Source organism: Larkinella sp. C7, from assembly GCF_006149005.1.
Taxonomy (GTDB): domain Bacteria; phylum Bacteroidota; class Bacteroidia; order Cytophagales; family Spirosomataceae; genus Larkinella.
On the sequence record NZ_VBSL01000017.1, the window covers coordinates 57,672 to 115,342 of the forward strand.

Below are 57,671 nucleotides of genomic sequence, written 5' to 3' on the forward strand. Positions count from 1 at the left end.
ACATTTGCATCATTGGCGCGGGTCCCGTAGGGCTGTTCGCTGTTTTTGAAGCCGGTTTACTGAAAATGCGGTGCCACCTCATCGACGCCCTGCCGCAGGTGGGCGGCCAGTTATCCGAAATCTACCCCCAGAAACCGATTTATGACATTCCCGGCTTTCCCGACGTCAAAGCGCAGGAACTGGTGGATAACCTGATGGAACAGATCAATCCGTTTCACCCGACGTTCACGCTGGGCGAACGGGTGGAAAATCTGGAACGCCAGGCCGACGGATCGTTTTTCATTACCACCAACGAGCAAACCGTGGTACATTGCCAGGTCGTGGTGATTGCGGGCGGTTTGGGTTGTTTCGAGCCGCGTAAACCCGAAATTGAGGGGCTGGAAGCGTTTGAAGGGAAAGGCGTTTCGTACATGGTCAAGAACCCGGAGCTGTTGCGCGACCGGCGGGTGGTGCTGGCGGGCGGGGGCGATTCGGCCCTCGACTGGACGGTTTTCCTGGCCAACATCGCCAAAGAAGTGACCCTGATTCACCGCAGCGACAGCTTTCGGGGCGCACCCGATTCGGCCGAAAAAGTGTTTGAACTCGCCCGCGAAGGGCGGATCAACCTGATTCTGCAATCCAACATCACCCGCGTTTCCGGCAACGGCCATTTGCAGGAGATCACCATTACGGGCAAAGACAAAACCGTGACGACCCGTGCCACCGACCACCTGATTCCGCTCTTCGGCCTGACGCCCAAACTCGGCCCCATCGCCGACTGGGGACTCCAGATCGACAAATCAGCCATTCAGGTCGATACCACGGATTATGCCACCAACGTGGAACGGATTTATGCCATCGGCGACATCAATACGTACCCCGGCAAGCTGAAACTGATTCTGTGCGGTTTTCACGAAGCCGCTTTGATGTGTCAGAGCGCGTTCAAATACGTATATCCCAGTCAGAAATTAAGTTTTAAATACACCACCGTCAACGGAATACCAACTTTTTAATATTTAGACAGGAGAGGATAGACAAGAGAGTAAAGACCGGCGACTACGGCATTTTTTGTCTCTTCTCTCTTGTCTATCCGCTCACTTCTACACCATGATCCACATCACCATTGAAGACCAAAACGGCGGGCAGCAGCCAATCGAAATACCGGAAGGCATCAGCCTGAGCCTGATGGAAGTGCTGAAAGCTTCTGAATACCCGATTCTGGCCACCTGCGGGGGCATGGCCTTGTGCGCCACCTGCCACGTAGCCGTGCGGGAAGGTGCCGACCGCTTGCCGCCGGTGAACGATGCGGAAGGCGACCTGCTGGATACCCTGCCCGATGCGGATTCGGACAGTCGGCTGGCGTGCCAGTTGCGCGTCGATGAGTCGATGGACGGGGCGGTTTTCCGGTTGCGGGCTGCGTAGCGTACCCAGTGGGGAAATGGGCTCAAATGATGCATTTTAGTATTATTTTTGCGTCATTTGAAAACCGGTACAACAAACCAGCGTTTTCGCCCACGACCCCTTTCTTTTTTCAATGATTACCCTACGACGCCCGGCGTTTCTAGTAACCTTCTGGTTGTTGTTTACGCAGGTTCTGGCCCAGTCACCCACGCTGTCGTTTCAACGCCTATCGCTGCGCCAGGGGTTGGCCACGAATTATGTCAGTGCCATTACTCAGGATGATCTCGGATTTATCTGGATCGGAACAGTCAGGGGTCTGACGCGGTTCGATGGGTTACGCTGCACCAATTATGGTCCTCAATTCGGTAATCCGCAGTCACTTCCACACCGTACCGTCCGTTGTGTGTTCAAGGCCCGGGATGGTATTCTCTGGGTAGGAACCCAGAAAGGACTGGCCCGGCTTGACCCCCAGACCCAGTCGTTCCGGCGGTATTCGTTCAAATCATTGGGCGAGGGCTGCAACCTGATTCGGACCGCCGTTCAAACGGCCAACGGCCTGCTGTGGTTTGGCACCAGCGGTGGGGTGGTGACATTTGACCCGGCAACCGGAAAATCCCGGTTGCTGACCATGCCGTCCGACTCTACCGAACGACCAACCGCAAACTTTATCCGGCAGTTGGTACTCGATGGCCCAACAATCTGGATCGGCACGCAAGCCGGTCTTTACGCCTACAGCCCGGCTACGCAACAATTCCGCCGGTTTCGTCATGACGCATCCGTGGCCACCTCGCTGCCCGATGATCATATTGCTTCAATCACCCGGCACCCCCGTTCGGGAGCCTTGTATGTTGGAACCCGCAAGGGGCAGATTGCCATCCTGAATCCGGCTACGGGCCAGTTTCGATCCCTGCCAATCGGGGCCAGCCAGAGCATCGCATCGTTATTGATTACCCAGGAAGGCAATCTGTGGGCTGCGGTCGCCGGTGAAGGGTTATACCGGTACGATGCCTCCAAAAACCGCTTTCTGGGGTACAAGAATGACGAAAATAACCCCCGAAGCCTGGTTTCCAATTCCCTGCGCGTGTTGTTCGAAGACCGATCCGGGATTATCTGGGTGGGTTCCGATGATGCCGGACTGAGTTGGTTCAACCCGAAAATTGATAAGTTCCGCTCGCTCTACGACGATGTGGGTTACAGTCCGGCATCATCCCTGGGCCTGGACGCCACGTCGCTATCGTTCGACCGGAGCGACCGGCTTTGGGTTGCCTCGCGCGATGGGCTGGTCATGATCGATCCGCAGAAACAGTCCTACCGGATTTACAAGCATGACCCGAAAAATCCGACCAGCATCGGAAATAATCTGACCTACAATGTGTTGGCCGATCGGGACGGGAAAATCTGGGTGGGTCATTTTACCGGTTTGAGTCGGCTGGATACGGCCACGCACCAGTTCGAGCAAATTCGTTGTTTGCCCACTGCCGACAACCTGGCCAATTACCCGCCTTTCGATCCGAACCGACGCGATTTTGTGGCCGGTAGTCAGGTGTTTTACAGCGCACAGGCTCCGGATGGGCGGATTTTCATCGGGACAAACGAAAAATTGACCATTTACGACCCCCGAACCCGCACGTTCCTCAACCGGTTCAACGACGAACGAATCCGGAAATTACCCGGCAAAAACTACAATACGCTCTATATCGACCGCTTCAACAATCTCTGGGTAGGAGGGTTTGGGCCGGTTTATAAAATCAGCCCGGATCTCCAACTGCTGGATGAATATGTGCATGATCAAAACGATCCGCACAGCTTACCCGACGATGGTGTAACGGACTTTGCCGAGGATGAAACCGGCAAATTGTGGATGAGTACGGACAATGGCCTGGCCCGGCTCGACGAACAAACCAAACGCTTCGATGTTTTTACGACCCGGCACGGCCTGCCCAACAGCGACATTGCCGCTTTGCGACTGACGGGTGATACGCTCTGGATCAGCACGTCCAACGGGGTTGCCGTCACCGATATTCGCCAGCTTCGTTTTATTCCCTTCGATGAAGCCGACGGCTTGCCGATGACCGAATTTGAGTCGGGGTCGAGCGAGCGCGATTTGAAAGGGCGGCTCTATTTTGGGGCCATGCGGGGGCTGGTCTACATTCAGCCCGGCCGGGTTCGGATCAACCGTTTTGTTCCGCCGGTGTATCTGACCTCCTTCAAAGTCAACGGACGGGAGTATTTGCGGAACGTTTCGGCCAACCCGCCGGACATCGTTCTCGATTATGACCAAAACCAGTTCAACTTTGAAATCGCGGCCCTGAACTTCGACAATCCCGGTGCCAACCGGTATGCCTACCGGCTCGAAGACTTCGAGGAACGCTGGAACCAGACCGGAAACCGCCCGTTTGCCAGCTACACCAATGTGCCGTCCGGCGACTACGTGCTGCACGTTATTGCGGCCAACAACGATGGCATCTGGAACCGGGAAGGCTACCGGCTGCGGGTGACGATCCGGACGCCCTTCTGGGAAACCTGGTGGTTCCGGCTTTCGGCCATCGGTGCGCTCATTGCCCTCGTGGTTTTCATTGCCCAGTGGCGCAACCGCCGGGTGGCAAAGGAGCAACAGGAGAAAAGCGAGTTGCGGGAACGGATTGCCACCTCGGAAATGAAGGCGCTGCGGTCGCAGATGAACCCCCACTTCCTGTACAATTCGCTGAATGCCGTCCGACTTTTTGTGCTCCAAAACGACAGTGACAACGCGGATAAGTATCTGGTCAAATTTGCCCGGCTGATGCGGCTGATTCTGGGCAATTCGCGGCAGGAGTGGGTAACACTGGCCAGCGAAACCGAACAGCTTCAGTTGTATCTGGAACTGGAACAACTGCGGTTTGGCCACAAGTTCGACTTTTCGATTGAAACCGATCCGTCGCTGGACCAGGAGCGGGTCTCCATTCCGCCGATGATTATTCAGCCTTATATCGAAAACGCGATTCTGCACGGCATGGCCCACAAAAAAAGCCGGGGCTCCATCCGGGTTTGCATCAAACCCGTCGGTGAACACCTGGAGTGCATGGTGGACGATGATGGGGTGGGGCGGCAAAAAGCCGCATCCCTCAAAAGCCACGCGGCTTCGTCGCACCAGAGTGTTGGTCTGAAAGTGACGGAGGAACGGCTGCAACTGATTCAGCAGCGCAGCGGAAAAGAAGCGGGAGCAAAAATCATCGACAAACGGAATGACGACGGCGAACCGGCCGGAACGCAGGTTGTGATTCGACTGCCACTGACGCTTCAGGAACCCGTTTGAGCCGTTCGCTATGAATCTGGAAGGGAGAAATCCCTTTTTGCCTACCTTTGATTTTTGCCAACCACCGTCCGTTCTTCATGAAACACCTTGTTGCCTTCCTGGTCTGTCTTACGCTATCGTTTTCCCTGATTGCCCAATCCGACAACGCTTACAACCTGCTTCCTTTTCCGGCCCAGTTTGCGGGCAGCGACGGTCACTTTACGGTTTCGGCCGCTACGCGCATCGTCATTGCCGCCAAAGACGCAGGGCAGCGGGCAGCCGCCCAAACGCTGGCCGGCCAACTGAAACTCGCCAGCGGTTTTCCAGTTACGGTGGCGTCGGCAACACCCGCGCTGGCCAAAGGGAAACACATCGTTTTTCAGGCGCACAAAGCCAGTCGCTGTGGCCCGGAAGGCTATGTTCTGAATGTAAAACCGGAACGGATTGTGGTGGAAGCCGAAACGCCCAAAGGGTATTTCTACGCCGTTCAAACTTTGCTTCAGCTCTTGCCGACGGCGGTTTTCAGCCCCACGAAAGTCGACAACGTGGCCTGGACCATTCCGGCCTGCCAGCTACTTGACCGGCCCCGCTACGGCTACCGGGGGCTGATGCTCGATGTTAGTCGCCATTTCATGCCGGTGTCGTTTGTCAAGCGGTTTATCGACCTGATGGCGATGCACAAACTCAACACCTTCCACTGGCATTTGACCGACGACCAGGGCTGGCGGATCGAAATTAAAAAATACCCCAAACTGACGCAAATTGGTTCCAAACGCAAGGAAACCGTGGTGGGTCACAATGCCGCCAACTACCCATTTCAGTACGATGGAAAAGAGTACGGCGGTTTTTATACGCAGGAACAGATCAAGGATGTGGTTCGGTATGCGGCCGCCCGGCACGTGACGATTGTTCCCGAAATTGAAATGCCGGGCCACGCGCTGGCGGCTCTGGCTTCGTATCCCGAATTTTCGTGCGATGCGGCCAAAAAATACGAAGTGGCGACGCGCTGGGGTATTTTCAAAGACGTCTACTGCCCCAACGAGCCAACGTTCGCGTTTTTGCAGCATGTGTTGACGGAAGTGATGGCGTTGTTTCCCGGCAAATACATCCACATCGGCGGGGACGAATGCCCGAAAGACGCCTGGAAGGCCAGTGCATTCTGTCAGGACCTGATTAAAAAACTGAAGCTCAAAGACGAACACGAGTTGCAGAGTTACTTCATTCAGCGCATCGAAAAGTTTGTGAATTCGAAAGGCCGGGCCATCATCGGCTGGGATGAAATTCTGGAAGGTGGTTTGGCACCGAATGCGACGGTGATGAGCTGGCGCGGCACCGAAGGCGGGATTGAAGCCGCCAGACAGAAACACAATGTGGTGATGACGCCCGGCGAATTCTGCTATCTGGATCAGTACCAGGGCAACCCGGCCCAGGAACCGCTGGCGGGTGGCGGCTATTTGCCCATCGAAAAAGTGTACAGCTACGAGCCGACGCCCGCCGAACTGACGCCCGACCAGCAAAAATACATTCTGGGGGTGCAGGGTAACGTCTGGACCGAATACATTCCGACGACGCAGCACGTCGAGTACATGGTTTTTCCGCGTGCGTCGGCGCTGGCCGAAATCGGCTGGATGCCAAAGGGGCCGCGCAATTTTGAGGATTTTGCGATGCGCCTGAAAGAACACCTCAAGCGGCTTTCGTACCTGAACGTAAACTATTCCAAACGACTGCTCGATGTGCGGGCCGTGACGCAGTTTACCGATGCCGACCAGTTGCAGGTTCGGCTGGAAAAACTCGATTCCGACAGCAAGATTTACTACACGACCAACGGCAAACAACCGTCCACGACCTCGACCGAATACACGATGCCGATTGCGCTGAAAAAAACGACGACGATCAAAGCCGTGACAACCGCCGGAGCCCGCTTTGAGGAAACATTTTACATTCACCGGGCGAAAGGGAAACCGTATACCTACGCCAATACCGCTGCCGAAAAAGCCGACCCGACGAAGAAAAAACTGACCGATGGGCAGGTGGCCCAAAGTCCCCGCAACAAGTCGGAATGGGTCAGCGTAACCGGCGAAGATCTGGAGGTGACGATCGATCTCGGCGAGGTGCGGCCCGTCACCAAAGTGTCGGCCAACTTTTTGAAGCGCATTTCGTACAACGATTTTCCACCTTCTGCTGTCGAAATCGGTTTGTCGCAGGACGGCACAACCTACAAGGATGCGATCAGCCAGCCGGTCAAATATCCGCTTGAAGGATCGTGGGGCATGTTGCCGGTGGTGGCCGATTTCAAAACCGCCCGGGCGCGGTATGTGCGCATCAAAGCCAAAAATGCAGGGGCAGCTCCGGCGGGTTTACCGAGGGAAGGGTTGCCGACGGCGGTTAGCGTGGATGAGGTGGTGGTGGAATGACAAAATTGGTATCTTTACTTGAAAGAAACCGATTACAACATGACCACTCCATCCGAAAGACTGAAAACCCTCGACACCGTCCTCGACGGGCTGATGAGCCGGTATCGGGAACGCGTTCCCGACGTGTTGAAAATCGTCGATGCGCTCATTGATGAAAACGTGATTCAGGCTGTCGATGACATTGAAAATGATCACATTGCGTTCCGGACGATGGGTGTGCCGAGCCTTGGAATCCAGTCGTTCGAAAAGATCTTTCTGCACTATGGCTACGGAAAACGCGAACCGTATGACTTTAAGGAAAAGAAACTGAACGCCTATTGGTACAGTCCGCCAAAACCGCATTATCCGCGCATTTTCGTGAGCGAGCTGCGGGTGCGGGATTTGTCCGATGCCGCTCAGCATGTCATTTACAAGTATACGGATACCGTCGTTTTTGACCCGGTCGATGCGCTGGATCTGGACGATGCCCGGGCCGTCGATCAGTTTTTGCACCAGCCGCTCTGGCAGATTCCCTCGCTTGACGACTACCGGACGTTGCTGAACGAAAGCGAATATGCCGCCTGGGTGATTTATAACCGCTATTACCTCAACCACTTCACGATCAGTGTGCACAACCTGAAACCGGGTTACAACACCATTCAGGACTTTGTCGCTTTTCTGGAACGGCGCGGAATTAAACTCAACACGGCGGGCGGTACGATCAAAACCAGCCCGGACGAAGGACTGCTACAGGCGTCGACCGTTGCCCAGATGATCGATGCGGACTTTGCCGACGGCAAGACCCACCGCATTGCCGGCTCCTACGTCGAATTTGCTGAACGCCGGGTGTTGCCCGAATTCCAGCATTTGCCCGCCGACCAGATCCGGCGCGAACACCGGCGCGACGGTTTTGAAGCCGGTAATGCCGATAAGATTTTTGAGAGTACGTTTACGTCGCAAACCGGGAAGTGATCAGCTCCTTTTCTTCTGTTAACAAATGGTAAAGTTGATTCGGAAACGAATCAACTTTTTTACATTTACAGGAATTATCGACGCAACCCTCCTCTATGAAAAAACTAGTTCTACTTGGCCTGCTGGTCTGGGCGGGATGCCGCACCCCGAAAACCGAAACGGCGGCTTCGTCCAGTCAGCAACCCGTCACCCGAATTGCCTTCGGTTCGTGCAGTCATCAGAAACGGCCCCAACCGCTTTGGGATGATATTGTGGCCCAAAAACCGGACGTCTGGATCTGGCTGGGCGACAACATCTACGGGGATTCGGAAAACCTGGATACGCTGAAAGCCAAATACGACCTGCAGAAATCCAACCCGGTTTACGGGCAGTTGCGACAGTCCACCAAAATCATTGGCGTTTGGGACGATCATGATTACGGCGTTAACGATGGCGGCAAGGAGTATCCGCGCCGGAAGGAAAGCCAGCAGTTGATGCTGGATTTTCTGGACGTACCCGCCAGCAGCCCCCTGCGCAAGCAGGAAGGGGCTTACTCCTCGCACGTCTACGGGCCGAAAGGTCAGCGGGTGAAGGTAATTCTGCTCGATGGCCGGTATTTCCGTGATCCGTTGAAAAAAGTCAACAAAGTCAATACGCCTGATCCATCCGGGGATATTCTGGGCGAAGCGCAATGGCAGTGGCTGGAGCAGCAACTGACCCACTCAGACGCCGATGTCCATATCATTGGATGCGGGATTCAGTTTCTGGCCAACGAACACATCTACGAAAAATGGGGGAACTACCCCACCGCCCGTCAGCGGTTTTTCGATCTGTTAAGCAAAACGAAGCCGAAAGGGGCCATGCTGATCAGTGGTGACCGGCACATCGCCGAAGTGTCGAAAATCACGGTTCCGGGACTAGGCTACGATCTGTACGACATTACCAGCAGTGGCCTGACGCACACCTCAAAACCCCGTGAAGAGCCGAATGCGCTGCGGGTTGGCAAGGTGGTTTTCGACCTGAACTACGGCTTGTTTTCCATCGACTGGGCCAGAAAAACGGCGACGGTTAGGATCAACGGCGACAACCAGGCGACGTATTTGACCCAAGAAATTTCCTTTTGACGTTTTTTTTTGTTGTAAAAATTACCGCGACTGATACGGGCCGTGAATGGCTTTCACCCGGAACGACTCGTCGGTATCTTCCAGAATGATGACGCGATACGTGTCTCCGCCCGGATCGACCCGCACCAGCACATGCCCGGAATCGCTTTTCAGGCGGTTTAGCATCTCACCAATCACCAGTTTGTTGGCTTCCAGCATGTCGGTGGCAAACACGTCGCGGTCGCCGGCGTAGACCTGTTGCGAGTAAATCCGCGCCAGCACATCATGCCCCGGATGGTCGGACGACCAGACCGGAATCACCAGCACGCGGGGGCTCAGGCTGCCGAGCAGAAAACCGTTCTGCGAATCGCGGTTGCCGTGGTGATCGAGCAGTTGCACCTCCACCGGTCCAACCGACCGCGCCACCGGCGTTTCGACATCGTGCCACATCGGCGCACCGAATTGCAGGACGCCGGGAATGTCGCCCCCCGAAAAATAATCGAATTTGCCGTAGCTCAGCCGCAGGGCCATGCTGCACATGTTTTCATTGGGATACTGATTGGGGGGCAGTGATTTCAGTTCCGGGAAATGCTGGCGTGTGACCGACCCGACGCCCGTCCAGATCTCACCGTTGACGGCCAGATTCCGGATTTCGAACCGGTCCCTGTATTTTGCGGGTTGTTTCAACAACTGAATCTGATCGTTACGCCCGGGCTGCAACCGCTCCACTTTCAGGGCTTTGTTCTGCATTTGCCAGCTTAAAAACTGGCGGTAATTCGTCACCAGCGGGTCCTTTTCGAAGGAGCGGGGGTAGTTGTAGTCCGGCCAGCCCCGGTCGATGAGGGTTCGGATGGGAATGTGTTCACCCACTTCGGTAACCCCCGTGAGCAGATAACCGCCCGCCGATTTTTTGGAAGCTGACGACGGCGCGCCCATGTGGTCGTCGTGAAAGTGGGTCATGATCGCGTAGTCGATGGCCGGATCGGAACGAAAACTTTGGGCTTTGCGGGCATAACGCGCAATCCACTCCCCGGCATGGCGGTCGCCGTTGGGCCTGGCGGGGGTGTTGCGCGGGCTCGTCGTTCGCGGGTCGGTTAGGTCCAGTTCCCCGGCGTCGATCAGGGCCGTGGTGCCATCGGGCAGGATCAAAAACGCCGAATTGCCGCGACCGGTATTGATCTGGTGAATGTCCAGATAGCCTTCCTGCCAGACTGGCAGCGGCTGTCCCACCGTCTGACCGTAGCTGATCAGGACATTTCCGAAAACGAACAGGCAGGCGAGTACGTAAAACCGTTTCATAAGGGAAAAAGAATAGTCGAATCGTAAGCGGACAAACTTAATCATTTCAATTTTACCGACGAATCGTTCGGTGTAAAGGGAATGTTAAAGTAACGTTTACCGGATCATGAACACATAGTTGAGCGGTTTGACCACAAACTTTGCGGCATTACCCACACCCGTTTGGAAACGGAATTTTCTGCCGGTTTTTTTGAAGTACAATATTTCAGGCAACCACCTATGAAACTCACTTTTTTAATCGCACTTCTGGCCGCTTCTCCGGTTTGGGGACAATCCGACGATTCCACGGCCGCCCCCGTCATTCCCGCCAAAAGCAATTTCAGATCCAGCTTGATCATGGAACCCGGGTTTGCGTATGCGGTAACTCATCTGCCTGCTATGCAGCGGTATTTTCGTGACAATCAGGTTAAAGTAGACAAGTCGCTGGATCGGATGGCGCTGGCAGCTTTTGCCTATCGGCGACAACGTTTTAAAATGACACTGCAAGCGTTTTTTGGGATTGACAAAAGCTTACTACCGCCCGATAAAAAAGGCACATCCCTGTTTGCCCGGAGCCAGAGTGTCAGCGGTTTGACATTCCTACTGGGATACGATGTGGCCAATACGCGCAACAAACGGGTCTTTATCAACGCCGGTTTGGGCAGTATTAACTACGAATACAGCTTGTTTCGACCCAGCAGTCAGGTGGTTTCGTTTCAGAATATACTCCAATATACGCCACCCGCAAGTGTACCTTCTTTAAAACAGACCACCGGTTTCTGGGATGTGAATGTGGAGGTTGCGCAACGTGAAAAGCGGCCTAATACGTTTCAATGGGTTAGCCGGGTCGGTTACCGGCGCAGTTTTCAACGTACCCCCTGGCATTCTGAGGCTTATCAACTCGTGGATGCCCCGCAGGAACGCCTGGGTCAGTTCTATTTTCAGGTTGGGCTCTACATTGCCCGCAACTATAGGGCGCGCCATAAGCCATGAAAACGCTTCTGTTCAGTTTGCTCCTGTCGGTTTTTATGGCAAATGACAACCAGCACCCGAACCAGCCCGAACCGGCGCAGGTGATTTTATACCGCGAAAAAGAGTTTATTTCAGGATTGGGTAAAGCGTATGCCTTCAAAATAAACGATCAAAAAGCCGGCGAACTGTCGCCCAATCGGTATGTTCAACTTCCGGTAACGCCGGGTCGGATTAAAATTGAGTTCGTTAGTGATTATTTTACCGATAGCCGCCCCCTTTGGGTACGGGTGCAGGCGGGTCAAACGTATTACATCAAGGCGGTTGTGGAGGTCGATTTCCTAAGTTCCATGATGCTGATGGCGCCGGTCGATCCGCAACAGGCCCGGCAGGAACTTCGCCGGATGAAACCCGAAACCGCCCGGCCAGTCCGGCAACCCGATTAAGGTCACCCGTTCATGAACCGACGTTTTGTGTTTCTCCGGTCATCCCTGCCGCTGGCGGTTTCCCTGCTGGCCCTGCTTACCTACTGGGGATGGCGGCTCTATCAGGTTGTCTGGCCCCAACGGGACCAGGCGCTCCCCGATCTGGGGAGCCTGGCGCGGTATCTGCTGGGCCTGCTTTTTCTCTTGTTCTGTATTGGGGTACTGGCCTACCTGAATTACCGACTGGCTTTCCGGCGGTGGATGCATCAGGACACCACCCGGCCGTATTACTGGAGCTGGTTGTGTCTTTTTGCGTGGGTGCTCTTCGAAGGGTTACAGATTCGCACGGATCAGGAACCCGCTTTTGTGGACGAGAACATTCTGGTTACTGTGCTGCTGGCGGGCTTTATGATCCTTTACGGTTTTATCGCCGATGCACTGCAAACCCGGCGGCAACAGCAGCAGTTGATCCAGCAAAAAACGGAAGCTGAGTTAACAGCTTTAAAAGCCCAGATTAATCCCCATTTTTTGTTCAATGCGCTGAATACTATCTACAACGAAGCGCAGCAGTCGGAAAACGAATCGGTGGCTGATCTGATTGAACAGTTGTCCGGCATTCTGCGGTTTACCTTGCAGGATTCGACGCGCCCTACGATTTCCATCGAACAGGAGTTTCAGTTTCTGGAAAAATACCTGGCCCTGCAACGCGCCCGGTTACCGCACCTGGACACGTTGCATCTGCACACCCGGCTGGAGTGGGACGGACAACCCGCCCAACTGCCGCCCCTGTTGCTGATTCCGTTTGTCGAAAACATGTTTCAGTATGGCGTCAGTCTCATTCACCCGGCGAAGCTGGAACTGGACGTGACGGTCGAAAACCGACAGCTCCAGTTGCGCGTTGTCAATACAATCGGTTCCGGAGCCGGTACGAAAACCGGCTCCGGAACCGGCATTGCCAACGCCCGCAAGCGTCTGGCACTGCTCTATCCCAACCGGCATGAGTTGCAGATTTCGCAAACCGATCAGGCATTTGTCGTTACCTTACGCATTGATTTATAATCACCTATGCTCCGAGCCATTGCCATCGATGACGAACCCGCAGCCCTGGAGGTCTTGAGCCGGTATGCCGAAAAAGTGCCGTTTCTGGAGTTGGTTCAACCTTTTCTGAATACGACCGATGCGCTGAATTTCCTGCACACCCAACGGGTTGATTTGATTTTTCTGGATATTCGAATGCCGGATCTGAGCGGGACGGATTTTGCACAACTGATCGCTCCGCTCAATAAATCGATTGTTTTTACGACCGCCTACGCCGACTATGCCCTGGAAGGATTTGCCCTGAATGCCCTCGATTATTTGCTGAAACCCATCGCCTTCGGCCGGTTTTTGCAGAGTTGCAACCGCGCCTACACGCAGTATCTGCTGCAACGCGGGGAGCCGTCGAGCATTTTTGTGAAAGATGGCTACGACTGGGTGCGGGTGAATCTGAACGAAGTTCTCTACATCCATTCAGACACAAACCTGCTCTTCATTCATGAAGAAAACCGGCAGGTATCAACCCGCATGACGTTGTCGGAAATGATCGAAATGCTGCCCGGTGACCAGTTTATCCGGGTCCACAAATCGTATGTCGTGGCGCTGAAAGCCATCCGCAAACTGGAACGACACCAGGTAACGGTAGGCCACGTCACCATCCCGCTGGCCGCCAGCTACCGGCAGGCGCTGGAGCAACGTCTTTTGCGGAAGTGATGTATTGTTACACAAGGTTTATCAGAGGAAATCAGAGGTACACAGCGCTTTTCTCTGGTTAACCCTGGTGTCCTCTGATAAACCCTGTGTAACAACCGCTCATTGCTGATAAACCCGCACATAATCGACTTCAAACCGCGCCGGGAATTTCGTTGCCGAGGGGTCACCGCCGTTCTGACCGCCGATGGCGAGGTTCAGGAGTACATAGTGCGGCTGGTGGAACGGGTTTTTACCACTGCCGTCGCCGTTGATGGTGGTCGACAGCGCCACCGAGTTGAGCAACTGATCGTCGATGTACAGTTTGATAAAATCCTGGTTCCAATCCATACGCCAGGTGTGGAATTTCTCCGACCACTTTGGATCGGTGAAGTCGGTGATGTTTTTTTTCGTCGTCCGCCATTCTGCCTTCCACTTCTCATTCGTTCCCCAGGCAACATTGGCAAGCAGCATGTTCCGGTAATATTCCATGATGTCGATTTCGCCGTTGGCCGGCCACTCGCCCGATACGCCCAGCGTCCAGAACGCGGGCCAGAGCCCCGGCCGGGTGTCGATGCGTGCCCGCATTTCAAACCGGCCGTATTGCCACTGGTGCAGCCCTTTGGTCAGCAGGCTGGCGGCCGTATACCGGATGGAGTCGCGGCTGGTTTTCCAATGGGTGCTGCCGGGCTGATGAGTAGGATTCGGGCGGCTTTCCCGACGGCCTTCGATGATGAGCAAACCGTTTTCGCAGCGGGCATTGTCGGGCTGGTACCACTGGAGTTCGTTGTTGCGGACAAAACCGGTTTCGAACGCCCATTTCTTTGGATCGGGCGGACCGGGTGTGTTGAATTCATCGGCCCAGACCAGCTTCCATTTGGCGGCTGGTGGACCGGGCGGTATGGCAAACAGCCAGAGGAGCAGATAGAAAGTCGGAGTCATCAACAATCCGGTTTGAAATAGAATGGTAAAAGTAAAAGTTCGCGGCAGATTTGGAAAATACGGTTCGGAAATGGTCGAAAAACCGGCAAAAAGGCCCGGATTCGGTAAGATCATCCCACGAATGCGCTGATGTTTACGCAATTGTCATCAAAGTTTTTCCTTATTTTTAGTCCGGTTTTCTAAACCCAAACTAAGTTTTTTGAGTTTTATTTGCTCGGATACGACCTCCCTTTTTACCTTATACGTTTGCTTTCGAAACCTCAGATAAGACAGAATAGAGACCAGAGTGGTCGGTTAACCCTATAAAATGATTGTACCAACAGCCAACATAGCCCCTTCAGAAATCAATTTGACCAACTGTGAAACAGAGCCTATTCACATTCCCGGTTATATTCAGGGCCACGGTTTTTTAGTGGCCCTTTCGGCAAACGATTTTATCATTCGCTACTGTAGCGAGAACTGCCGCACGTTTGTAAACCGGTCGGCGACCGATCTGCTGGGAAAACCGCTCGATGCCTTACTGACCGAAACCGATCTGCCGGTCGCGGAGTTGATGGCGATTCTGAACGTGGGAAAACGGGAGAACGCCTGGTCGCGGATGAATCCACACCGGTTTCACATCAACGGGAAAGGATGGAATCTGATTGCCCATCAACACGATAACCTGATCATTCTGGAGTGGGAATCGGCGGTGGCGGCTCATGCCAATTTTGAGCAGCAACTGATTGCCGATGCGTTGACCGAAGTGCAATCCAACCGGTCGTTGATCGAGCTGATCCAGAATACTGCCCGGCGGGTAAAGCAGATCATCGGTTACGACCGCGTGATGGTTTACCGGTTTGCTGCCGACTGGCACGGCGAGGTGATTGCTGAAGAAAAAGAATCGCACCTGGAATCGTATCTGGGCCTGCATTATCCGGCTTCGGACATTCCGCGGCAGGCCAGAGAATTGTATAAAACCAATCTGGTACGGATCATTGCCGACGTGAAAAGTGCCCCTTCGCCCATCTATTCATTGCGTGATGGTGAACAGGGAGAAACCCGGCCGCTGGACCTGACCCACTCGGTGCTGCGGGCGGTGTCGCCGATTCACATCGAGTATCTGAAAAATATGGGCGTACAGGCCTCCATGAGCATTTCGCTGCTGTACCGCGGTGAATTGTGGGGGCTGATTTCCTGCCACCATTCGACGCCCCGGTTTGTCGATTTTCCGGCCCGGCAGGCGGCTAAATTTGTCAGCCAGTTGCTGTCGTCGGCGCTCGAATTCCGGAAGGATGAAGAGGATCAGTCGCTTCTGTTTCAGATTCAGCAGAACGGGCAAACGCTGAACAGCCAGATTCTGAAAGACTGGGATGTTGTGGCGGGTTTGACCCAACATCCGTTGACGGTTTTACACATCACCAGTGCTACCGGGGCAGTGTTAGCATTCGACAATACCTTTTATTCCATGGGCAAAACCCCTGGCGAATCGGCGGTGGCCGGGATCACAAACTGGTTAAAAACGCAGGAATTCGACACGGTTTTTGAAACCGACCGCCTGCCGGAACTCTATTCACCGGCCGAAGCCTTTCGGGAAGTGGCTTCTGGGATGCTGGCCGTCGCTTTGTCGAAGGAACTGGATGAATATTTGCTCTGGTTTAAACCGGAGCAGATTCGGCAGGTAACCTGGGCGGGCAATCCGGATAAACCCGTGACGGTTTCGGAAAACGGCCAAAAGCATTTGCACCCGCGCAAGAGTTTTGAAGCGTGGTCGCAAACCGTTCGCAATACGTCGGAGCCCTGGCGGGATGCCGAACGATCGGTCGCCATCAAACTGCGGGAAGACGTGCTGCAGGTGGTGGCCCGCAAAGCCAACGAAGTCCGGCAATTGAATGAACGGCTGCGGGTTGCCTACGAAGAACTGGATGCGTTCAGTTATACGGTTTCGCACGATTTGCGGACGCCCCTGTCGTCGATCCGCTGTTATTCCGAAATCATTCTGGAAGAACAGGGTGCCACGATGGACGACGATACGCGGGTGATGTTCCAGAAAATCCTGGATTCGACGGAGCGGATGCGATCCCTGATTCGGCATATTTTGTATTATTCCCGGATGGGGCGGACCGAGTTGAATTTTAAACAACTGGATATGCCCAAAATGCTGGACGTAATTCGGGACGAAATTCTGATTACCGAAAAGAATAAGAACCGGAATGTCCGAATCGAATTTGGCGAGATGCCGTCGATTTACGGTGACCCCACGATGGTGAATCAGGTGTTTACGAATCTGATTTCCAATGCGACCAAATATACCCAGCGAGTCCCGGAAGCGGTGGTTCGGGTGGAAGGCCGGGAAACCGGCGACGAAGTAACGTATACCGTAAAAGACAATGGAATTGGTTTCGATATGAAGCATGCCGCTAAAATGTTTGACCTTTTCAAGCGTTTGGAAAATGCGGCCAGCTTTGAAGGCACCGGGGTCGGACTGGCCATTGTCAAACGGATCATCAACCGGCACCGGGGAAAAATCTGGTTTCATAGCGAACCGAATCGCGAAACCAGGTTTTCAGTTTCGTTTCCAAAGGAGCAATAGACTCCGTAAACTTGTACGACGATGTTAGATCTATTGTATGTTGAAGATAATCCGGATGATGCCGACGTTTTTGGTCGGGTGATGCGGAAAATGGAGAAAACGATCTCCTACAAAGTGATCAATGTGGGCTCCGAAGCCCTCGATTACCTGAGTGCCGAAGGAAAATACCAGACCGAGACGGCTCCCCTGCCCAAACTGCTGTTGCTCGACCTGGATTTGTCGGAATACAGCGGTTTTGATATTATCGAAAGAGCACGTTCGCTGTCCCGGACACGGCTGTTACCGATTGTCGTTTTCAGTACCTCCGACAATCCGCAGGACATTAGCCAGTCGTTTCAGCTCGGCGCAAATGCCTACGTCGTCAAACCCGGTACGTACCAATCGATCGGGCAGTTGCTGCGTCGGCTGTGCGACTTCTGGCTGATCGATAACAATGTGGTAAACCGATGATGACGATAGCGGAACGACTGCGGCACGAAACCCGTGCCTTACATGAACAAACGGAAGCCTTGCTCTACCATGATCCCTTGCGGACTGGTACGATGAATCAGGAGCAATACCGGCATTTGTTGCGGGCTCATTGGACGTTTCACCAGGCGCTGGAAACCGCCATCGATCAAAATCCCGCTTTTTTTCAGTCCTACGATCAGGATGATCGCCGGAAAACGCCCTGGCTGGAAGCAGACCTGGCCGAACTGAATATGCCAGTGCCGGACAGCAAGCCCGATCTGTTCAGGCAATGGTTACCCCTTGACCTGCTGGGAGCGGCTTACGTGGGCGAAGGTTCGATGTTGGGGGGGAAAGCCGTGATGCATTATTTGCAGAAAAGTCCGGCATTGCAGCCCCTGCTCGCGAACGCCCGGTTTTACCGGGGATACGGCGCCGAAGCCCTGAACAAATGGAAGGCGTTCGGGACAATTTTAGCCGCTCAGAACGAGGCAGACCACGATCAGATTATTGAAGCGGCTCAGCGGGCTTTCTTAGCATACCACGACATTTTCAGACATACGCAACCGGAGCATCAGGCGGTAGCTTAACCATTTTTGCCATATACCGGCAGAAACACCTTAAAGGTGGCGCCCTTGCCGACCTGGCTGGATACGTCGATGGCTCCGCCGTGAATTTCGGCTACTTTTTTACAGACTGCCAGCCCGATGCCCGTACCGCTGTAGGCTGACCGGCTTTCCAGACGCTGGAAGGGTTGAAAAATCCGCGACTTGTACTTCTCGTCAAAACCGATTCCATTGTCGGCCACTTCGACCAGCAGAAAAAGCCGCTGGGACTGGCTCCGCAGTTCTTCCGGTAACTCTTCGGGTTCGGGATAGCGGGCATTGATCTGAATCTCCGGTTTCTGGTCGGCTTTCTGAAATTTGATGGCGTTGGCGACCAGATTCTGGAACAGCTGCCGCAAGCGTAGCGGATTGCCGAGCAAATTAGGCAATGGAGACACCTTGACAAGTGCTTTTTTCTCCGAAATCGACATTTCCAGATCACCCAGCACTTCCTTGATCAGCCGCGCCAGCGAGATGTTTTCAAACGGTTCGGTTTGGGTCGACAGGCGCGAATACGTCAGCAGGTCGCGCACCAGCACCTGCATGCGTTTGGCCGAATTCTGAATCCGGCGGACGAGGTCCACTTCGCCATCGGCCAGACTATCCGCAAACTGACTTTGCAACACATCGCCAAAAGCCTGTAGTTTACGCAGCGGTTCCTGCAAATCGTGGGACGCGATGTAGGCAAACTGCTCCAGATTTTCGTTGGAATTCCGGATCTGGTGGATGGTGGCTTCGAGTTGATGCTGGATGCGTTTGTTTTCGGTGATATCCAGAAACGTAACCCGAAGGTCGTCGCCAAACCGGTCGGCCACCACCGTCAGCCAGCGGTCCATGCCGTCGCTGTTGTAGTGGTGTTCGAGCTTGATGGGTTCGTTCTGGGTCATGGCCCGGCAATAATGGTCGAAAATGCCGTTGGTTTTGTAGGTCGGAAACCACCGGCTGTGGAGCTCGCCGAGGAGGGCGGAGGGTTCCTGATCGACGAAGGTCGCCAGTTTTTTATTGACAATGGTAAACCGGAAATCCGTTATTTCGCCCTGATCATTCCGAACCGGTTGCAGCAGGAATAAAGCCGACTGGGCGCTGTCCATCAACGCACGCAATCGGGAAATTTCGGTCACTAGGGGGTCTTGAGTTGAATCCAGAGGTGGTTTATCCATTTCAAATCAACCCAATCAGGGGCTGGTATATCCGGTTTAATCAACTAAGATAAACGGTTAATTGTTGATTTTTTTGCCCGAAAAGCGAAAATCTATCGTTAGGGCCTTCCCGAAAACCGGGCCAGCCAGTGCCGTATTCAGGGTATTCTTCCAATCCGGGCGGTTGGTATGGCGTATTTTGGTATTTTTGCCGGGAAAGTCTCACGTAAAAACCAGTCTCGGATGTCAACGCTCGATCCTCTTTTTATCAACGATGAAAACCTGTCCTGGGAAGCCGTCGGCCCCGGTGTCCGGCGCAAAATCATGGCGTATGACGCCAACCTGATGCTGGTGAAAGTGGCCTTTGACGCGGGTGGCATTGGGGCCATTCACCACCATTACCACACGCAGATGAGCTACGTCGAAAGCGGGCGGTTTGCCATCACGATTGGCGACGAAACGCGGGAACTGAAATCCGGGGATGTGTATCACCTGCCGCCGGATGTGCCCCACGGTGCCGTGGCCCTCGAAGCCGGGGTGCTGGTGGATGTGTTTACGCCGATGCGGGAGGATTTTGTGTAATTCACGAAATCACTACAATCCTGTCTAGTAATTCACTACTTTGAGACCGGATTTCACCACGGCCCTTCTCATGAATTACCGTTCCCGGGTACTCTCGTTTTTATTCGCGCTTTCCACCATTACCTACATCGACCGAACCTGCATCTCGCTGGTCGCATCGGACATCAAGAGTGACTTAAAGATCGGGAACGATCAGTGGGGCTGGATCCTGAGTGCCTTCGCGCTTTCCTACGCCCTTTTTGAACTGCCAACCGGTGCCCTCGGCGACCGACTCGGCCCCCGGCGGGTGTTGACGCGGGTGGTGGGCTGGTGGTCGGTTTTCACGGCGCTCACCGGCACCGCCACGAGCTGGTTGTATCTGGTCATCGTGCGGTTTTTGTTTGGTGCGGGCGAAGCCGGGGCCTATCCCAATGCTTCCATCGTGGTTTCCCGCTGGTTTCCGCGGCAGGAAACCGGCCGGGCGCAGGCCTATATCTGGGCCGCTGGTCGCGTAGGCGGAATGTTGGCACCCTGGATCGTGGTGCCGATGGCGACGCACTTTGGCTGGCGGGCATCTTTCTACGCGATGGGCTTGCTGGGTCTGGTCTGGGCGGTTTGCTGGTACATCTGGTTTCGCGATTTTCCCAACGAAAAAAAGAACATCACCGCCGATGAACTCGCCCACATCGAAGAAAACCGGCGGTTTCGCATTTCCAGCCACCACATTCCCTGGCGGGCGGTTTTGCGGAGTCAGAACATGTGGGCCATCATGCTGATGTTCCATTTTTACATGTATGGCGCGTATTTCTTCACGGGCTGGCTGCCCACCTACCTCAAGGAAGGACGACATTTCGATAAAGAACACATGCAGCTTTTTTCGACCCTGCCTTTTTTTCTGGGTGCCATCGGTTGTTTCACGGGCGGTTATTTGAGCGACTGGCTCTCGAAACGCTACGGGTTAAAAGTCGGTCGGCGGGTGGTGGGCATCGTGGGACTGGGGCTTTCTGCGGTGATGATCCTGCTGTCGGCACTGACCAAAGACAATCAAACGGCCGCCATTTTTCTGTCGATGGGCATGGGTTTCAAAGACTTGACATTACCGGTTTCGTTTGCGGTTTGCAACGATGTGGGCCGGAGTCAGTCGGGTATGGTGTCGGGGGCGATGAATACAGTGGGGCAATTGGGGGCGGTTTTTCTGGGCGTGCTGTTCGGTTACATCGTCAACCTCACCGGCGACTTCAACCTGCCGCTGTTCCTGATTGCGTTCCTGCTGCTGTGCAGTTGCCTGCTTTGGTTGCGGATCGACCCGACAGAGGAGGTGGTGCTGGCGTAAAAACCGTAGGCATTGGCAATCGCCCTTTGGTACATTAGACCGATAAACCGGGATGGTGTGTAACCCGATTGTATGGTCTTCTCTACCAAAAGGCGATTTTAGCTACCATCAACTTATTGTGTCTTGAGAATTTTTACGGTTTTTGCCTGGGTTTGGGTGCTGACCCGTAACATCAGGAGGCCCGGTGCCTGATGGAAAACCGGTAATCGGTGGTGTTCGACGGCAGCCGCCTGCGGCACCTGCTGCTCACTGACCAGATGGCCACTGACGTCCGTCAATTGCACGTGCAGCGGTTTTCCTTCGGCTCCCCGGATTTCTACTTCAACCTGATTCGAAACCGGGTTGCCCAACACCGTTACCTGTAGGTCGGAAGTGGTTTCGGCCGACAACCGGGAACCGGGCGCACACTGGTATTCCTTTGGCGAACCTTTTAAAACGAACGTGGAACCCAGCACCCGCGCCAACACCTTGGTGCCGTTGGTGACACTGCCCGGTGGCGTGAAATTATACGCATGAGCCCCATTGCCTTTCCCGGCCTCTTTCAGGTCAATCCGGTAAATATTAGCCAATGTACTCCCCAAAGGTGTGATGGTTCCCGGACTGGGTTCGAGGTAAAATTCCACCGTTAGAGGGGTATTGGGTTTATTGCGATCCCAGACCCAGCCGCGAATGCCTCCGCAATCGAGTTTATCCAGATAGCCTTCGAAACTGCCCGTGACAACGGTTTCGGCCGGGTTGACGGTCAGGTTGAAACTTACGCTGTTGGTCGCTCCTCTGTCATCCGTTGCTGAGTAGGTCAGCGCAAAGCTTCCCGCGATCTCGGTTTTTCCGCTAATCTGCCGGGTACCACTGGTGAAGGTCAGGCCACTGGGCAGGCCGGCCAGCGCATAGCTCAGGGTACCGTTTTCCGGATCGGTGAAAGCCGGTAAGGTCGTGGTAAAAGTCACTCCCTGCTGGATGGTCAATGGCGTTATCGCGGGAGCGACGGGCGGTTTGTTCGGTGGGGGCGGAGGGGTGCCGTTCTGGCAGCGGATGGTTTTCGGTCCGTCTTTGAGGGTGAAACCACTACCGGCCACAGTGGCGGAAAGAGTATGTACTTCGCCATCTTTCAGCTCGTCCGGAATGTTCCACCGAAACGCATGAATCCCATTGCCCTTGCCGCCATCTTTCAAATCCTGCCGAAACTCGTTGGCCAGAACCGTCCCCTTGCTTTCGGAATCCACCAGAATCTCGACCGTGACGACGGTATTGGGTTTGTTGCGATCCCAGGCCCAGCCCCGGAAACTAGTGCAATCCCCTCCGTAAATGAACCCATCGAAAGAACCGGTGACGGTCGGCGCAGTGACTACCACGGTGGCACTGGCGGGATCACTGACGCAGCCACTGATGGTACAGGTGGCCTGGTAGACGAAGGTTCCGGCGTTCGTTGTTTCAACTGAAATGACTCCGGTTCCCGACGAACCACCCGGGCCATTCCAGGTAAGGACTCCGGCACAATTGCTGGCGGTTAACGTCACCGGAGGTGAGCCCTGCACGACGGTCGTGCTGGCCAGATTGGGAGTAGAGACGGAAAGTACATTACTACTAATCGTCACGCTGGTGGAAGCCGAACAACCATTCTCGGCCGTGACGGTGACCGAATAGGGTCCGGCGGCACTAACGGTTCGGATGGCATTCGTAGAGTTGTCGTCCCAACGATAGGAGACTCCCCCGCTGGCGGTCAGACTGACGGTCGGACTGGCGCAGGTCAGCGTGGCACTCGACGGTGTAATCGTTGCGGTGGGCGCGGATGAATTGCCCGAAACCGTCACGCTGGTGGAAGCCGAACAACCGTTGCCGGATGTAACGGTGACTGAATACGGCCCGGCGGCACTGACGGTTCGGATGGCGTTGGTGGAGTTGTCGTCCCAACGATAGGAGACTCCCCCGCTGGCGGTCAGACTGACGGTCGGACTGGCGCAGGTCAGCGTGGCACTCGACGGTGTAATCGTTGCGGTGGGCGCGGATGAATTGCCCGAAACCGTCACGCTGGTGGAAGCCGAACAACCGTTGCCTGATGTAACGGTGACTGAATACGGCCCGGCGGCACTGACGGTTCGGATGGCGTTGGTGGAGTTGTCGTCCCAACGGTAAGAGACTCCCCCGCTGGCGGTCAAGCTCACGGTGGGACTGGCGCAGGTCAGCGTCGCGCTCGATGGCGTGATGGTGGCCGTGGGAGCGGATGAATTGCCCGAAACCGTTATACTGGTGGAAGCCGAACAACCGTTGCCCGCCGTGACGGTGACTGAATAGGGTCCGGCGGCACTCACGGTTCGGATGGCGTTGGTGGAGTTGTCGTCCCAACGATAGGAAACTCCCCCGCTGGCGGTCACGCTCACGGTGGGACTGGCGCAGGTCAGCGTCGCGCTCGATGGCGTGATGGTGGCCGTGGGAGCGGATGAATTGCCCGAAACCGTTATACTGGTGGAAGCCGAACAACCGTTGCCCGCCGTGACGGTGACTGAATAGGGTCCGGCGGCACTGACGGTTCGGATGGCGTTGGTGGAGTTGTCGTCCCAACGATAGGAAACTCCCCCGCTGGCGGTCAAGCTCACGGTGGGACTGGCGCAGGTCAGCGTCGCGCTCGATGGCGTGATGGTGGCCGTGGGAGCGGAGGCATTGCCCGAAACCGTTAGGGTGGTGGTAGCCGAACACCCCCCGTCCGCCGTGACGGTGACCGAATACGGTCCGGCAACACTGACACTTCGAACGGCATTGGTGGAGTTGTCGTCCCAACGGTAAGAACTTCCCCCGCTGGCGGTCAGACTGACGGTCGGACTGGCGCAGGTCAGCGTCGCGCTTGAGGGCGTGATGGTGGCCGTGGGAGCCGTATTGCCCGTTACGGTGACACTGCTGGTGGCGGTGCAGCCCGAAGTAAGATTGGTGACCGTAACCGTAAATGCCTTGGGGCCGGTGGTGAGCAGGGTGGCACTCACGGGGTTGGTCGTGGTACTGCCGAGGGTGGCTCCGGCCGGTGCAGCCCAGCCATAACTCAGACTACTGCCGCCCGTTACCGTTGCCGACAGACTAACCGATTGCCCGATGCAGACGCTGGCAGAAGAAGCCAGGGTTGACACCGTGATGCCAGCCGATGGTTCTCCCTGAAACTCGTAAGCCCCGATGTCGACCCGATTTCCGGAAATGCGGGGATTTCCGGCCAGATCCGTCTGGGGCAGGGCGGTGACACTGTAGGGTCCGGAAACGGCCGTGGCACTGGCGGGATCACCGGCATTAATGGCCGCGGAACAGTTGGTAAGTTGGAAGTTATCCGAACTGACAAAGGGCGAAGTGGTGGTGATCAGGCTGTTAGAGCTGGTATAGCCCGTTACCGAAGGTTCGAACAAACAATAACTGGCCGTTATTGCCCCACCATTATCATAAAATAGCGTATTACTTCCCCCATTGTTCCAGAAGATGCAATTGATGAGACTGGCAGTGATGCCCCCCCTAATGGAAATAGCCCCGCCAGTACCTGTTGATGTATTTGAAGCAAAGCTGCAGTTGGTAAAGAAGGTGTTGCCAGTTTCATTATACACCGCTCCACCGCCCAAATGAACGCCATTACCAGGGCCAGAAGCGTTGGAGACGAAACGACAATTGGTCAGATATACGTTATAACCACCGGCCATTCCTCCCCCGATTTGCCTGGCGGTATTTGATATAAAGCTACAATTGGTAAAACTGGGACTGGATTGTTCGAGGGCATTATAGACACCACCACCAGCAAGAGCAGTATTTGAGGTAAAACCACAGTTCGTCAGGCTGGGACTGGACATGTGATTATACATTCCCCCGCCTGAAACATTGGCTCTATTCGCTATAAAGCTACAGTTGATCAGGCTGGGACTGGAATTGGTATTGAACATTCCACCCCCAAAATCCCTTAAATCGTTCAGATTATCATAGTTGGCATTCCCCCCCGTAATCACAAACCCGTTCAGGATGGCCGTACTGGCGATGTTTGTGTTAGAAATGACGTTATAACTGTTGTCGCCCGGGTCGCCCACCGTCCCAATGTCACCACTCAGGGTGGTGCTGGAAGGAGTGGTCAGGTTGAGGGGGGGGCGCTCGCTGCGATTGGCTTCGGTTCCCACAAAACCGCCGTAAATGGCCACGTTGTTTTTCATGCTGAAGCTAATTTCGCGGTCGGATCCGGTGGTGGGTTTGTAGGTCCCCCCGGCCACCCAAACCTCACCGCCCGCGCTGAGCGAGTTGATGGCCCCCTGCAAATCAGCCGTGGCCGTGGCCCAACTGGTGGCCGTCGCCGGATTACCGTTGGTGCCGGTCGTCGACACAAACCGGGTCGTCGAGGTCACGGGATTGCCCGTTACGGTGATACTGCTGGTGGCGGTGCAGCCCGAGCTGAGGTTGGCGACCGTCACCGTGAAGGCCTTAGGGCCGGTGGTGAGCAGGATGGCACTCACGGGGTTGGTCGAGGTACTACCCAAGGAGGCTCCGGCCGGGGCGGCCCAGCTATAACTCAGGTTACTGCCGCCCGTTACCGTTGCCGACAGACTAACGGGCTGCCCGATGGTTACGCTGGCGGAAGAAGCCAGGGTTGTCACGGTGATAACTCCCGGTTCTCCCTGTAACTCGTAAGCTCCCATGTCGACCCGGTTTCCGAAGATGCGGGCATTCCCGGCCAGATCCGTCTGGGGCAGGGCCGTGACACTGTAGGGCCCGGAGACCGCCGTGGCACTGGCCGGATCACCAGCATTGACAGCCACGGAACAGGCCGTCAGTTGGAGGTTAACCGCACTGACAAAGGGCGAGGTGGTGGTGGTCAGGTTGTTGGAGCCGGTATAGTTGGTTACCGACGGCTCGAACAGACTGTAGCTGGCCGTTGTCGCTGAGGTTGCATCGACATATATCGAATTACTTCCTCCATTGTTCCAGAAAATGCAATTGATGAGATTGGTATTGCTGAAGTTAGAATTAAAGAATCCCCCTGCATTGCTATTTATAGCTGTATTTGACGTAAAGCTACAGTTGATCAGGCTGGAACTGGAGTTATTAGTTTCTATTCCCCCACCATAACTTGCGGTATTTGACGTAAAGCTACAGTTGGTCAGGCTGAAACTGGAACTCTGACTCACCATTCCTCCCCCAAAAGAACCAGCTGTATTTGACGTAAATCTACAACTGGTCAGACTGGGACTGGAATTAACATTAAACATCCCCCCGCCAAAATCCCCTGCGGTATTTGACGTAAAGCTACAATTGGTCAGGCTGGGACTGGAGGCAGAATAGTTATAGACCCCTCCTCCATCAGTAGCCGTATTTAACATAAAACTACAGTTGGTCAGAATGGGATTAGATACACTATTAATCATTCCCCCTCCATCAGTTGCGGTATTTGACGTAAAGCTACAGTTGGTCAGAGTGGGACTGGAGCTAGAATTATAGCCCCCCCCTCCATAAGTTGCGGTATTTAACGTAAAGCTACAGTTGGTCAGAATGGGATTAGAGGATGCGTGATTATACAATCCCCCTCCATAAGTTGCGGTATTTGACGTAAAATGACAATTGGTTAGGCCGGGACTGGCCCCTAAATTCAACATCCCCCCACCGTTAGCCTTGAAATCGCTCGAATTATCGGCATTCCCCCCCGTAATCACAAATCCGTCCAGAATGGCCGTATTGGTGAGGGATACGTTATAAATGACGTGGTAACTGTTGTCGGCCGGGTCGCCCGCCGTCCCAATATCGCCACTCAGGGTGGTGCTGGACGGGGTGGTCAGGTTGAGGGCGGGCCGCTCGCTGCGATTGGCTTCGGTTCCCACAAAACCGCCGTAAATGGCCACGTTGTCCCTCATTCTGAAGTAAATTTCGCGGTCGGTTCCGGTGGTGGGTTTGTAGGTTCCCCCGGCTACCCACACCTCTCCGCCCGCGCTGAGCGAGTTGATGGCCCCCTGCAAATCAGACGTGGCCGTGGCCCAACTGGTAGCCGTCGCCGGATTGGAATTGGTACCGGTTGTCGACACAAACCGGGTGGTCGTCTGGGCGGAAACGACCAGCGAAAAACCGAGCAGGCAACCCAGTAATAAAAACCGGGTACGCAATGCCGCGATGGCCTCGGTCGGGAATAGTGAGGTAAAACGTTTCTTCATTTTACATGGATAGATTAAGGACGAAAAATGGAAACCGCCGNAGCGAAAAACCGAGCAGGCAACCCAGTAATAAAAACCGGGTACGCAATGCCGCGATGGCCTCGGTCGGGAATAGTGAGGTAAAACGTTTCTTCATTTTACATGGATAGATTAAGGACGAAAAATGGAAACCGCCGGAGCATCGGTGAGCGGATGGGTAGGCGGTTTTTGCGGGTTGTCAGTCCGGCAACTTGTAGCCGAGCGTACTGCCCACAAAGGCCAGAAACCGCATGAGTCCGTGGGGGGGATTAGACGACTTGATTTCTTTTTCGTGGTCGACGAAAAGCATCGAAATCCGGATCAGGGGACCCGAAATTCTTCGGCGGCAGCGTTGCGATTGGAATTGGTCCCATCCACCCAATCCGGCTGCCCCGTAGCTGCTTTGTCTGGCTCCTTATCCATCGCCGAAACGGCCATCGAAAAGCCAAGGAAAACGACCAGCAGATAAAACTGGTTGCCAATGTATAGTAGAATGTAAAGTCATATCGAATGGAGAGGGGCCACTAGATCCGTCCGAACGAGGGAATGCTGATGTGGCCATGAATTGAATTGAAACCGGCTGGCACGAATTGATGAGCGGTTATATCGAAAACCAACCGCATTTGGCGCGGACCGATCATCCTTGCTGACCAACCCGGTGGATACGCTGGGAACAGCCGGGTTTCGGTAGCCCAAAAAACCGCCTACTACAACCTCAAACCGGTTGGTCAGTTGGCCACGGGCACCAGGCCATGCTCCAGCATAATGGCCTTCAATCGGCCCATATCCGGCGGACCACCGGCCTTTAATACGCCAAGAATGTCTTTGAAGTAATTGGCTGTGAACACGCCGGGATTGGCGTAGGCCAGGATTTCCACCGTTTCGTCGGAGTCGTTCGTAAAGCTGTGAATCCGGCCTCTTTTAATAAAGTAATGATCACCGGCCCCAAGTTGCAGAGCCTGATCATCCACCGTCAAGGTAAGCGATCCTTTCAAGCCGTACAGGGTTTCATCGAAATGGTCATGATAGTGCGCAGCTGGCACTTTCGCATGGGGATGAATCACGACTTTGAAGAGCGTAAACTGGGCGTTGGTGTCGGCCGCATCTAAACAAAAATGGATTTCCAGGCCATTGCCCAGATTGATTACTTCACAAGGTTTCATAGCATTTTCTTTGGCGATAGGACAAAGCAACTTACCGGGAGCCGGTAAAAAATTGATTTGAATCAAGAAAGTTCATAAGTGCCGGTTTCTTTTTCGAATGCGGCTGAGCGTCTCGGGGGTTACGCCCAAATAACTGGCGATGTGGTATTGAGGAATACGGTTGATCCAGTGGGGGGATTCTTTCAGGATTCGGCGGTATTTTTCGTCCGGCGTTTCCGTGGCCATGTTGCTGAGCATGTTTTTAAGCTTGGCCACGGTGTGCCCCCGGTTGATAATCTGGTAAAGCGCATAGTCCGGAATCGTTCGGGTGGCATATTCCCAGTTTTCCCGGTTGAGATAAATCAACTGGCAATCTTCCAGCGCCTGCATGCTCATGGTTGAGGGAGTGCGGTTGATGAAGCTATCCATTTCGCCACACCACCATCCTTCTTCGGCAAAAAATATGGTTCGTTCGGTTCCTTCCGGGGTGTTGTGGTATTGTCTGAGGCAACCTTTCAAGACAAATGCCAGGTGTTTGACCACAGAATCCTGCTGAAAGAGCAATTCATTTTTAGGAACAAATCGCTCCTGAAAAAGCAGAATAAATTTCTGGAACTCTTCTTGGGGAAAATGGTGCCTTTCCCGTAACGTTTTTAGCAGTAGGTGAGGGTCCATAGGGAAGGGATGAAACTTCGGCTAACGGGTTGGGATAGTGTCTCGTCCTGAATTCCGTTGACCGTTTTGGTAATTGTTACTGCTTTTGATGACAGATCAGGATATGAGTTCAGGTCATACCGACCCGATTCTCCAAGTTTGACTGGCCAGGATTTGAGATAAGATCGCCTTACCAAACTGGGAATTAAAAATCAATTTTGATTGTCCACCAGCGGCTAAGGGGCCGATTAGACCTACCACCGAGAGGATGCGTTTCCTAAATTAAGTGTGGATTTGTTGTGATTAACTGCGGGCAAAAATCGCTATTTACGCCGACAACCTGACCACCATTTCGGTGCCATCACCCGTCTTCGTTTCCACTTCCAGGCTTCCACCGTGTCCGTTAGTGATGATGTCATAACTCATCGATAAACCAAGCCCGGTTCCCTGCCCGGTGGGCTTAGTAGTAAAGAAGGGTTGAAAGATTTTGGCTTTGACCGATTCCGGAATGCCGGTACCATTATCTTTTACCCGGATTTCCACCTTCCCGTTGCTGCGATGGGTACTCACCGTCACCCGATACCCTTCCGGTGTCGCCTTTTGCCGCTCCGCAACGGCATAAAAGGCATTATTGTACAGGTTTAGCAACACCCGGCCCATGTCCTGGGGAACCAGTTCGATGGGCGATAAATTGCCATCAAAGTTGGTCACCAGTTCGGCATTAAAGTCTTTATCTTTCGCCCGAAGCCCGTGATAGGCCAGTTTCAAGTATTCATTCGTCAACGCGTTAAGATCGGCGACTTGCCGCTCTCCGGTGCTACTGCGACTATGCTCCAGCATGCCTTTGACAATCGAATCCGCCCGTTTGCCATGGTGGTTGATCTTTTGAAGGTTCATGGTTAAATCGTCGGCGATCGCCAGCACATCTTCCAGTCGACCCGCTGAAGCTTCTTCTTTTAGTTCCTGCACCAACTCTCCGCTTACTTCCGAGAAGTTCGTGACAAAGTTCAGGGGGTTCTGAATTTCGTGAGCGATTCCGGCCGTGAGTTCACCCAGAGAGGCCATCTTTTCCTTTTGAATCAGCTGAGCCTGCGTCGTCTGGAGTTCCCCCAGTGCCTGCTCCGCTTTGCCCCGCTGCTGATCGAGTTCGGTTTTTTGACGAGTCAGCAACTGGTTGGTACGTCGTTGACGTTGATTGGTTCGCCAAAGCAACCCGGCCACCAGCATCACCACGGCGATCAGCCCCGATAGCCCATACAGACGGATGCGGTTTTGATAGGATGCCTCCAGAGCGGCCTGTTCCTGTTGACGCTGCTGTTCCTCAAAGCCAAGCGTGAGGAGTTGTTTGATTTTTTCCTGACTGAAGAGGCTGTCCTTAGCCGCTACGGCAACTTTGTAATAGCGCAGCGCCTGCGTATTGTTGCGCCCTTCGTAGAGCTTCGTCAGGAGTTCGCTGGCGGATAGAATGCCATCGAGGTAATTCGTTTGCTGTCCGGCTGCGAGTGCCCGGCTGGCGTTGACGATGCTGGAATCTATAGCGCCGGTTGCGTGGTATAAGGAGGCAATGCTCAAATAAATATCCGCCATAATAACCGTCGAATTACTTTGCCCGGCGGCCACCAGAGCCCGGCGGTAATACGAAAGTGCGGTGGTGGTGTCGTGACGCTTTAGGTGTAAATCGCCCAATACGTAGAGGTTATGGTCCAGAACGATTCGGCCTTGTTCCTGTTCAGTCAACAGTGTGGCCTTTTTCAAGTAATAGTCGGCCGAATCCAACTGATTGATCAGAAGGTAAGCTTCTCCCAGGTTGCTGTATAGAATAGCATAATTTAGGACGGCTCTTTGTGGATCGTTCCGGTGAACCTGGTCAAAGACTCGTTGGGATTCCTTAAGCAGACGGAGCGAGCGCTTGTGGTCCTTTTGCGCCTGATAGGGAGAAACCATGTTGTTGAGTACGGCGGAAATGGCAGGCAGATCGTGAATGGATCGGCTAATCTGAAGCGATTGCTGAAAAAAGCGAATGGCTTTCGGATAATCTCCCAGACTGGAAAGACTGCTGCCCATCATACTAAGTCCCTTGGCCTGACCGGGTTTGTCGTCCAATTGCTGCGCAAGCCGATACGCCTGTTGCGCGAGTCGATAGGTAGTGTCGGGTTTGATGTCGAGATAAAGACGCCCCAGCCGGTTCAGCCGACGCACCCGATTGGTATCAGCGCGTTGCTGGATCAATTGTCGTTTCAAACTGTCTATCTCGGTTGACTGGGCGCAGGCCATCCAATTACTTCCCCAGAACAGGGAAACAAAAGCGAGTAGGGCGGGGTGTAGCGAACGTTTCATACGTAGTTTAATGGACCTGGTTAAGGGAGCAGGTTGGTTACCAGCTCGATCAGGGTTCAACGAACCTAAGCTTTTCGTTCATAACATAGTTAGACGGTTGATCACCACCGGTGTTGAAGGATCTGGTGAAGGTTTCACTATAAGAGCCAAATTTCTCATGTACTGTGAGAAGAAATAACAGGTTCAAAAAGGTATCAAATTTTGATCAGGACAAGACCACTCACCGGAATTGCAAAAAAGCAATTTCATAAAATCGCATTGCCTAGAAGGATTCGGTTTGAATGGGAAATGAAAACCGATATTCTCTACCACTTTTTGAGGGGGTTAAAAGTCTCAATCAGGGACTTTTAACCCCCTCAAAAAGAAAATGGCATTTCTACCAACGAATGGCTTCGGAATACCTTTTGTACCTGCCTTACTTTCCTTTCAAAATCCGGACGGTTTTCTGTTGCGTCGGCGTACTGACCCGCAACAGAAGCACGCCCGGAGCCTGCTGGAAAACCGGGAACCGGAGATGGTCAACCACAGCCGCCTGCGGTACCCGCTGCTCACGGATCAGATGCCCATTGACGTCAGTCAACTGCAACTGCAGCGGTTTTCCTTCGGCTCCGCGGATTTCTACCTCAACCTGATCCAAGACCGGATTGCCCAAAACCGTCACCTCAAGCGCAGTCGTGGATTCGGCGGACAGACGGGTTGGAGCATTACACTGGTATTCCTTCGGAGAGCCTTTCAAGATAAACGTAGAACCCAGCACCCGCGCCAACACCTTGGTGCCATTGGTGACACTGCCCGGCGGGGTGAAGTTGTAGGCATGAACACCATTCCCTTTCCCGGCATCTTTCAGATCGACCCGGTAAATATTAGCCAGTGTACTTCCCAAAGGCGTGATGGTTCCCGGACTGGGTTCGAGGTAAAATTCCACCGTGAGTGGGGTGTTGGGTTTGTTGCGATCCCAGACCCAGCCGCGAATTCCTCCACAATCGAGTTTGTCCAGATAGCCTTCGAAACTGCCCGTGACGACGGTTTCGGCTGGATTGACGGTCAGGTTGAAACTCACGCTGTTGGTTGCACCTCTGTCATCGGTCGCCGAGTAGGTTAGCTGGAAGTTTCCCGCAATCTCGGTTTTTCCGCTAATCTGCCGGGTACTGCTGGTAAAGGTCAGGCCACTGGGCAGGCCCGCCAGCGCGTAGCTCAGGGTACTGTTTTCCGGATCGGTGAAAACGGGTAAGGTCGTGGTAAAATTTACCCCTTGCTGGATGGTCAATGGCGTCATCGCGGGAGCGACGGGCGGCTTGTTCGGCGGGGGTGGCGGGGTTCCGTTCTGGCAGCGGATGGTTTTCGGTCCGTCTTTGAGGGTAAAACCGCTACCGGCCACCTTGGCGGAGAGGGTATGTACTTCGCCATCTTTCAGCTCATCCGGGATGTTCCACCGAAAGGCATGAATACCATTGCCCTTGCCCGCGTCTTTCAAATCCTGCCGAAACTCGTTGGCCAGAACCGTCCCCTTGCTTTCGGAATCCACCAGAATTTCGACCGAGACGACGGTATTGGGTTTATTACGATCCCAGGCCCAACCCCGGAAACTCGAGCAGTCGGCGCCGTAGATGAACCCATCGAAGGAACCGGTGACGGTCGGCGCGGTGACCACCACGGTGGCACTGGCGGCATTACTGATACAACCACCGACGTTGCACGTGGCCTGGTAGACGAACGTGCCGGGGTTTGTGGTCAAAACGGAAATGGCCCCGGTTCCCGACGAGCCGCCCGGTCCGTTCCAGGTAAGGGTTCCGGCACAATTGCTGGCGGTAAGAATGATCGTTGGTGCTCCCTGCGTAACGGTCGTGCTGGTCAGATTGGGGGGAGCAGAAGCCGCATCGCCGGTTACGGTGACACTGCTGGTGGCGGTGCAACCCGAAGTAAGATTGGTGACCGTCACCGTAAAGGCCTTGGGGCCGCTGGTGAGGAGGGTAGCACTCACGGGGTTGGTCGTGGTACTGCTCAGGTTTGCTCCGGCCGGGGCGGCCCAGCTATAACTCAGGTTACTGCCCCCCGTTACCGTTGCCGACAGACTAACCGATTGCCCGACGCAGACGCTGGCGGAAGAAGCCAGGGTTGACACGGTGATAACTCCCGGTTCTCCCTGAAACTCGTAGGCTCCCATATCGACCCGATTTCCGGAAATGCGGGGATTCCCGGCCAGATCCGTCTGGGGCAGGGCGGTGACACTATAGGGCCCGGAGACCGCCGTGGCACTGGCCGGATCACCGGCATTGATGGCCACAGAACAGGTGGTGAGTTGAAGGTTATCCGAACTGACAAAGGGCGAGGTGGTTGTGGTGAGGTTGTTGGAGCCGGTATAATCGGTCACTTCCGCTTCGAACAGGCAATACCTGGCCGTTGTTGTACCACTACTATTATTATGTATCGTTTTATTTCCTCCATTGTTCCAGAAGATGCAATTGATGAGACTGGAATGGCTCGAATTAACATTATAAATTCCTCCTCCATTAACAGTGGCTGTATTTGACGTAAAACTACAGTTGGTCAGAATGGGACTGGATTGGAAGGTATTATTTGTCACCCCCCCACCAAAACTAGCTGAATTTAACGTAAAGCTACAGTTGGTCAGGATGGGGCTGGCACTCGCATTGTGCATACCCCCACCAGAACCAGCGGTATTTGACGTAAAGCTACAGTTGGTCAGACTGGGAGAAGAAAGATTAACATTATACACCCCCCCGCCATGATAAGCGGTATTTGACGTAAAATGACAATTGATCAGACTGGGACTGGAGCCACTATTTGCCATTCCCCCACCGACACTCCTGTCATCGTTCGTATTATCATAGTTGGCATTCCCTCCCGTAATGACAAACCCGTTCAGGATGGCCGTACTGTTAATATTTAGGTTGGATATGACGTGGTAGCTGTTGTCGGTCGGGTCGCCCAGTGTCCCAATGTCACCACTGAGGGTGGTGCTGGAAGGAGTGGTCAGATTGATGGCGGGCCGCTCGCTGCGATTGGCTTCAGTTCCCACAAAACCGCCGTAAATGGCCACGTTGTTCTTCATACTGAAGCTAATGTTGCGGTCGGTTCCGGTGGTGGGTTTGTAGGTTCCTCCGGCTACCCACACCTCACCGCCCGCATTGAGCGAGTTAATGGCCCCTTGCAAATCGGCCGTGGCGGTGGCCCAACTGGTGGCCGTTGCTGGATCGCCATTGGTGCCGGTCGTCGACACGTACCGGGTGGTCGAGGTCACGGCAGTGCCGGTTACGGTAACACTGCTGGTGGCGGTGCAGCCCGAAGTGAGATTGGTGACCGTCACTGTGAACGCCTTGGGACCGCTGGTGAGCAGGGTGGCACTCGCGGGGTTGGTCGTGGTGCTTCCTAGGGAAGCTCCGGCCGGGGCGGCCCAGCTAAAACTCAGGTTACTGCCGCCCGTTACCGTTGCCGACAGACTTACGGGTTGCCCGATGGTGACGCTGGCGGAAGAAGCCAGGGTTGACACGGTGATGCTAGCCGCTGGTTCGCCCTGAAACTCGTAAGCCCCGATATCGACCCGGTTTCCGTAGATGCGGGCATTCCCGGCCAGATCCGTCTGGGGCAGGGCGGTGACACTGTACGGCCCGGAAACCGCCGTGGCACTGGCCGGATCACCGGCATTGACGGCCACGGAACAGGCCGTCAGTTGGAGGTTATCCAAACTAACGAAGGGCGATGCATTGGTGGTCAGGTTGTTGGAGCCAATATAGTTGACTACCTCAGGCTCGAACAGGCAATAACTGGCCGTTGTCGTAGCATTATCATTATAAAGCGTATTGTTTCCTCCATTGTTCCAGAAGAGGCAATTGATAAGACTGGGATTGCTGACGTATATATTAAAGACACCTCCACCTCCTCCCAGAGTAGTAGTATTTGACACAAAACTACAGTTGGTCAGGATGGGACTGGAGGTAGCATTATAAATCCCTCCCCCTCCCCAAATAGCGGTATTTGACGTAAACCGACAGTTGGTTAGGTTGGAACTGGAGTAAACTAAATAGATACCCCCTCCAAGTCTAGCCATATTTGACGTGAAGCTACAGTCGGTCAATCTGCCGCTTTCATCAGAACTCATTCCCCCTCCTGCATCAGCCCAATTGGACGTAAATCTACAGTTAGTCAGGCTGGTATTGGGGGCACTATTTGAGATACCTCCTCCCGCATTAGCAGTATTTGATGTAAAGCTACAGTTGGTTAGGCTCGGACTACTGGAGTCATCATTATTACGCAATCCCCCTCCTCCACCATTAGCTGTGTTGAACGTAAAGCTACAGTTGGTCAGGCTGGGACTGGAGCTCGTATTTAACATTCCCCCACCCTTATTTCTGGGATCGTTCGCATTATTATAGTTGGCATTCCCTCCCGTAATCACAAACCCGTCCAGGGTGGCCGTACTGGCAATGTTTATGTTCCATATGACGTGGAGGCTGTTGTCGGCCGGGTCGCCTACTGTGCCAATGTCGCCACTCAGGGTGGTGCTGGAAGGGGTGGTCAGGTCGATGGCGGGCCGCTCGCTGCGATTGGCTTCGGTTCCCACAAAACCGCCGTAAATGGCCACGTTGTTCTTCATGCTGAAGCTAATAGTGCGGTCGGATCCGGTGGTGGGTTTGTAGGTTCCCCCGGCTACCCAGACCTCACCGCCCGCGCTGAGCGAGTTGATGGCGCCCTGCAAATTAGACGTGGCGGTGGCCCAACTGGTGGCCGTCGCCGGATTGCCGTTGGTGCCGGTTGTCGACACAAACCGGGTGGTCGTCTGGGCGGAAACGACCAGCGAAAAACCGAGCAGGCAACCCAGTAATAAAAACCGGGTACGCAATGCTGCAACGGCATGGGTCGGGAAGAGGGAAGTAAAACGTTTCTTCATGGTACAAGGACAGATTAAGGACGAAAAATGGAAACCGCCGGAGCATCGGTTCGATGCGTGGTGGTCGGTTTTTACGGGTTGTCAGTCCGGCAACTTGTAGCCGAGCGTGCTGCCCACGAAGGCCAGAAACCGCATGAGCCCGTGGGGCGGGTTGGCCGACTTGATTTCTTTTTCGTGGTCCACGAAAAGCATCGAAATCCGGATCAGGGAACCGAAGTTCTTTGGCGGCAGCGTCATTTTTCCACTGGCAATCAGGGTGTGCATCCGCCGGAAAAACCGCTCAAAACCGAGGGCGGGTTTGTGGACATTGAGGAGCCGAACCGGTTCGGGGTGTGAATTTTTGAGCGTATGCGGCACACCCGCCGGAACGGTTGCGGTTTCGCCCGGTTTGACCAGCCGCCATTGTCCGTCGATCCACACATCCAGCGTACCTTCCAGCACCTGATAGCTTTCCTCGGCCTGGGGGTGAATGTGCTGCGGAGGCCCCTCAAAACCCGGCACCAGCACATTGATGACTTCAAAAAAAGCACCGTTGGTCTCTTTCGTGTCTTTGGTAATTTGCCACCACATGCCGGCGGCTGGAAAATCCAGAATTCGATCCGAATCCGTTTTGTCTAACTCTTTCATGGTCGCTGTTTTAAATAAGGGCAGGAGCCACCTGCCGGTGGAAAATGCAGTTTCCAGTGACCGGTTTTTGGGCCCTGGTTAGCGACACAAGGATACGGAAGCGAGGTGTGTAGGGAGGTGGACTATTGTCCGAAAAGGTGGACTATTGTTTAATGCTGGCCCGAAAGGCGAAAAGTAGCGGGCGAAATGCCGTATTCGTCGGAAAATACCCGGCTGAAATACTTGGGGTCTTCAAAACCGACGGCGTAAGCCACTTCCGAAATATTCAGATCCGAAGCAACCAGCAGCTCTTTGGCTTTGCCCAGCCGAAGCGCCCGAATATACCGGGTCGTGGACATGCCGGTGAGGGCAACCAGCTTGAGGTGAAGCGTGGAGCGACTCATGCGCATCCGCTGGCAAATGGCCTCAATCGAAAAATCGGGATTGTCCAGCTGCGCTTCCAGCGCCGTCCGCAGCTTCAGCAGAAAAAGACTTTCCTGTGGATCGGCTTCTTCAGCAACCGCCGGATCGTGAGAGCCGGTTTTTAGCGCCAGCTGGCTGTAATGGGCTTGCAGGACGCGCCGGGCCTGCAGCCGGTTCTCCAGCACCACCCGCAATTCTTCCCGCTGAAAGGGTTTGGTCAGGTAGGCATCCGCGCCCCGCCGGAGTCCGCTGATGCGGTCGCTGGCTGCGGCTTTGGCGGTCAGTAATACGATGGGAATGTGACTGGTGCGCGGATCGTTCTTCAATTCATCACACAGTTGAAAACCGTCCTTCTGCGGCATCATGACGTCGCTCAAAATCAGGTCCGGTATGGTTGAAAACGCCAGATCAATACCGGTTTGGCCGTTTTCGCCCCGGAGAATCCGGTACTCGTTCCCAAGGCAGGATTGGATGTACGTGGCGACATCGTCGTTATCTTCCACCAGCAGCAGCAGCGGTTTTTCACCGCCAACGGGAGCCTCCACTTCGGTTGCGACCCGGTTTTGCGGGCTGATCAGAACAAGGCCGGTTGGCACAACGTCGGCTAACGGGGCCTTTTGGGTGCGGGGGAAACTGACCACAAACTCGGCACCCTCACCGGGTGAACTCCGCACCGCCAGCCCACCGTTCATCAGCAAAACCAGTTCGCGCACCAGCGATAGCCCGATACCAGTTCCGCCGGTTTCAGAAACCGGACGGGTGGAAACCTGAAAAAACCGGTCGAAAATGTGGCGCAAACGGTCGGGTTCGATGCCCGGCCCGGTGTCGCGCACCCGGATCGAAAACCAGGGTTCATCACGGTGTTTGGTGGGAGAAATGTCCTCGTAAAAACCCTCGCCCGGCGGATTCCAGTTGACGTGGGTGGACAGGTGGAAATACACGTCACCCCCCACGGGCGTAAATTTCAGGGCATTCGTTAACAGATTTGAAAGAATGTCCTGCAGTTTATCCTGATCGAAATCCGTTTCGCAGGTTTCTGCATCCGTGTAAAAATGGAGTTGAATGGCTTTCCGGTCCGCCATCGACTGAAACGATTCGGCGAGGTACCGACTGAAACGAACCAGATCCGACCGAACGAGCTGGAGTTGCATTTCGCCCGCTTCGAGTTTTGACAGATCCAGAATCTGATTGATCAGGCGCAGCAGGTTGCTCCCGTTGCGTTCGATCAGGTCGGATGCCTGTCGAATCCGGTTGGAGGGGTCATCCCGTTTCAGTTCCGACGACATGCCCAGAATAACCGTCAGCGGGGTGCGGAATTCGTGGGAAATATTGGCAAAAAACCGGGATTTGGTTTCGTTAAGCCGCTGCAGCACCTGCGCCTGTTGGGCAATGATTTCCTTGTCGTCCTGAATTTGGGCGGTGGCCTGTCGGATCTCGGTTTGCAGTCGTTTCTGTTCCTGCTGGTGGTTCCAGATGCGCCAGCGGAGCCAGCCCCAGATCCCGCCAATCAGCAGCAAAACCGTCAGGACAATAAACCAGATTTGCAGGTAAAAAGGTCGGCGAACTTCGACCTGAATCGTCAGCGTATTGGCCGACCATTGCCCGTTAGCAGCCTGTCCCTTAATCAATAATTGATGGGTACCGTAAGGCAGATTACTCAGCCGCAGGGAAGACTCGGTTTGAAACGTCCAGTCCTGATCCAGGCCCTTAAACTGATAGGCATAGACGTTTTTTTCGGCGTCGGTAAAATTCAGCAGCGCAAAATCAAGGACACTCGTTCGGTCATCCGGTTGTAAAACAATTTCGTTGGTTTTCACTAATTCCCCGGTTTTGTCGATCAGTTTATCGGACGGACTATCAAACTGACGAAACGAAATAATCCGCATCGGTAGCGGAATGGGCGGTTTTTCGGCTTCAAAATTCTGGGGATCAAAAGCGGTAATCCCGTTGAGGCCACCGAAATAAATCCGTCCGGTTTTATCCTGAAAATGCGAAATCCGGTTGAATTCGTTGTGCGTAATGCCATCCTGCACAAAATACGTCCGGGTGGTCAGCCGAACCGGATCGAACCGCATAATCCCGTAGTCGCTGCTCATCCACAGATTGCCCCGGCGGTCCGGGTAAACCGCGTAAATATTATCATTCGATAAGCCTTCCGAACGTCGGAACTGACGAAAGTGGTTTTGGGGGCGATCCCAGCGGATCAGGCCGGAGTTGGCCGTTGCCAGCCAGTAAATGCCTTTCGCATCCTGGTAGAAATGCTGAAAATTGTCGGCGGGCAGGTAAAAAACGCCTTTGCCACCACGCCAGTAACGGGCCGTGACGCCTTCGGTAGAATCAATTGCATACAAACCCGAATTGGCGCAAATCCAGAGGGTGCCCTGCCGGTCGGGAGCGATGTGGAGCACATGAGCCTGAGCGAGTTCCGGAAATTGATGATAGGCCGTAAATGGTTTTGACTGCCCGGTTTGGGTATCCACCCACCGAAGGCCGGTTGACGTTCCGACCAGCCAGGACGCCGGGGTAATCGGATGGAGAGCCCAGATAAAGGACGCATCGGGCAACTGGATAGTGGAAGAACTGCGCGATTGGGAATTATACTGAACCAGTTGATTCCCGTTTCCGGCGTAGATTTTCCCCTGCCCATCCGAGGCTAAACCGTACGCAAAAACCGTGTTCCCGTACAACTTTTTGGGTAAACTGCCCGCTTTCGGAACCGCAAAGAGACCCCGTTTTTCCAGATTAGCGAAGACCTGATCGCCCAGCACGGTGATGCCCCGGGTTGCTACTTGCTGGGCTTTATTATTTTCCTGATAAAAGAATCGTTGAAAGGGGTTTTTCGTCAACTTGACCTGATAAACCCCAAAACTGGTTCCCAACCAGAATTGCCCATTCTGATCGCGATAAAAATCCCGATTTTCAATGATTTCGCCGGATGTTTGTCCGGCAATGGTGAGTAACGTTCGGTTGGTTGAATCCCGTAAACTGATGCCATCCCAGACCAAACCGGTTTGATCAAAGGGATAGCAAACGGGGCCTTTATACCGTTTCATCGATTCGAGCAAAGCCGGTGACCACTCCCGCCGATGCCCCGATTCGTCGACGCTAAAAAACCGGTGACGCTGTTTTTGGGCCGGATTATAAACCGTGTAGAAGAATTCAATCCCGGCGTTACGCTTCCCCCAACACCAGCTGACGACGTCTTTTCCATGCGAAAACTGATGGACAATACGTCCATCGGCGGTGAGTTCCACGATGCGGTTTTCATCCGCAATGGCCCAGACGGTGTTGTGGGCGGTGGCCCGAAAGGTGCCGAGCGTCTTAAACTGCGGAAGCGAAACCACCCGCAGACCCGACGTCGGGTGGTACGAGAGGAGCGCAGCGGGCTGGTAATTTGTTAAGTAGATGGTCCCGTTGTCACTATTCAATAAGCCCTGAAGATCCGTAAATGAATCGGGAAGTTTTTGCTTTTCAAACCGTTTCTGAAAGGCTATTGCCTGACTTGTCAGCGGGTTAAATACCGCAATGTTGGTTTGGCTTTTGGGACCCATGAGCCACAAATTCCCGTCGGCATCCCGGGCAATCGACTGGATATCATCAAAATCAAGGCCGTTGTGGTCTTTCGTAAATGTGGTGAAGGTTTTGCCATCGAAGCGGTTGAGCCCGAACTTGGTTCCGAACCACATAAATCCCTGTTTGTCCTGAAGAATGGCATTCACCTCGCGGTGCGACAGGCCATTTTCCGGCCCGTAGTGTTTCACCGAGGCCGCGAACTGCTGGGCGTTTGCCAGCGTAAAAAAACAAAGAATCAGGCCTGTCAGAAGACTCGCGGTTTTCAAGGTGGGTTTTGTCAAAGCCCGGAAAGAGAAAACAAATTTATAACTGAAAATCAATCGGAGCGGTGTCCTGATCGTTAAATGTACTTTTTAATTAAATGAAGAGGTTTTGGGGGGAATAATAATAATAAATAATAAATGTAGAATGATGAATGTAAAAGTGGCCTGACGCGCCTGGAACACTTTTACATTTATCATTCTACATTTATCATTTATTATTAAAACACCGCTTCTCAATAATACCGCCCGATCAGCCGGTTTTCCACAATCTTCCGTTTCATTTCCAGCGGATCGATCTGCCCCTGTTTGCTGTAGACGATCTTGCCGCCCGGTTCTACCAGAATGGTATAGGGGAGTGCGCCCTGCCAGTTGGGATCGATGGCTTCGATCAGCGCGTATTTGTCGTCCGAACTGAACAGGTAGTTCTGGTTGGAAGCCTCTTTCTTCTTTAGAAATTCGAGGGCTTTAGCTTTTTTGTCGGGCTTGTCGGCCGAAACCGTCACGAGCTCGAAATCCCGCTCGCGGTACATCCGGTCGATGGTGATGAACTCCGGAAATTCCTGCACACACGGTCCGCACCAGGTCGCCCAGACGTTGATCAGCCGCAATTTGTCGGAATCATTTTTGATCAGTTTTTTCAGACCGGCTACGTCCACATCGGTCAGAGAAACTGGTCGCCTGGCCCACTCGGTCTGCTGTTTCCTGATGTAATCGCTCTTTTCGATCCATTTGACCGAGCAGCCGAAGGTTTTGGTGGTGGCCATCGGCACCTTCTGTCCGGCCAATACCGCATCCAGCGCTGCCCGGGCGTCTTCGGCATTGGCCGATCCCGGTTTTTCTTTCGCATCGAACCGCCCGGCGTACTGAAGCTTGCGGTCTTTGTCGAAAATGAAAACGTGGGGTGTCGCCACCGGGCCGTATTTCTCCGACGTGGTTTGCGTGTCACCGTCGTAGAGATACGGGAAATTATAGCCCTTTGCTTTGGCGCGGACCTTCATCTCGGCAAAACTGTCACTCAGATCGGTGTAGCCCAGTTCGGCCAGGCTCACGGTGGCCGGGCTGTTGGGCGAAATCACGACGAAGTTTACCTTCTTCGGTTTATAGTCGTTCACCAACTGAATCAGGCGGTCTTCATAAGCCTGTGCGGTGGGGCAGTGGTTGCAACTGAACACGATGACCAGCGCGGGCGAACCGGCAAAACTCTTCAGGCTGTACTGTTTTCCGTCGACGCCGGGCAGCGAAAAATCCGGGGCCGAAGCGCCAATTTCCAGGGTTTTGTGATCCGCTTTCGGCATAAAAGCCAGCGTGCTGATCAGGACGATCAGTCCGGACAGTCGGCACAATCTTCTGATTAAGGAGTTGGTAATCATAGGAATAGTTTATGTTGTGTAGGAATACTCTACTTTTACCTGAAAATAATGAAATAAAACCGTACGGGAAAAATCCATACCGAAATCTGACGGTCTGTGGGCTAAAAATGCGGATTCAACCGACTATCTTTTGAAACAGATTGCCGGTAAACTACTTTTAGCAAACGGTTTAACGCCTTCGGATCCGGCGGATAAGCAACGAGAACAACCCGATTCCGTGAACAAAGTGACCATGACCCAACCCATCAACCGGGTCGAGCCCATCAACGACAAATGGCTGCAAATCATCGGCACACCGGTGGCCGTTTTGCCGTTCGTGTTCTTTTACATGAATGAATACGGCTACGATTGGCGTCTGTTTGCCCAGGCTTTTCTCTGGGGACTGGTCTCAACCGCCTGTGCCTGGCAATTGCTGCGGTGGTGGGTGATGAAGGTGCGGGTGCGCTATGCCGACCGGACTCAGTTCCGGCAACGCATTCTGACGACGTTTCTGGGTTATTCGCTGCTGATCATTCCTGTGCAACCCATCGAAACCTGGGTGGTGAGCCATGTGGATTTTACGGGGATGGTAACGCCAGCCGAATTTCCGCGCGTTTACCTGATTCACATCGGCATGGCGCTTTTGTTTGCCCTGCTGGTGGGGGCGATTTACGAAAGCATGTATTACCTCCAGAAAAACCGGGAAGCGATCACGGAAGCCGAAGCACTCAAAAAAGCGACCTTGCAGAGCCAGTATGACACGCTGAAAAACCAGGTCAACCCGCATTTTTTGTTCAATTCGCTCAATTCGTTGTCGTCGCTGATTACCGAAGACAAAAAACAGGCCGGGGCGTTTCTGGACGAACTGGCGAGCGTCTACCGGTATTTGTTGCAGGAAGGCGAGCGGGAATTGACGTCGCTCCGCAGCGAGGTGGAGTTTATCCGGTCGTATCTGTTTCTGATTGAAACGCGGTTTGGTTCGGCCATTTCGTACGACATTCGGGTGGAAGACCGGTTTCTGGACGATATGCTGCCTCCGCTGACGCTCCAGACGCTGGTCGAAAACGCCATCCGGTACAACGTCATTTTGCCCGAAAAACCGTTGCGGCTGACGATTCAGACCCTGGAAGACGGTCAGTTGCTGGTTGCCAATCCGATTCAGCGCAAACCGCTCCGCGTTACGGCCATTCCCATCGGACTGGGGACGCTCACCGACCGCTTTCGTCGGCTGGGCCTGCCCGCGCTGGAGATCAAAGACGACGGCGAGGAGTTTCGGGTGACGGTTCCGCTGTTGCGGAGGGAGTGATTGAAAAGAAGTTAAAATCCGTCAACTATGAGATGATGCCCATGCCTACCAGTTGTCTAAGTGCCAGCGGCACGTAGGACCCCTCCGGGGTCAATGATCTCACCGTTTGCGTTAAAATGAGTAATGCCAAATGCAAAAGTTTCACGCCCGCGTCCCTAATTTTTACATTTAGTATTCATCATTTTACATTTTCAATTCCTGTTTTTAATAACCAAGTAAACAACAACCATGAACACGTTAAAAATCAGTTTCTTTGCGGCTCTGCTGAGCAGCACCGTTGGAATGGCCCAATATGTTCCGCTGGGCGCCATCACGTCGTGGACCGACGGCTATGTCGTAACGACCGACAACGATACGATTCGCGGGAAAGTCCGGGTGGGCGCGATGGTGAATGACGCTCCGGCCAGCGTTGTGGTTCGCACGGCCGACGACAAAAAAGTAACCTTCAAAGGCGAGAAACTCCGTTTGGTGGCCCAGGACATTCCGAAATTTGCCTATGCCACCGGGGCCATTCCCCGCGAACGGGAGCAGGTGGTTTTTGAGCGGGTGCCCAATCCGCGCAAAGACGGAAAAACCGCCCTACTCGAACGACTGAGCCATCCGGGCAAAATTACACTGTACTTCGACGCCAGCGGCTGGAAGAAAAGCGCGGAGTATACCTTCGGCAATTTCACGATCGGCACCAATCCGAGAGACCTCAGCTTTGTGGTGGTGAAAGACCAGACCAACGCCCGAATCGTGAAAAAAGGAACCATCGACGACGAACACGAGGCTTTGTTTGGCGACTGCCCGGCCTTTGTGCGGCAGTTTCCGGCCGCCACGCGCCGGGACTGGAACCGGTTTGGCGAAATCGTGGAAGCGTATAACCGGACGTGCGTGATCGGAACGGCGTTGAACTGACGGTTTTTGAAAAAAATGCGAGGGGTTGTAGCGTTCGTTTCGCGCGCTACGTCATGGGTTTAGTAACCACTAAACAGTTTTACATCCATGAAAATCCATTCCATTTTATCCAGCTTCCTGATGGTTCGAAAAATGTCCGCTCTGTTGAGCCTGGCCGTCCTGTTGACGCTCGGGGCCTGTAACCAGGATTCGGCCAACGAACCCGCCCCGTCGGACAAAGACCTGACGAGTTTGCAAAAAAGCCCCGAAGAATTTGACCGGGCCATGAACGCCCGTACCAAAGCCGAAGGAACGCAGTTTACCATCGAGAACGTCACCCGTGACGGCAACATCCTGACGGTGAAAGTGAAAGGCGGTTGTTCGCCCGAATCCTTTAAGGCGGTCTGGAATGGGGTCGAAATCATGATTTATCCGCCGACGATCCACCTGGCGCTGATTCATGAAACGGGCGAAGTTTCCGGCTGCCCGACCGATCTCGTACACACGCTCAAAATTGACGTTACCAAAGTGATTGGCGAAGGCGATCATTCCAATACAACCTTTGTCGTCTACAATGGGTCGAAGGTGCAGGACACCACGCTGAACCCGGACGGCACCGTTTCCAATTCCAACCGGTAAAATACCACTCATACCCGGAACGGTGGGCCGTTGGGCTCACCGTTCTTTGTTATCGCCCGCAGCCGGTGATATGGCACCAGATTGTACTCCTTTTGAACGACAACTCATCGAAGGATGCCGGAAAGGCAACCCGCAGCACCAGGAAATGTTCTACAAGCATTTTTACGGGTTTACAATGGCCATTGCGTTGCGATACCACCCGGCCCGGCAGGAAGCAGGCAGCGTGGTCAACGATAGTTTTATGAAAGTCTTCGACCGGATCGACCGGTATTCGTTTGACGAAACGTTCAAAGGCTGGCTGCGCCGGATCGTAGTCAACACCGCCCTCGATCACTACCGGAAACTGACCAGGCACGCCCACACCCTCGATCCGGAACAGGCCGACAGCCAGGCTGTGGCCCTCGAAGAGTCGGTCATTAGCCAACTCACGGCGGAGGACATTCTGAACCTGCTCCAGCACCTTCCCGACCACTACCGCATGGTGTTTAACTTATACGAAATCGAAGGGTATTCGCACGACGAAATTGCCCGGCAACTCAATCTGTCGGTCAGCTCGTCGCGGGTTTACCTGGTTCGGGCGAAAGAAAAACTCGCCCGGTTGGTGAAAAATTATTTCCCGAATCACAATGAAAGATTCTATCCATAAACGGCTGACCGATCAGATTCGAAAGACGATGGGGCGGTATGAACCGGCTTACGAGCCCGGTTCGTGGGAGGAATTTCAGCGGCTCCGGCGCAAACGGCAGCAACGGCAACCGCTGGTCTGGTTCCGGTATGCGATGGCGGCCTGTCTGTTGCTCGGCGTTCTGGGCGTGCCGGTTTGGCTGTATGTCGGTCGGCAGGATTCGGAACCGTTGGCCGTCAATCAACCCAAAACCGGTTTTTCGGGAAAGAAAACCGCTCCGTCGCTGGTGGAGAAACGTCGGGCAGAAGGAGCGGGCTTAACCAGAAAAAAGGAACACTTTGAGGTTGATCGAAAACCGCTGCTTTCGGTTATTACTTCTAAAGCTGTGCGTGGTCCCGTTGTTGTCCCTAAAGGAGACTTGGACGCGGCAACCGCTGGATTCAGGAAGTACCCTTTAGGGCCGGAGTCGCACACGACTTTAGGGGCAAAGCCAAACCCAATTGCTATTCGCATTCAAACGGATACGGATTTGCCCAAATCGGACGAATCAATCAGCCAAACCGGCTCGTTTGAATTCATCACGCCACGATCCATACCGGTCGCCCAACGTCCACTTCGACCTTTAGGACTTCCCTTGAGTCTATGGACTTCCCAACCGGCGGTGGCAAAAATCGATCCCGCCAGGACAGGACAGAAACCCATTTGGGGCGTCAGTCTGGCCCCGCAGTCGGTGTATGCCGCCGGAAGTTCGGCGTCTCCAGCCCTGGGGGGCGGACTTTTTTCCGAAATCCCGATTAGCCGCCGGTTTAGCCTGTCGACCGGGTTGTCGATGGCGCAGCAAAAACTCGGAACCGCCGGGCCGGAGTTGTTCGTTGTTTCGACGGTTCCCCAGTTGGTTGCGACCAGCATTCGACTCACGGCGGTCGATCTGCCGGTGAATATCCGGTTTCGGACCAAAAAATCGGCTGATTTAGGTTTCTATGCCGAAGTGGGTTTGTCGTCCGTCGCCTTTCTGAATGAACACTATGCGTATACCTACCAGCAGCAAAAAGAGGTGACGGTGGTGGTGATGGGAACCAACGGGCAGGAGCAAACGACGACGCAATTCGTGACGGCGCAGGAAACGATAAACCAGGCCGAACCGTCTTTTCAGAAAATTTACTGGGGGCGGATCGTCAATCTATCGATTGGCGTGGAGCGCCGGATTGGCACCCGATTCCGGTTATCCGCTGAACCGTATCTGAAATATCCAATCGGACCGTTCACGCGGGAAAACCTGATGCTTGGTGCGGGGGGCGTCAGTCTGCGGCTGGGTTTCCAGTCTGTTCGGTGATTCCCATCAAGAGCAAATCCGGTTTTGACTATAAATCTGACCAACACCGGATTTCTCGTGTTTATAGTAAGTAGCTTATATTCAGTAAGTTGAAATCTTATTTAAAAACATTCTTACTAATAATATTATAACCAGTCTAAATAGTAATTACATTTACGGCAGAATAACCTTTTATCGAATCCATCATGTTCAACGTAAATGTACTTGCCCGATACATTCCCATTGTATTGGTAACCGCCAGTCTGATTGCCTGTAACAAAGACGACGATGACAATGGCATCACACCACCTGAAAACCTGCGTTCTGCTATCGACTATTCCAAATTGACGGATACCACGGCCTACGCCAACTTCTTTGCGGATAACAGCGGTGCCAAAACCGTTGATCTGACACCGGGCAGCACCCAGCTTTTGATGTTCCGCGCCATCAACACCTACAACGGTACGGCAGTAGGAACCGGCGCCACGCTGGATTCGACCGTACTGAAAAACATGTTTTCCAATACCGGCAATCCCTTTACGGATGCAGCTTTGAATACATCCGGCGTTAACCTGCGGTCGATCTTTGCCTCGTCACTGCCGGCGGCTGATGCCGAAAAAGAGCGTAAAACCCTGGAAGCCGCTTTTGGACCGATTGCCACCGCCAGCAAATCCGTAACGGCCACTGCTTCCGAAGGCAAGGCGGGCAAGCTCGGGACATATTTAGTGGATGCCAAAGGCATCGAATGGGCTCAGATTATCCAGAAATCCATGATTGGCGGCTTGCAGGTCGATTACATCAGCAACGTGCTGTTGAGCGATAAGAACCTGGCCCTGGACAATTCAAAAGTGGTCACCGGTAAAAAATACACCGAACTGGAGCACAATTGGGATCAGATTTTCGGCTTGCTGACGGCCAATCCGGTCTATGGCAGCAAAGCAACGGCTACGTCGTCCGGCGAAAGTTTCATCGGTTCCTACCTCTGGGAATACAATAAAGAAGACTTCCCCAAAATCCACACGGCCTTGCTGAAAGGACGGGCGGCCATTGTCAACAACGACCCGACGACCCTGAAAGCGCAGGTTGCTATTCTGCGCCCGGCGATGGAAAAAGCCCTGGCTGGTGCGGCTCTGGGCTACCTGGGGAAATGGAAAACGAACGCAACCAACGATGCGGCCCGCGCCCACGCCATTGGCGAAGGACTGGGATTCATTTACTCGCTGCGGTTCTGCAAAGTAAACGGGGCTGATGCCGCTTTCTCGGACACCATCCTGGCGGGATTGATCGGAGCTCCCAACGGTTTCTGGGGGCTGACCAACACCAAAATCGACGCAGCCGCTGCGGCCATCCGGACGAAGTTCAAGATCACGAATTAATGTAGCGTTTACGGTTTTCGGTATACGGTTTACGGTGGCTGACGCGCGTTTCATAAACGTCAGCCACCGTAAACCGTATACCGAAAACCGTAAACCATTTTTAAGTATGGCACATCTCAGTTGGAAAACCGTCGGTTTTTTGTTTGCTTTTCTGGGGCTGGTCTGGGCTTGTTCGACCAGCAAGGATACGCCCGATCCGGACCCCGATCCGAATCCTACTACGCCCGTGGGCACCGACCGCAAGGCGATGCTGACGCACCTGGCGGACAATATCATTCTACCGGGCTACGCCAATTTCAAGACCAAATTCGACCTGATGCGGACGAAGTCGGAGGCCTTTGCGGCCAAACCCGACCCAACCACGCTGACAGAATTCCGGCAGGCCTGGGTCGATGCCTATACCGAATGGCAAAAAGTGGAGCTGTTCGACGTCGGACCGGCAGAATCGCAGACGTTGCGGTATTTTTTCAACATCTATCCGGCCAATGTGGCCGGGATTGAAGAAAACATCGTTTCCGGTTCGGCGGTGATGGACTTGCCAGCCGCGTACCCCAAACAGGGTTTTCCGGCTTTGGATTACCTCATCAATGGTCTTGCGGCCACCGACGATGCCATCCTGCTGCGGTATACGACGGCTGCGGATGCCGCCAAACGGATTGCTTACCTGAAGCGAATCACAACCCAGATGAACACGGTTTTTACCGCCGTTCTGACCGAGTGGACGACCGGTGGCTACCGGGACAAGTTTGTGAACTGCACCGGCATCGACGCGGGTTGCTCGACTTCGAAACTGGTCAATGGCTATGTACTTCATTATGAGCGGTATATTCGTTCGGGGAAATTCGGGATTCCGACGGGCGTGATGGCCAGCGGCACTCCGGCTCCTGAAAAAGTGGAAGCGTTCTACAAAAAAGACCTGTCGCTGGTTCTGGCCAAAACCGCTCACCAGGCAGCCATTGATTTTTTCAACGGAAAAGACATAAAAACGGGGCAGGAGGGGCCCGGTTTTAAAAGTTACCTCAACGCCCTCGGTGCCAAAGACAGCCAGACCGGCAAGTCGCTGGTGGAGGTGATCAACGCACAGTTTGAATCGACCAACGCGAAACTGAACGCGCTGAAACCGAACCTGCACGACGAAATCAAGACCAATAACGCTGCGGTGGTGGCGGTGTACACCGAAATGCAGAAAGCCGTACGGATGCTGAAAGTGGACATGACGTCGGCCATGAGCATTACCATTACCTATGTGGACACGGACGGCGACTGATGGGCCGGTATTTTCGGACATATACCTCAGCGGCTCCTTTGGCCGTTTTCCGAATCGCCTTCGGCGTGATGCTTCTGGGCAGCGTCGTTCGTTTCTGGTCGAAAGGCTGGATCGAAGAGCTTTACATCAAACCTTCTTTTTTCTTTCCGTATTACGGTTTTGAGTTTGTCAAGCCGCTCGGCGAATACACGTATCTGCTGTTTGCCGTCTGCGGTCTTAGCGCGCTGCTGGTGGCCCTTGGGTGGTTCTACCGAATGGCTTCCGTCCTGCTTTTTCTGAGCTTTACGTACATCGAACTGATGGACAAAAGCACCTACCTGAATCACTATTATTTTGTGAGTCTGGTGGCGTTTCTGCTGATCTTCCTGCCCGCCAACGCCTATTTTTCGGTCGATGCCTACCAAAACCGTAGCGGTTTCTACGACCAGGTTCCCCGCTGGACGATCGACAGTTTGCGGCTGCTAATGGGTATTGTTTATCTCTACGCCGGTCTGGCCAAACTGAACTCCGACTGGCTGCTGGAAGCGCTGCCGCTCCGGATCTGGTTGCCGGGTCGCAACGATTTACCGATCATCGGTTTTCTGTTCAACTACCGCGAGACGGCGTATGCGTTCAGTTGGCTGGGCGCGCTCTACGACCTCAGCATTCCGTTTTTGCTGCTCAACCGCGTTACGCGTCCGTTTGCCTATGTGGCGGTGGTGGTTTTTCACGTGCTGACCGTCATCCTGTTTCCGATCGGCATGTTTCCGTACATCATGATCGTGGCGGCTCTGATCTTTTTCTCCGCCGGTTTTCACCAGAAAATCATTGCGGTTTTCCGGTCTTGGCTGCGACTCCCGGATCACCTGCCGGGGCCGGAGAAGATACGGGTATACAGCCCGCAGCGAACCCGGGCGCTTCTGGCGGGGCTGGCGGTGTTTTTTGCGATCCAACTCCTTTTTCCGTTTCGGTATGTGCTCTATCCCAACGAGTTATTCTGGTCGGAAGAAGGCTACCGGTTTTCGTGGCGGGTGATGCTGATGGAGAAAATGGGGCATGTGCAATTCAAAGTCGTGGACGAATCGGGGCGGCAGGCCGTCGTCAACAACCACGAATACCTGACGCCTTTGCAGGAAAAAATGATGGCGACGCAGCCGGATATGCTGGTTCAGTTTGCGCACTATCTGCGGGATCAGTACACCCGGAAGGGTTTTCAAAACCCGAAAGTTTTTGCCGATACTTACGTCAGTCTGAATGGTCGGCTGGGCAAACCGTACATTGACCCGACGGTCAACCTGGCGCAGGAAACCGACTCGTTCCGGCCCAAAAAGTGGATTTTACCCTTTGGAGATGAAATTAAAGGTTTATAGTATCTGTATTCTGTTTTTTCTTGTTACGAATGCCAGTCAGGCCCAGCACACCTTGCGGGGGCTTGTTCGGGAGAAAACAACGCATGTGCCCGTCGATGGGGCCAGCGTGTATTTGAAAGGCTCCCGGAACATTTTTATGACCGATCGTCTGGGGCAGTTCACCATTCCCAATCTGAAAACCGGCACCTACCAACTTCAGTTTTTCTCCCTGAATCACAAACCGTTCAAAACCGAACTGACGGTTCGCTCGGACACGACGCTTGATGTTTCGCTGGAAAGTTCCGAAAAAACGCTCCGGGAAGTGACCGTTACGGCCCAGCAGGGCAGTTTTGGCATGACCCGGCTGCGCGAAGTGGAAGGCACGGCCATTTTTGCGGCCAAAAAATCGGAGGTGATTTTGCCCGATAATCTGGTCGCCAATCTGGCCACCAACAATGCCCGGCAGGTATACGCGCGGGTGGCGGGTCTGAACATCTGGGAAAACGACGGGGGCGGGTTGCAACTGAGCATCGGCGGCCGGGGCCTCGATCCCAATCGGACGTCGAATTTCAACGTCCGGCAAAACAGCTACGACATCAGTGCCGACGCGCTGGGCTATCCCGAAAGCTATTATACACCCCCAACGGAGGCTCTGAAACGCATCAAAATCGTGCGCGGGGCGGCTTCGCTGCAATACGGAACGCAGTTTGGCGGCTTGCTCAATTTCGAGATGCGTCAGCCCGTCACCGACCGAACGGTTGAAGTGACTTCGCGGCAAACCGTGGGCTCGTTCGGCTTTTTCAACTCGTTCAACAGCGTGAGCGGCACGGCTAAAAAGCTGAGTTATTACGCTTTCTTCCAATATAAACGGGCAGATGGCTGGCGGCCCAATTCACATTTCGACAGCAAAACCCTCTATGCCGATTTGCATTATCAGCTGACCGACGAGGCCAAAATCGGCCTGGAAGTGACGCACATGGACTACCTGGCCCAGCAACCGGGCGGGTTGAGCGACGACATGTTTCGGGCCGACCCGCGACAGTCGAACCGCGGGCGAAACTGGTTTAAGGTGGACTGGAACCTGTTCAATGTGCATTACGACTGGAAAGTAAACCGCCGGTCAGACATCAACCTGATTGCGTTTGGCGTGGTGGCTTCGCGGTATTCACTGGGTTTTCGGCCCAACCGCGTGGCCACGGTCGACAACGAAAGCTTTGAGCGGGATTTGATTGCGGGCGATTTTCGCAATTGGGGTTTTGAAGGACGGTTTCTGAACCGGTATCAACTGGGCCAAAAAGACGGCGTTTTTCTGGTCGGAACCCGGTTTTACCACGGTTTCAACCACAGTCGTCAGGGCGTTGGCCCAACGGGCAAAAACGCGGATTTTACGTTCGTTGAACCCGATCAACTCACATCGTCCGACTACCGATTTCCGAACCGGAACATCTCGTTTTTTGCCGAAAATGTTCTTTTCCTCAATTCAAAAGTGTCGATAACGCCGGGTCTGCGCTACGAGCACATCCGCACCACAGCCGACGGTTTCTACGGCAACGTCGTCCGCGACCTGGCCGGTAACATCATCGATATTACCAAAACGCAGGAGAAACGGATCAATCCGCGCGGTTTTCTGATTGCCGGTCTGGGCCTGAGTTACAAGCCGTCGGCTCAGCTTGAAGCCTACGGCAACATCTCCCAGAATTACCGATCAATTACGTTCAGTGACATGCGAATCGCGAACCCGTCGGCGGTGATCGACCCCAATTTGCAGGATGAACGCGGTTTTTCGGCAGATGTGGGTGTGCGGGGTGAGAAAAACGAAGTGTTGAATTACGACCTGAGTCTGTTTGCGCTCAACTACGGAAACCGCATTGGCGAAGTGCAGTTTTACGACGAAAACGACCGTGTTTTGCGCAAACGGACCAACATCGGCCGGGCGTTGATCGTGGGGCTGGAGTCGTACGGCGAAGTGGAACTGCTGCGGCTGTTAAACAAGCAGCCGGATCGCTGGGGCTGGTCGGTTTTCGGGAATCTGGCCCTGATTCGTTCGCGGTATGTCAACAGCCAGATTCCGGGCGTGCAGGGCAATGACGTGGAGTTTGTTCCCGCCGTCAATCTCAAATCGGGCATGCGGTGGGGGTATCGTAACCTCAAAGCGTCGTTCCAGTTTACGTACCTGACCGACCAGTTTTCCGACGCGACGAACGCCGTCGATGGCGGTTTTTCGGGCGTTGTCGGACGAATACCAGCCTATCACATCATGGATTTCTCGCTGTCGTGGACGTACCGGTGGCTCAAACTGGAAGGCAGCGTCAACAATTTAACGAACGAATACTATTATACGCGTCGGGCCACGGGCTACCCCGGCCCGGGGATTTTGCCGTCCGACGGGCGGGCTTTTTTCCTGACGGTGGGGGTGAAATGGTAATCATTTCCTGCGGTTTCTTCAAAGCCCGGTATTCGTCCAGCTTAAGGTAACCCGGGTTCCCTGCTTCATTTTATTTTCAATTTGCAATCGCCCCTGGGTGCGCTTCATGAGCTGAAAACAAAGGTTTAATCCAAGGCCAAACTGTTGCTTCGTTATTCGATCGGGTGCAATCCCCGGCCCGGTATCGTCCACCACCAGTTCGGTTGCCGTCAGCCCTTTTCGGATTGAAATATGGATTGTTCCATTTGCAGGTGTAAATTTAATGGCATTGTGCAGAACATTTTTGATCACCAGTGATGTCAGAATTTCATTCGCCCAGATCGTAACAGGTTGACGGTCAAAGCGTATCATTAGTTCTTTTTGTTGAATCAGCCCAGCAAACTCTTCAATCAGGCTGTCGATTATTTGGGATAGATTGGTTGACTGAGGATAGGGTTCTATTTTATCGAGTTGAACAAGCGACCAGTGAAGAATATTGTCCAGGGTATGAAGCAAATGGGTTGCATGCTGTTCCAGAATATTTATTTGTTCGCTTTCGTCCTTCATTTTCAAAAGGGTAAGCCTGGATTTTAAACGAACCACGGGACTGCGTAGATCATGGGCAATGGTTGAAAAAAGTTCACTTTCTTTCTGTTTGCCCACCAATACCTCTTCAAGTTGCCTTTGCAATTCCTGTTTTTCATTGATCAATTGGATTTGCTTCTCTCGTGCTTTGTGTAAAAATAAAATAGCTAGCCCTAGTGAAACCACCAATAAGGCTATTCCTGAGAGCAGAAACCATCGTTGTTCATCAAAATAATCTTGGTCCATATATTTTACCTCAATGATTATTAATTCGTTAATTTGTGCTATTTCTTGTGGAAAAAACTTAACAATTTTCTAAAAAACTGTCAAACAACCGATGGATTTACTTTTAAATAGGACACTTTTGAATACAAAAATAGGCTATCTTCTTTTAGTATTTAGCGTATATTTAAATAAATATTTGCTGTTTTTTATATATTTATTGTGTTGAATGTCAGCTCTGTAAAGTTTTTTTTGAATATAATGTTATGAAGTTGCCTCTCTCAAATTGGTCACTAAAAAAGACACTTAGTTTCGTGCCGGATGCTCTAATTCGCGCTCAGATAAAAATTTTCTTTGTCTTTATTTTTCTAGGATTTGCGCGAATAATACTTCTTATTTACGAGAATAGTGTAGTGCATTATAATCCGGTTAAAATATCTATTGATGTCTTTATATTATTATATACCATCATCTTATTAAAACTATTGTTATCAAGACCCGGTATATTAGAAAAGCTTATTCATTTTTCACAGCTAATAGCATTATATACGCTATGGTTTCAGATCCTCAAACATCCCGAAGGCGTGAGGGTTGATATTTTCCTGGTTATTTTTACGAACATTATGTTCAGCTATTATGGCCTTGGCAGAAAATGGGGGCTGTTTTATTCCATTTTATCAATTCTACCGATCGTTATTCACTTAAACAACGGTGGATTTACTCATCAGCCTGCGATTACATCCAATTCGTTTTCTTTTATTACGTCTATTATTTTCTATTTTTTGATTGTTATTGTTTCTCATCACTTTTACCATACGGCACTGTATGAAACAATTGACGAAAAAACTGAATTGAATAAGCAACTGGAAAAATCAGCTCGTGCAAAATCGGATTTCTTGCTCACCATGTCTCACGAACTCAGAACGCCTTTAAATATTGTGATGGGAATTACCGATGTGCTATTACAAGATAAGCCAAGAAAAGAACAGAAAGAAAATCTGGATATTTTAAAATTTTCATCCGAAAGCCTTCTTATTTTAATCAATGACATTCTTGATTTTAATCGGTTTGAATCAAAAAAGGTTGAGCTTGAATATATTCCTTTTAATATCGCTAATCTGTTGCAGGATATCCATTCAGGATTTCGCATTAAAGCCGCAGAAAAAGGATTAGTCTGTAATCTTGTCATTGACCCGGCAATAGCGAAACAGAACGTGATCGGAGATCCGACCCGGTTTATTCAAATTGTTTTTAATTTAGTGGGGAATGCCATTAAATTCACCCAGGAAGGTCAGGTTGATATCGGCGCAAGTGTAGTTAGTAAGGATAAGGATTTAATCCGGATTCTCTTCTCGGTTAGCGATACTGGAATAGGCATTTCTGCCGATCAACAAAAAATCATTTTTGACCCTTTCCGGCAGGCTTCGACGAACATTACGCGGGAGTTCGGGGGAACCGGTCTGGGTCTGGCGATTGTCAAACACCTGCTAAATCTCCACCACAGTGCCATTCAACTGGAAAGCCGGGAAAACGAAGGAACCCGGTTTTCGTTCGAAATCACGTTCCCAACCTCGCCATTGAATACCGATACGATCAATGCGTTTGGTTCCACGATGAAGAAGGTGGATCTGGCCCATTTACGCGTATTGCTGGCGGAAGATAATCCGATGAATGTGACGCTGATGAAAAAAATATTTCTGACCTGGAATAACACGATTACTGTCGCGGAGGATGGTAAAGAAGTCATTGACAAACTGGCGAAAAACTCGTTCGACGTCATCTTGATGGACATCAACATGCCCCGGATGAACGGCTATGAAACCACCACCCGGATTCGCCAACTGGAGGATAAGGTGAAATCCACCATCCACATTATTGCCCTGACGGCCTGGGTGGCCAGCGATGTCACCCGACGGATTCGGGAGGTTGGCATGGATGATTACCTGATCAAACCCTTCAAACCGAACGAGTTGCAGTATAAACTGTCGAAACTGATGGCTGAAAAACAGTGATTTGCCTGCAGGAACGCCATGCCATTTCCAGGCTGGTGATTCTCCGGTCGGATGTTCAGAAACCGTTTTGTTACCCTGACGAAATAGAAACAGATGCCGCGCATCTTGACGGCTTATTGACCCAAATTAATCTCTGGTGAAGCCGGTGTTAGCCTTACTGGTAAGGCATACAGTCGAATCACAGCCTCACGACTCTCCTGTGTACACCGGCATTCTCCAGGATATCGGCATTCATGCACAGCGTATGCATGGGGACAAAATGTGGATTTAAGGGCGCTTTCCCTGAAAAACCGTAAACAGGTAGTCGGGGAAAGCGGCTAAACACGTTATGAATAACCGCACGTTTTCTATCGTAGAAATCGCACCTGTTAAAGTCCAGATTCCGGCATTCATTCACGACTGGAAGGACCTTAATTCAAGCGTTGCGCCGTCACATAAAAGAAGTGATTCAACCCATCGGTAGTTGCATGCCAGGTGCAGTTGTACCACTCGCCAGTTGAAAAAGTAATCATGGCGTTTACATATTCACTACCAGTAGATGACGTAGCCAAATCATCATTTCCATCAACATAATAGGAATAGGCATTGGGGGCAATAGTCGTATTTGCTCCTTGCGTGTATTGATCATTGGTGGATAAGGTAGAAATAGAGTAAGCAAAAGGGCTATTGGTTGTATTAAATAGTTTTGGTGAAACACTGGTTGCCGGTGCTATTGGAGATCGAATGAAATCCATGCGTAACCCATTAATGATAATCGCATTGGGGCTATTGGTAGCGTTGGGGAATGCCGCTCTCCGGGTTGTAGTCCCTGTATTGTTTGAGGCTGTCCCAGTCATTACAAGAATAGTAGATCCGCTGGAAGTCCATGTACTAGATGGAACAATCATTCGGGATGTTCTGATTTCGCCGATAACAAATGGCGATGAATTGTCGTTATTATCCGTGTTTTTCACGATCCTTTCCCAGGAAGTGCCGCTCCAGGCGTAAAGCGTATTGGCAACCACGGCCGTATTGCCCGAACCTGCATCGGCGGTGTTGTAAACGATCATTCCAGCAGCCGCTGTTCCGGCCAGGCCCCATACGGTCGTAGAACTGAGGGCTACCCGCGGCATCAACATCCCTTTGTTTGTGGTTTCCATTTCTAAAATAGAGCCCGCGTTAATGGTGGTGGGATTATTCCCGATTTTCACCTGTGC

The 57,671-nt window shown here is 53.2% G+C and carries 38 protein-coding genes (2 of these 38 cut by a window edge); 25 read left to right on the forward strand and 13 right to left on the reverse strand.

What is annotated here, in order from left to right; genetic code table 11:
• From FH871_RS27300 to FH871_RS27325, 6 genes are all read left to right on the forward strand, one after another.
• Positions 1–992, forward strand: partial view of an NAD(P)/FAD-dependent oxidoreductase gene (locus tag FH871_RS27300; RefSeq protein ID WP_138994584.1) — the 3' portion only. Its footprint begins 13 nt before the window's first position; the window shows 992 of its 1,005 coding nt (coding positions 14–1,005); its start codon lies beyond the left edge, outside the window; its stop codon occupies positions 990–992.
• 94 nt (positions 993–1,086) lie between these two features.
• Positions 1,087–1,401 (forward strand): 2Fe-2S iron-sulfur cluster-binding protein, encoded by a 315-nt coding sequence (locus FH871_RS27305; protein WP_138994585.1) that lies wholly within the window; start codon positions 1,087–1,089, stop codon positions 1,399–1,401.
• A 112-nt stretch (positions 1,402–1,513) separates the two neighbouring features.
• A complete protein-coding gene (locus tag FH871_RS27310) occupies positions 1,514–4,675 on the forward strand; it encodes a sensor histidine kinase (RefSeq protein WP_138994586.1) in 3,162 nt (1,053 codons plus the stop codon).
• Between the two features lie 77 nt (positions 4,676–4,752).
• Positions 4,753–7,068 (forward strand): glycoside hydrolase family 20 protein, encoded by a 2,316-nt coding sequence (locus tag FH871_RS27315; RefSeq protein WP_138994587.1) that lies wholly within the window; start codon positions 4,753–4,755, stop codon positions 7,066–7,068.
• Positions 7,069–7,107: 39 nt separating this feature from the next.
• The gene (locus FH871_RS27320; RefSeq protein ID WP_138994588.1) at positions 7,108–8,019 is read left to right on the forward strand and encodes a DUF1338 domain-containing protein; all 912 of its coding nucleotides are present in this window, start codon (positions 7,108–7,110) and stop codon (positions 8,017–8,019) included.
• Positions 8,020–8,114: 95 nt separating this feature from the next.
• Complete coding sequence (locus FH871_RS27325; protein ID WP_138994589.1) at positions 8,115–9,122, forward strand: alkaline phosphatase D family protein; 1,008 nt, start codon at positions 8,115–8,117, stop codon at positions 9,120–9,122.
• Between the two features lie 21 nt (positions 9,123–9,143).
• On the opposite strand, the gene FH871_RS27330 is transcribed toward FH871_RS27325, so the two are convergent.
• Positions 9,144–10,400 carry a ComEC/Rec2 family competence protein gene (locus FH871_RS27330; protein WP_229317623.1) on the reverse strand — a complete coding sequence of 419 codons (1,257 nt, stop codon included), beginning with the start codon at positions 10,398–10,400 and terminating at the stop codon, positions 9,144–9,146.
• Positions 10,401–10,619: 219 nt separating this feature from the next.
• Between FH871_RS27330 and FH871_RS27335 the strand changes: the two genes are divergently transcribed.
• From FH871_RS27335 to FH871_RS27350, 4 genes are read left to right on the forward strand one after another with little or no spacing between them, the layout of a single operon-like run.
• Positions 10,620–11,372, forward strand: a complete 753-nt coding sequence (locus FH871_RS27335) for a hypothetical protein (protein ID WP_138994590.1) — start codon at positions 10,620–10,622, stop codon at positions 11,370–11,372.
• Positions 11,369–11,794: a DUF2846 domain-containing protein gene (locus FH871_RS27340; protein WP_138994591.1), complete on the forward strand. Its 426-nt coding sequence runs from the start codon at positions 11,369–11,371 to the stop codon at positions 11,792–11,794. Before FH871_RS27335 ends, FH871_RS27340 begins: the two co-directional genes overlap by 4 nt.
• A 12-nt stretch (positions 11,795–11,806) precedes the next feature.
• A complete protein-coding gene (locus tag FH871_RS27345) occupies positions 11,807–12,832 on the forward strand; it encodes a sensor histidine kinase (RefSeq protein ID WP_138994592.1) in 1,026 nt (341 codons plus the stop codon).
• Positions 12,833–12,838: 6 nt separating this feature from the next.
• The gene (locus FH871_RS27350) at positions 12,839–13,522 is read left to right on the forward strand and encodes a LytTR family DNA-binding domain-containing protein (RefSeq protein ID WP_138994593.1); all 684 of its coding nucleotides are present in this window, start codon (positions 12,839–12,841) and stop codon (positions 13,520–13,522) included.
• A 99-nt stretch (positions 13,523–13,621) separates the two neighbouring features.
• On the opposite strand, the gene FH871_RS27355 is transcribed toward FH871_RS27350, so the two are convergent.
• A complete protein-coding gene (locus tag FH871_RS27355) occupies positions 13,622–14,440 on the reverse strand; it encodes a family 16 glycosylhydrolase (protein WP_138994594.1) in 819 nt (272 codons plus the stop codon).
• A gap of 307 nt (positions 14,441–14,747) precedes the next feature.
• Here FH871_RS27355 and FH871_RS27360 point away from each other — a divergent pair, with 307 nt between their 5' ends.
• Genes FH871_RS27360 through FH871_RS27370 form a run of 3 tightly spaced genes read left to right on the forward strand, consistent with a single transcriptional unit; the run spans position 14,748 to position 18,049 of the window.
• Positions 14,748–17,012: an ATP-binding protein gene (locus tag FH871_RS27360; protein ID WP_229317634.1), complete on the forward strand. Its 2,265-nt coding sequence runs from the start codon at positions 14,748–14,750 to the stop codon at positions 17,010–17,012.
• A 21-nt stretch (positions 17,013–17,033) separates the two neighbouring features.
• Positions 17,034–17,462, forward strand: a complete 429-nt coding sequence (locus FH871_RS27365; RefSeq protein WP_138994595.1) for a response regulator — start codon at positions 17,034–17,036, stop codon at positions 17,460–17,462.
• A complete protein-coding gene (locus FH871_RS27370) occupies positions 17,459–18,049 on the forward strand; it encodes a biliverdin-producing heme oxygenase (protein ID WP_138994596.1) in 591 nt (196 codons plus the stop codon). The genes FH871_RS27365 and FH871_RS27370 overlap by 4 nt, the downstream gene beginning before the upstream one ends.
• Here FH871_RS27370 and FH871_RS27375 read toward each other — a convergent pair.
• Positions 18,046–19,185 carry an ATP-binding protein gene (locus FH871_RS27375; protein WP_171062969.1) on the reverse strand — a complete coding sequence of 380 codons (1,140 nt, stop codon included), beginning with the start codon at positions 19,183–19,185 and terminating at the stop codon, positions 18,046–18,048. The genes FH871_RS27370 and FH871_RS27375 overlap by 4 nt on opposite strands.
• Before the next feature lie 261 nt (positions 19,186–19,446).
• On the opposite strand from FH871_RS27375, the gene FH871_RS27380 reads away from it, so the two are divergent.
• Entirely contained in the window at positions 19,447–19,785 is a 339-nt protein-coding gene (locus FH871_RS27380) for a cupin domain-containing protein (protein WP_138994598.1), read from the forward strand.
• A 70-nt stretch (positions 19,786–19,855) separates the two neighbouring features.
• Positions 19,856–21,097, forward strand: a complete 1,242-nt coding sequence (locus FH871_RS27385; RefSeq protein WP_138994599.1) for an MFS transporter — start codon at positions 19,856–19,858, stop codon at positions 21,095–21,097.
• Between the two features lie 113 nt (positions 21,098–21,210).
• Here the strand turns inward: FH871_RS27385 and FH871_RS27390 are convergent, their stop codons facing one another.
• From FH871_RS27390 to FH871_RS27425, 8 genes are all read right to left on the reverse strand, one after another.
• Entirely contained in the window at positions 21,211–27,246 is a 6,036-nt protein-coding gene (locus tag FH871_RS27390) for a choice-of-anchor Q domain-containing protein (RefSeq protein ID WP_138994600.1), read from the reverse strand.
• A gap of 746 nt (positions 27,247–27,992) precedes the next feature.
• The gene (locus FH871_RS27395) at positions 27,993–28,427 is read right to left on the reverse strand and encodes a cupin domain-containing protein (protein WP_138994601.1); all 435 of its coding nucleotides are present in this window, start codon (positions 28,425–28,427) and stop codon (positions 27,993–27,995) included.
• A gap of 72 nt (positions 28,428–28,499) precedes the next feature.
• Positions 28,500–29,081, reverse strand: a complete 582-nt coding sequence (locus FH871_RS27400) for a Crp/Fnr family transcriptional regulator (protein ID WP_138994602.1) — start codon at positions 29,079–29,081, stop codon at positions 28,500–28,502.
• Positions 29,082–29,387: 306 nt separating this feature from the next.
• Positions 29,388–31,397 carry an ATP-binding protein gene (locus FH871_RS27405; RefSeq protein ID WP_138994603.1) on the reverse strand — a complete coding sequence of 670 codons (2,010 nt, stop codon included), beginning with the start codon at positions 31,395–31,397 and terminating at the stop codon, positions 29,388–29,390.
• Between the two features lie 415 nt (positions 31,398–31,812).
• On the reverse strand, positions 31,813–36,306 hold the full coding sequence (locus FH871_RS27410; protein WP_138994604.1) for an S-layer family protein: 4,494 nt from the start codon (positions 36,304–36,306) through the stop codon (positions 31,813–31,815).
• A gap of 81 nt (positions 36,307–36,387) precedes the next feature.
• Positions 36,388–36,933 (reverse strand): cupin domain-containing protein, encoded by a 546-nt coding sequence (locus FH871_RS27415; protein ID WP_138994605.1) that lies wholly within the window; start codon positions 36,931–36,933, stop codon positions 36,388–36,390.
• A 149-nt stretch (positions 36,934–37,082) separates the two neighbouring features.
• Complete coding sequence (locus FH871_RS27420) at positions 37,083–41,174, reverse strand: two-component regulator propeller domain-containing protein (protein ID WP_138994606.1); 4,092 nt, start codon at positions 41,172–41,174, stop codon at positions 37,083–37,085.
• Between the two features lie 230 nt (positions 41,175–41,404).
• Positions 41,405–42,541 (reverse strand): redoxin family protein, encoded by a 1,137-nt coding sequence (locus tag FH871_RS27425; RefSeq protein WP_138994607.1) that lies wholly within the window; start codon positions 42,539–42,541, stop codon positions 41,405–41,407.
• Positions 42,542–42,773: 232 nt separating this feature from the next.
• Here FH871_RS27425 and FH871_RS27430 point away from each other — a divergent pair, with 232 nt between their 5' ends.
• From FH871_RS27430 to FH871_RS27470, 9 genes are all read left to right on the forward strand, one after another.
• Positions 42,774–43,826, forward strand: a complete 1,053-nt coding sequence (locus FH871_RS27430) for a sensor histidine kinase (protein ID WP_212768273.1) — start codon at positions 42,774–42,776, stop codon at positions 43,824–43,826.
• Positions 43,827–44,054: 228 nt separating this feature from the next.
• Positions 44,055–44,726, forward strand: coding sequence for a hypothetical protein (locus FH871_RS27435; RefSeq protein WP_138994609.1), 672 nt, complete (start codon positions 44,055–44,057; stop codon positions 44,724–44,726).
• An 87-nt stretch (positions 44,727–44,813) separates the two neighbouring features.
• Complete coding sequence (locus FH871_RS27440) at positions 44,814–45,344, forward strand: hypothetical protein (RefSeq protein WP_138994610.1); 531 nt, start codon at positions 44,814–44,816, stop codon at positions 45,342–45,344.
• Between the two features lie 70 nt (positions 45,345–45,414).
• Positions 45,415–45,990, forward strand: a complete 576-nt coding sequence (locus FH871_RS27445) for an RNA polymerase sigma factor (protein ID WP_138994611.1) — start codon at positions 45,415–45,417, stop codon at positions 45,988–45,990.
• Positions 45,971–47,302, forward strand: a complete 1,332-nt coding sequence (locus FH871_RS27450) for an outer membrane beta-barrel protein (protein ID WP_138994612.1) — start codon at positions 45,971–45,973, stop codon at positions 47,300–47,302. Before FH871_RS27445 ends, FH871_RS27450 begins: the two co-directional genes overlap by 20 nt.
• Positions 47,303–47,487: 185 nt before the next feature.
• Positions 47,488–48,657: a DUF4856 domain-containing protein gene (locus tag FH871_RS27455; protein WP_138994613.1), complete on the forward strand. Its 1,170-nt coding sequence runs from the start codon at positions 47,488–47,490 to the stop codon at positions 48,655–48,657.
• A 106-nt stretch (positions 48,658–48,763) separates the two neighbouring features.
• Positions 48,764–49,924, forward strand: coding sequence for an imelysin family protein (locus FH871_RS27460; RefSeq protein ID WP_138994614.1), 1,161 nt, complete (start codon positions 48,764–48,766; stop codon positions 49,922–49,924).
• Positions 49,924–51,273, forward strand: a complete 1,350-nt coding sequence (locus FH871_RS27465; RefSeq protein ID WP_138994615.1) for an HTTM domain-containing protein — start codon at positions 49,924–49,926, stop codon at positions 51,271–51,273. The genes FH871_RS27460 and FH871_RS27465 overlap by 1 nt, the downstream gene beginning before the upstream one ends.
• The gene (locus FH871_RS27470) at positions 51,254–53,677 is read left to right on the forward strand and encodes a TonB-dependent receptor (RefSeq protein WP_138994616.1); all 2,424 of its coding nucleotides are present in this window, start codon (positions 51,254–51,256) and stop codon (positions 53,675–53,677) included. Before FH871_RS27465 ends, FH871_RS27470 begins: the two co-directional genes overlap by 20 nt.
• Positions 53,678–53,695: 18 nt before the next feature.
• On the opposite strand, the gene FH871_RS27475 is transcribed toward FH871_RS27470, so the two are convergent.
• Positions 53,696–54,487: a sensor histidine kinase KdpD gene (locus FH871_RS27475; RefSeq protein ID WP_138994617.1), complete on the reverse strand. Its 792-nt coding sequence runs from the start codon at positions 54,485–54,487 to the stop codon at positions 53,696–53,698.
• 461 nt (positions 54,488–54,948) lie between these two features.
• Here FH871_RS27475 and FH871_RS27480 point away from each other — a divergent pair, with 461 nt between their 5' ends.
• Positions 54,949–56,475 carry a response regulator gene (locus tag FH871_RS27480; RefSeq protein WP_171062970.1) on the forward strand — a complete coding sequence of 509 codons (1,527 nt, stop codon included), beginning with the start codon at positions 54,949–54,951 and terminating at the stop codon, positions 56,473–56,475.
• Between the two features lie 410 nt (positions 56,476–56,885).
• Here FH871_RS27480 and FH871_RS27485 read toward each other — a convergent pair whose 3' ends face one another.
• On the reverse strand, positions 56,886–57,671 hold the 3' portion of the coding sequence (locus FH871_RS27485) for a hypothetical protein (RefSeq protein WP_138994619.1). 60 nt of this gene lie beyond the right edge of the window; the window shows 786 of its 846 coding nt (coding positions 61–846); its start codon lies beyond the right edge, outside the window; its stop codon occupies positions 56,886–56,888.

Excerpts from the sequence above, each read along its gene's own strand:
- FH871_RS27415 (WP_138994605.1), bottom strand. The coding sequence starts at position 36,933 with ATGAAAGAGTTAGACAAAACGGATTCGGATCGAATTCTGGATTTTCCA.
- FH871_RS27460 (WP_138994614.1), top strand. The coding sequence starts at position 48,764 with ATGGCACATCTCAGTTGGAAAACCGTCGGTTTTTTGTTTGCTTTTCTG.
- FH871_RS27475 (WP_138994617.1), bottom strand. The coding sequence starts at position 54,487 with ATGGACCAAGATTATTTTGATGAACAACGATGGTTTCTGCTCTCAGGA.
- FH871_RS27465 (WP_138994615.1), top strand. The coding sequence starts at position 49,924 with ATGGGCCGGTATTTTCGGACATATACCTCAGCGGCTCCTTTGGCCGTT.
- FH871_RS27360 (WP_229317634.1), top strand. The coding sequence starts at position 14,748 with ATGATTGTACCAACAGCCAACATAGCCCCTTCAGAAATCAATTTGACC.
- FH871_RS27340 (WP_138994591.1), top strand. The coding sequence starts at position 11,369 with ATGAAAACGCTTCTGTTCAGTTTGCTCCTGTCGGTTTTTATGGCAAAT.
- FH871_RS27390 (WP_138994600.1), bottom strand. The coding sequence starts at position 27,246 with ATGAAGAAACGTTTTACCTCACTATTCCCGACCGAGGCCATCGCGGCA.
- FH871_RS27430 (WP_212768273.1), top strand. The coding sequence starts at position 42,774 with ATGACCCAACCCATCAACCGGGTCGAGCCCATCAACGACAAATGGCTG.
- FH871_RS27440 (WP_138994610.1), top strand. The coding sequence starts at position 44,814 with ATGAAAATCCATTCCATTTTATCCAGCTTCCTGATGGTTCGAAAAATG.
- FH871_RS27400 (WP_138994602.1), bottom strand. The coding sequence starts at position 29,081 with ATGGACCCTCACCTACTGCTAAAAACGTTACGGGAAAGGCACCATTTT.
- FH871_RS27350 (WP_138994593.1), top strand. The coding sequence starts at position 12,839 with ATGCTCCGAGCCATTGCCATCGATGACGAACCCGCAGCCCTGGAGGTC.
- FH871_RS27470 (WP_138994616.1), top strand. The coding sequence starts at position 51,254 with ATGAAATTAAAGGTTTATAGTATCTGTATTCTGTTTTTTCTTGTTACG.
- FH871_RS27330 (WP_229317623.1), bottom strand. The coding sequence starts at position 10,400 with ATGAAACGGTTTTACGTACTCGCCTGCCTGTTCGTTTTCGGAAATGTC.
- FH871_RS27310 (WP_138994586.1), top strand. The coding sequence starts at position 1,514 with ATGATTACCCTACGACGCCCGGCGTTTCTAGTAACCTTCTGGTTGTTG.
- FH871_RS27385 (WP_138994599.1), top strand. The coding sequence starts at position 19,856 with ATGAATTACCGTTCCCGGGTACTCTCGTTTTTATTCGCGCTTTCCACC.
- FH871_RS27365 (WP_138994595.1), top strand. The coding sequence starts at position 17,034 with ATGTTAGATCTATTGTATGTTGAAGATAATCCGGATGATGCCGACGTT.
- FH871_RS27320 (WP_138994588.1), top strand. The coding sequence starts at position 7,108 with ATGACCACTCCATCCGAAAGACTGAAAACCCTCGACACCGTCCTCGAC.
- FH871_RS27335 (WP_138994590.1), top strand. The coding sequence starts at position 10,620 with ATGAAACTCACTTTTTTAATCGCACTTCTGGCCGCTTCTCCGGTTTGG.
- FH871_RS27405 (WP_138994603.1), bottom strand. The coding sequence starts at position 31,397 with ATGAAACGTTCGCTACACCCCGCCCTACTCGCTTTTGTTTCCCTGTTC.
- FH871_RS27370 (WP_138994596.1), top strand. The coding sequence starts at position 17,459 with ATGATGACGATAGCGGAACGACTGCGGCACGAAACCCGTGCCTTACAT.
- FH871_RS27305 (WP_138994585.1), top strand. The coding sequence starts at position 1,087 with ATGATCCACATCACCATTGAAGACCAAAACGGCGGGCAGCAGCCAATC.
- FH871_RS27325 (WP_138994589.1), top strand. The coding sequence starts at position 8,115 with ATGAAAAAACTAGTTCTACTTGGCCTGCTGGTCTGGGCGGGATGCCGC.
- FH871_RS27445 (WP_138994611.1), top strand. The coding sequence starts at position 45,415 with ATGGCACCAGATTGTACTCCTTTTGAACGACAACTCATCGAAGGATGC.
- FH871_RS27395 (WP_138994601.1), bottom strand. The coding sequence starts at position 28,427 with ATGAAACCTTGTGAAGTAATCAATCTGGGCAATGGCCTGGAAATCCAT.
- FH871_RS27345 (WP_138994592.1), top strand. The coding sequence starts at position 11,807 with ATGAACCGACGTTTTGTGTTTCTCCGGTCATCCCTGCCGCTGGCGGTT.
- FH871_RS27435 (WP_138994609.1), top strand. The coding sequence starts at position 44,055 with ATGAACACGTTAAAAATCAGTTTCTTTGCGGCTCTGCTGAGCAGCACC.
- FH871_RS27455 (WP_138994613.1), top strand. The coding sequence starts at position 47,488 with ATGTTCAACGTAAATGTACTTGCCCGATACATTCCCATTGTATTGGTA.
- FH871_RS27425 (WP_138994607.1), bottom strand. The coding sequence starts at position 42,541 with ATGATTACCAACTCCTTAATCAGAAGATTGTGCCGACTGTCCGGACTG.
- FH871_RS27450 (WP_138994612.1), top strand. The coding sequence starts at position 45,971 with ATGAAAGATTCTATCCATAAACGGCTGACCGATCAGATTCGAAAGACG.
- FH871_RS27410 (WP_138994604.1), bottom strand. The coding sequence starts at position 36,306 with ATGAAGAAACGTTTTACTTCCCTCTTCCCGACCCATGCCGTTGCAGCA.
- FH871_RS27380 (WP_138994598.1), top strand. The coding sequence starts at position 19,447 with ATGTCAACGCTCGATCCTCTTTTTATCAACGATGAAAACCTGTCCTGG.
- FH871_RS27355 (WP_138994594.1), bottom strand. The coding sequence starts at position 14,440 with ATGACTCCGACTTTCTATCTGCTCCTCTGGCTGTTTGCCATACCGCCC.
- FH871_RS27315 (WP_138994587.1), top strand. The coding sequence starts at position 4,753 with ATGAAACACCTTGTTGCCTTCCTGGTCTGTCTTACGCTATCGTTTTCC.